Source organism: Candidatus Planktophila versatilis (assembly GCF_002288105.1).
In the GTDB taxonomy this organism is placed as follows: domain Bacteria; phylum Actinomycetota; class Actinomycetes; order Nanopelagicales; family Nanopelagicaceae; genus Planktophila; species Planktophila versatilis.
This window is the reverse complement of sequence record NZ_CP016774.1, coordinates 629,871-687,541: the sequence shown is the minus strand read 5'-3', so window position 1 is coordinate 687,541 and position 57,671 is coordinate 629,871. Positions and strand designations below refer to the sequence as shown.

The 57,671-nt window shown below is 48.5% G+C and carries 58 protein-coding genes, 1 tRNA gene and 1 pseudogene (2 of these 60 cut by a window edge); 49 read left to right on the top strand and 11 right to left on the bottom strand.

Annotated elements, in window-relative coordinates; translation table 11 throughout:
* From alaS to nusB, 11 genes are all read left to right on the top strand, one after another.
* On the top strand, positions 1-1,388 hold the 3' portion of the coding sequence (alaS, locus tag A1sIA79_RS03490) for an alanine--tRNA ligase (protein ID WP_095674842.1). The gene continues 1,288 nt to the left of window position 1, outside the view; the window shows 1,388 of its 2,676 coding nt (coding positions 1,289-2,676); the start codon falls outside the window, past its left edge; it ends in the stop codon at positions 1,386-1,388.
* 3 nt (positions 1,389-1,391) lie between these two features.
* Complete coding sequence (gene ruvX / locus A1sIA79_RS03485; RefSeq protein WP_095674841.1) at positions 1,392-1,811, top strand: Holliday junction resolvase RuvX; 420 nt, start codon at positions 1,392-1,394, stop codon at positions 1,809-1,811.
* Positions 1,795-2,832: an endolytic transglycosylase MltG gene (gene mltG, locus A1sIA79_RS03480; protein ID WP_095674840.1), complete on the top strand. Its 1,038-nt coding sequence runs from the start codon at positions 1,795-1,797 to the stop codon at positions 2,830-2,832. The genes ruvX and mltG overlap by 17 nt, the downstream gene beginning before the upstream one ends.
* Positions 2,829-3,629, top strand: a complete 801-nt coding sequence (locus A1sIA79_RS03475; protein ID WP_095674839.1) for a shikimate dehydrogenase — start codon at positions 2,829-2,831, stop codon at positions 3,627-3,629. The genes mltG and A1sIA79_RS03475 overlap by 4 nt, the downstream gene beginning before the upstream one ends.
* A gap of 51 nt (positions 3,630-3,680) precedes the next feature.
* The gene (locus A1sIA79_RS03470; RefSeq protein WP_095674838.1) at positions 3,681-4,070 is read left to right on the top strand and encodes a prepilin peptidase; all 390 of its coding nucleotides are present in this window, start codon (positions 3,681-3,683) and stop codon (positions 4,068-4,070) included.
* Between the two features lie 45 nt (positions 4,071-4,115).
* The gene (aroC, locus tag A1sIA79_RS03465) at positions 4,116-5,297 is read left to right on the top strand and encodes a chorismate synthase (protein ID WP_095674837.1); all 1,182 of its coding nucleotides are present in this window, start codon (positions 4,116-4,118) and stop codon (positions 5,295-5,297) included.
* A gap of 8 nt (positions 5,298-5,305) precedes the next feature.
* The gene (locus A1sIA79_RS03460; protein WP_095674836.1) at positions 5,306-5,812 is read left to right on the top strand and encodes a shikimate kinase; all 507 of its coding nucleotides are present in this window, start codon (positions 5,306-5,308) and stop codon (positions 5,810-5,812) included.
* A complete protein-coding gene (gene aroB, locus A1sIA79_RS03455) occupies positions 5,809-6,864 on the top strand; it encodes a 3-dehydroquinate synthase (protein ID WP_095674835.1) in 1,056 nt (351 codons plus the stop codon). Before A1sIA79_RS03460 ends, aroB begins: the two co-directional genes overlap by 4 nt.
* A complete protein-coding gene (gene aroQ, locus A1sIA79_RS03450; protein WP_095674834.1) occupies positions 6,861-7,292 on the top strand; it encodes a type II 3-dehydroquinate dehydratase in 432 nt (143 codons plus the stop codon). Before aroB ends, aroQ begins: the two co-directional genes overlap by 4 nt.
* A 64-nt stretch (positions 7,293-7,356) precedes the next feature.
* Positions 7,357-7,917, top strand: coding sequence for an elongation factor P (efp, locus tag A1sIA79_RS03445; RefSeq protein ID WP_095674833.1), 561 nt, complete (start codon positions 7,357-7,359; stop codon positions 7,915-7,917).
* Positions 7,917-8,339 carry a transcription antitermination factor NusB gene (gene nusB / locus A1sIA79_RS03440; RefSeq protein WP_095674832.1) on the top strand — a complete coding sequence of 141 codons (423 nt, stop codon included), beginning with the start codon at positions 7,917-7,919 and terminating at the stop codon, positions 8,337-8,339. The genes efp and nusB overlap by 1 nt, the downstream gene beginning before the upstream one ends.
* On the opposite strand, the gene A1sIA79_RS03435 is transcribed toward nusB, so the two are convergent.
* A complete protein-coding gene (locus A1sIA79_RS03435; RefSeq protein WP_150122980.1) occupies positions 8,340-8,834 on the bottom strand; it encodes a hypothetical protein in 495 nt (164 codons plus the stop codon).
* A 123-nt stretch (positions 8,835-8,957) separates the two neighbouring features.
* On the opposite strand from A1sIA79_RS03435, the gene pyrR reads away from it, so the two are divergent.
* The 19 genes from pyrR to hisG are packed head-to-tail and all read left to right on the top strand — an operon-like array spanning position 8,958 to position 28,736.
* Positions 8,958-9,491: a bifunctional pyr operon transcriptional regulator/uracil phosphoribosyltransferase PyrR gene (pyrR, locus tag A1sIA79_RS03430; protein ID WP_095674830.1), complete on the top strand. Its 534-nt coding sequence runs from the start codon at positions 8,958-8,960 to the stop codon at positions 9,489-9,491.
* Positions 9,491-10,432 (top strand): aspartate carbamoyltransferase catalytic subunit, encoded by a 942-nt coding sequence (locus tag A1sIA79_RS03425; RefSeq protein ID WP_095675484.1) that lies wholly within the window; start codon positions 9,491-9,493, stop codon positions 10,430-10,432. The genes pyrR and A1sIA79_RS03425 overlap by 1 nt, the downstream gene beginning before the upstream one ends.
* Positions 10,433-10,434: 2 nt before the next feature.
* Complete coding sequence (locus A1sIA79_RS03420) at positions 10,435-11,721, top strand: dihydroorotase (protein ID WP_095674829.1); 1,287 nt, start codon at positions 10,435-10,437, stop codon at positions 11,719-11,721.
* Positions 11,721-12,848 carry a glutamine-hydrolyzing carbamoyl-phosphate synthase small subunit gene (carA, locus tag A1sIA79_RS03415; protein WP_095674828.1) on the top strand — a complete coding sequence of 376 codons (1,128 nt, stop codon included), beginning with the start codon at positions 11,721-11,723 and terminating at the stop codon, positions 12,846-12,848. The genes A1sIA79_RS03420 and carA overlap by 1 nt, the downstream gene beginning before the upstream one ends.
* The gene (carB, locus tag A1sIA79_RS03410) at positions 12,848-16,114 is read left to right on the top strand and encodes a carbamoyl-phosphate synthase large subunit (RefSeq protein ID WP_095674827.1); all 3,267 of its coding nucleotides are present in this window, start codon (positions 12,848-12,850) and stop codon (positions 16,112-16,114) included. Before carA ends, carB begins: the two co-directional genes overlap by 1 nt.
* A complete protein-coding gene (locus A1sIA79_RS03405; protein WP_095674826.1) occupies positions 16,114-16,962 on the top strand; it encodes a dihydroorotate dehydrogenase electron transfer subunit in 849 nt (282 codons plus the stop codon). The genes carB and A1sIA79_RS03405 overlap by 1 nt, the downstream gene beginning before the upstream one ends.
* Positions 16,959-17,900 (top strand): dihydroorotate dehydrogenase, encoded by a 942-nt coding sequence (locus A1sIA79_RS03400; RefSeq protein ID WP_095674825.1) that lies wholly within the window; start codon positions 16,959-16,961, stop codon positions 17,898-17,900. The genes A1sIA79_RS03405 and A1sIA79_RS03400 overlap by 4 nt, the downstream gene beginning before the upstream one ends.
* Positions 17,897-18,598 carry an orotidine-5'-phosphate decarboxylase gene (pyrF, locus tag A1sIA79_RS03395; RefSeq protein ID WP_095674824.1) on the top strand — a complete coding sequence of 234 codons (702 nt, stop codon included), beginning with the start codon at positions 17,897-17,899 and terminating at the stop codon, positions 18,596-18,598. Before A1sIA79_RS03400 ends, pyrF begins: the two co-directional genes overlap by 4 nt.
* Positions 18,599-18,607: 9 nt before the next feature.
* A complete protein-coding gene (gmk, locus tag A1sIA79_RS03390; protein ID WP_095674823.1) occupies positions 18,608-19,480 on the top strand; it encodes a guanylate kinase in 873 nt (290 codons plus the stop codon).
* Between the two features lie 32 nt (positions 19,481-19,512).
* Positions 19,513-19,773 carry a DNA-directed RNA polymerase subunit omega gene (rpoZ, locus tag A1sIA79_RS03385; RefSeq protein ID WP_017955438.1) on the top strand — a complete coding sequence of 87 codons (261 nt, stop codon included), beginning with the start codon at positions 19,513-19,515 and terminating at the stop codon, positions 19,771-19,773.
* A gap of 17 nt (positions 19,774-19,790) precedes the next feature.
* Positions 19,791-20,975, top strand: coding sequence for a bifunctional phosphopantothenoylcysteine decarboxylase/phosphopantothenate--cysteine ligase CoaBC (gene coaBC / locus A1sIA79_RS03380; RefSeq protein ID WP_095674822.1), 1,185 nt, complete (start codon positions 19,791-19,793; stop codon positions 20,973-20,975).
* Positions 20,976-20,979: 4 nt separating this feature from the next.
* Positions 20,980-22,170 carry a methionine adenosyltransferase gene (gene metK, locus A1sIA79_RS03375; RefSeq protein WP_095674821.1) on the top strand — a complete coding sequence of 397 codons (1,191 nt, stop codon included), beginning with the start codon at positions 20,980-20,982 and terminating at the stop codon, positions 22,168-22,170.
* 14 nt (positions 22,171-22,184) lie between these two features.
* Positions 22,185-24,056 (top strand): primosomal protein N' family DNA-binding protein, encoded by a 1,872-nt coding sequence (locus tag A1sIA79_RS03370; RefSeq protein WP_095674820.1) that lies wholly within the window; start codon positions 22,185-22,187, stop codon positions 24,054-24,056.
* Positions 24,057-24,069: 13 nt separating this feature from the next.
* On the top strand, positions 24,070-24,645 hold the full coding sequence (def, locus tag A1sIA79_RS03365) for a peptide deformylase (protein ID WP_095674819.1): 576 nt from the start codon (positions 24,070-24,072) through the stop codon (positions 24,643-24,645).
* Positions 24,646-25,551, top strand: a complete 906-nt coding sequence (gene fmt / locus A1sIA79_RS03360) for a methionyl-tRNA formyltransferase (protein ID WP_095674818.1) — start codon at positions 24,646-24,648, stop codon at positions 25,549-25,551.
* Positions 25,535-26,899, top strand: coding sequence for a transcription antitermination factor NusB (locus A1sIA79_RS03355; RefSeq protein ID WP_223298385.1), 1,365 nt, complete (start codon positions 25,535-25,537; stop codon positions 26,897-26,899). Before fmt ends, A1sIA79_RS03355 begins: the two co-directional genes overlap by 17 nt.
* A 9-nt stretch (positions 26,900-26,908) precedes the next feature.
* The gene (rpe, locus tag A1sIA79_RS03350; protein ID WP_095674817.1) at positions 26,909-27,568 is read left to right on the top strand and encodes a ribulose-phosphate 3-epimerase; all 660 of its coding nucleotides are present in this window, start codon (positions 26,909-26,911) and stop codon (positions 27,566-27,568) included.
* A 40-nt stretch (positions 27,569-27,608) separates the two neighbouring features.
* On the top strand, positions 27,609-27,872 hold the full coding sequence (locus A1sIA79_RS03345; RefSeq protein WP_095674816.1) for a phosphoribosyl-ATP diphosphatase: 264 nt from the start codon (positions 27,609-27,611) through the stop codon (positions 27,870-27,872).
* A gap of 18 nt (positions 27,873-27,890) precedes the next feature.
* Entirely contained in the window at positions 27,891-28,736 is an 846-nt protein-coding gene (gene hisG, locus A1sIA79_RS03340; protein WP_095674815.1) for an ATP phosphoribosyltransferase, read from the top strand.
* Here hisG and serB read toward each other — a convergent pair whose 3' ends face one another.
* A complete protein-coding gene (serB, locus tag A1sIA79_RS03335; RefSeq protein WP_095675482.1) occupies positions 28,737-29,939 on the bottom strand; it encodes a phosphoserine phosphatase SerB in 1,203 nt (400 codons plus the stop codon). It abuts the gene before it with no gap.
* A gap of 84 nt (positions 29,940-30,023) precedes the next feature.
* On the opposite strand from serB, the gene A1sIA79_RS03330 reads away from it, so the two are divergent.
* Together A1sIA79_RS03330 and A1sIA79_RS03325 are read left to right on the top strand one after the other, a co-directional pair.
* On the top strand, positions 30,024-30,812 hold the full coding sequence (locus A1sIA79_RS03330; protein ID WP_095674814.1) for an ABC transporter ATP-binding protein: 789 nt from the start codon (positions 30,024-30,026) through the stop codon (positions 30,810-30,812).
* Positions 30,781-31,422: a uracil-DNA glycosylase gene (locus tag A1sIA79_RS03325; RefSeq protein WP_095674813.1), complete on the top strand. Its 642-nt coding sequence runs from the start codon at positions 30,781-30,783 to the stop codon at positions 31,420-31,422. Before A1sIA79_RS03330 ends, A1sIA79_RS03325 begins: the two co-directional genes overlap by 32 nt.
* A 52-nt stretch (positions 31,423-31,474) precedes the next feature.
* Here the strand turns inward: A1sIA79_RS03325 and A1sIA79_RS03320 are convergent, their stop codons facing one another.
* A complete protein-coding gene (locus tag A1sIA79_RS03320; protein ID WP_095674812.1) occupies positions 31,475-32,965 on the bottom strand; it encodes an NCS2 family permease in 1,491 nt (496 codons plus the stop codon).
* Positions 32,966-33,062: 97 nt separating this feature from the next.
* Positions 33,063-33,737: a membrane protein YczE gene (gene yczE, locus A1sIA79_RS03315; RefSeq protein ID WP_095674811.1), complete on the bottom strand. Its 675-nt coding sequence runs from the start codon at positions 33,735-33,737 to the stop codon at positions 33,063-33,065.
* 22 nt (positions 33,738-33,759) lie between these two features.
* Between yczE and A1sIA79_RS03310 the strand changes: the two genes are divergently transcribed.
* Positions 33,760-34,491 carry a DUF554 domain-containing protein gene (locus A1sIA79_RS03310; protein ID WP_095674810.1) on the top strand — a complete coding sequence of 244 codons (732 nt, stop codon included), beginning with the start codon at positions 33,760-33,762 and terminating at the stop codon, positions 34,489-34,491.
* A 53-nt stretch (positions 34,492-34,544) separates the two neighbouring features.
* Here the strand turns inward: A1sIA79_RS03310 and A1sIA79_RS03305 are convergent, their stop codons facing one another.
* The 3 genes from A1sIA79_RS03305 to A1sIA79_RS03295 all read right to left on the bottom strand — a co-directional run bounded on the left by A1sIA79_RS03305 (position 34,545) and on the right by A1sIA79_RS03295 (position 35,885).
* A complete protein-coding gene (locus A1sIA79_RS03305) occupies positions 34,545-35,192 on the bottom strand; it encodes a thymidine kinase (RefSeq protein WP_095674809.1) in 648 nt (215 codons plus the stop codon).
* 62 nt (positions 35,193-35,254) lie between these two features.
* Positions 35,255-35,782: an adenine phosphoribosyltransferase gene (locus A1sIA79_RS03300; protein WP_095674808.1), complete on the bottom strand. Its 528-nt coding sequence runs from the start codon at positions 35,780-35,782 to the stop codon at positions 35,255-35,257.
* 19 nt (positions 35,783-35,801) lie between these two features.
* Positions 35,802-35,885, bottom strand: a tRNA-Leu gene (locus A1sIA79_RS03295).
* Positions 35,886-36,000: 115 nt separating this feature from the next.
* Here A1sIA79_RS03295 and A1sIA79_RS03290 point away from each other — a divergent pair.
* A complete protein-coding gene (locus tag A1sIA79_RS03290; protein ID WP_095674807.1) occupies positions 36,001-37,317 on the top strand; it encodes a M20/M25/M40 family metallo-hydrolase in 1,317 nt (438 codons plus the stop codon).
* Here the strand turns inward: A1sIA79_RS03290 and A1sIA79_RS03285 are convergent.
* Positions 37,314-38,258, bottom strand: a complete 945-nt coding sequence (locus A1sIA79_RS03285) for an aldo/keto reductase (RefSeq protein ID WP_095674806.1) — start codon at positions 38,256-38,258, stop codon at positions 37,314-37,316. The genes A1sIA79_RS03290 and A1sIA79_RS03285 overlap by 4 nt on opposite strands.
* Positions 38,259-38,325: 67 nt before the next feature.
* On the opposite strand from A1sIA79_RS03285, the gene A1sIA79_RS03280 reads away from it, so the two are divergent.
* The 4 genes from A1sIA79_RS03280 to mshC are packed head-to-tail and all read left to right on the top strand — an operon-like array spanning position 38,326 to position 41,520.
* Positions 38,326-39,018 carry a histidine phosphatase family protein gene (locus A1sIA79_RS03280; RefSeq protein WP_095674805.1) on the top strand — a complete coding sequence of 231 codons (693 nt, stop codon included), beginning with the start codon at positions 38,326-38,328 and terminating at the stop codon, positions 39,016-39,018.
* Positions 39,015-39,566, top strand: a complete 552-nt coding sequence (locus A1sIA79_RS03275) for a DUF3090 family protein (protein ID WP_095674804.1) — start codon at positions 39,015-39,017, stop codon at positions 39,564-39,566. Before A1sIA79_RS03280 ends, A1sIA79_RS03275 begins: the two co-directional genes overlap by 4 nt.
* Positions 39,536-40,264, top strand: a complete 729-nt coding sequence (locus A1sIA79_RS03270) for an SCO1664 family protein (RefSeq protein WP_223298383.1) — start codon at positions 39,536-39,538, stop codon at positions 40,262-40,264. Before A1sIA79_RS03275 ends, A1sIA79_RS03270 begins: the two co-directional genes overlap by 31 nt.
* A 14-nt stretch (positions 40,265-40,278) precedes the next feature.
* Positions 40,279-41,520 (top strand): cysteine--1-D-myo-inosityl 2-amino-2-deoxy-alpha-D-glucopyranoside ligase, encoded by a 1,242-nt coding sequence (gene mshC, locus A1sIA79_RS03265; RefSeq protein WP_095674802.1) that lies wholly within the window; start codon positions 40,279-40,281, stop codon positions 41,518-41,520.
* Here mshC and A1sIA79_RS03260 read toward each other — a convergent pair.
* A complete protein-coding gene (locus A1sIA79_RS03260; protein WP_095674801.1) occupies positions 41,517-42,380 on the bottom strand; it encodes a PAC2 family protein in 864 nt (287 codons plus the stop codon). The genes mshC and A1sIA79_RS03260 overlap by 4 nt on opposite strands.
* Positions 42,381-42,450: 70 nt before the next feature.
* Between A1sIA79_RS03260 and metH the strand changes: the two genes are divergently transcribed.
* Positions 42,451-45,921, top strand: a complete 3,471-nt coding sequence (gene metH / locus A1sIA79_RS03255) for a methionine synthase (protein WP_420022519.1) — start codon at positions 42,451-42,453, stop codon at positions 45,919-45,921.
* Positions 45,922-45,928: 7 nt separating this feature from the next.
* Here the strand turns inward: metH and A1sIA79_RS03250 are convergent, their stop codons facing one another.
* Positions 45,929-46,684, bottom strand: a complete 756-nt coding sequence (locus A1sIA79_RS03250) for a RecB family exonuclease (protein ID WP_095674799.1) — start codon at positions 46,682-46,684, stop codon at positions 45,929-45,931.
* Between the two features lie 60 nt (positions 46,685-46,744).
* Here A1sIA79_RS03250 and A1sIA79_RS03245 point away from each other — a divergent pair, with 60 nt between their 5' ends.
* The 10 genes and pseudogenes from A1sIA79_RS03245 (at position 46,745) to A1sIA79_RS03200 (ending at position 56,730) form a co-directional block, all read left to right on the top strand.
* Positions 46,745-47,596: a tRNA (adenine-N1)-methyltransferase gene (locus tag A1sIA79_RS03245; RefSeq protein ID WP_095674798.1), complete on the top strand. Its 852-nt coding sequence runs from the start codon at positions 46,745-46,747 to the stop codon at positions 47,594-47,596.
* Entirely contained in the window at positions 47,580-48,518 is a 939-nt protein-coding gene (locus A1sIA79_RS03240; protein WP_095674797.1) for a helix-turn-helix transcriptional regulator, read from the top strand. The genes A1sIA79_RS03245 and A1sIA79_RS03240 overlap by 17 nt, the downstream gene beginning before the upstream one ends.
* Positions 48,511-49,437 (top strand): helix-turn-helix transcriptional regulator, encoded by a 927-nt coding sequence (locus A1sIA79_RS03235; protein WP_190277085.1) that lies wholly within the window; start codon positions 48,511-48,513, stop codon positions 49,435-49,437. The genes A1sIA79_RS03240 and A1sIA79_RS03235 overlap by 8 nt, the downstream gene beginning before the upstream one ends.
* A gap of 71 nt (positions 49,438-49,508) precedes the next feature.
* Positions 49,509-49,661 (top strand): annotated as a pseudogene (tatA, locus tag A1sIA79_RS03230) (Sec-independent protein translocase subunit TatA); the annotation flags it as partial.
* 34 nt (positions 49,662-49,695) lie between these two features.
* Positions 49,696-50,511, top strand: a complete 816-nt coding sequence (gene tatC / locus A1sIA79_RS03225; RefSeq protein WP_223298381.1) for a twin-arginine translocase subunit TatC — start codon at positions 49,696-49,698, stop codon at positions 50,509-50,511.
* A 16-nt stretch (positions 50,512-50,527) separates the two neighbouring features.
* Entirely contained in the window at positions 50,528-51,394 is an 867-nt protein-coding gene (locus tag A1sIA79_RS03220) for a diacylglycerol/lipid kinase family protein (protein WP_095674794.1), read from the top strand.
* Complete coding sequence (locus A1sIA79_RS03215; protein ID WP_095674793.1) at positions 51,391-53,766, top strand: DEAD/DEAH box helicase; 2,376 nt, start codon at positions 51,391-51,393, stop codon at positions 53,764-53,766. The genes A1sIA79_RS03220 and A1sIA79_RS03215 overlap by 4 nt, the downstream gene beginning before the upstream one ends.
* Positions 53,763-54,665: a 5'-3' exonuclease gene (locus A1sIA79_RS03210; RefSeq protein ID WP_095674792.1), complete on the top strand. Its 903-nt coding sequence runs from the start codon at positions 53,763-53,765 to the stop codon at positions 54,663-54,665. Before A1sIA79_RS03215 ends, A1sIA79_RS03210 begins: the two co-directional genes overlap by 4 nt.
* Positions 54,659-55,975, top strand: coding sequence for an apolipoprotein N-acyltransferase (lnt, locus tag A1sIA79_RS03205; protein WP_095674791.1), 1,317 nt, complete (start codon positions 54,659-54,661; stop codon positions 55,973-55,975). Before A1sIA79_RS03210 ends, lnt begins: the two co-directional genes overlap by 7 nt.
* Positions 55,972-56,730: a polyprenol monophosphomannose synthase gene (locus A1sIA79_RS03200; RefSeq protein WP_095674790.1), complete on the top strand. Its 759-nt coding sequence runs from the start codon at positions 55,972-55,974 to the stop codon at positions 56,728-56,730. The genes lnt and A1sIA79_RS03200 overlap by 4 nt, the downstream gene beginning before the upstream one ends.
* 11 nt (positions 56,731-56,741) lie before the next feature.
* Here A1sIA79_RS03200 and gcvP read toward each other — a convergent pair whose 3' ends face one another.
* A protein-coding gene (gene gcvP, locus A1sIA79_RS03195; RefSeq protein ID WP_095674789.1) for an aminomethyl-transferring glycine dehydrogenase crosses the window boundary here: on the bottom strand, positions 56,742-57,671 show its 3' end. 1,929 nt of this gene lie beyond the right edge of the window; only the last 930 of its 2,859 coding nucleotides appear in the window; its start codon lies off the right edge, out of view; the stop codon is at positions 56,742-56,744.

Below are 57,671 nucleotides of genomic sequence, written 5' to 3'. Positions count from 1 at the left end.
TCCGCAGACTGATGAATGAGCAGCGCGATCGAGCAAAAGCTGATGCGAAGGCGAAGAAGAGCGGGCATACAGATGTCTCTGAGTATAAAAAGATTGCAGATGTATCAGGTGCGACGAAGTTTATTGGCTACACCCACACCAGCACAGAATCAAAGATCACTGGCCTGCTGGTAGATGGCGTCAGTGTGGCATCAGCTCATGCAGGCCAGGAGATTGAAGTCATTCTTGATCGTACGCCGTTTTATGCAGAGGGTGGAGGCCAGTTAGCTGATGGTGGAGTGATCACTCTTTCAACGGGTGCAATTATTGAAATTGATGATGTGCAAACTCCGGTCAATGGGCTTTCAGTACATAGAGGCCGAATTCTTTCGGGGGAGGCGAGCGTAAATTCTCCTGCTCAGGCTGTGATTGACGTTGAACGCCGTAACGCGATCTCGCGAGCTCACACAGCAACTCACATGGTGCATAAGGCTTTCCGTGAATTACTAGGTGAAACTGCAACGCAAGCTGGTTCTGAAAATTCACCGGGTCGATTCCGCTTTGATTTTCCCTCAACTGGGGCTGTTCCAACATCTGTCTTAAACGATGTTGAGTCCCGAGTTAACACCCTGTTATTGGATAACTTGGCTGTCACTGCAGAAGTGATGTCGCAGGAAGCTGCGAAGAAGAGTGGTGCGATGGCCCTCTTTGGTGAGAAGTATGGTGATGAAGTTCGCGTTGTCAGCATCGGTGACTGGGCGCGAGAGCTTTGCGGTGGAACACATGTGGAGCGTTCTGGCCAATTAGGTGTGGTTAAACTCTTAAGTGAATCTTCCATTGGCGCAGGTGTGCGCCGAGTTGAAGCTCTGGTTGGCATCGATGCCTATAAGTTCCTGGCTCGTGAACATGTTTTGTTGAACTCTTTGACTGAGCTCATGAAGGGCTCGCGAGCTGATGAGTTACCTGAACGAATCTCTGAGCTACTCGGGAAGATGAAAGAGATTGAGAAAGAATTGGCAGTCGTCCGATCTGCGCAAGCTCTGGGTCAGGTTGATTCATTGCTCAAGGGGGCAAAGGTAATTGGTGGAACAACTGTTATCACCGCTCTTTTGCCTGACTCCATCGTGGCAGATGATTTAAGAAAGATGGCCCTTGATTTACGTAATCGCACTGCGCAGTCGGCAGTTGCACTAATCAGCTCTGTGGATTCAAAACCAGTGTTAATTGTTGCGGTAAGTGAGAAGGCGCGCGAGCAGGGTCTAAAAGCCGGTGCTCTGGTAAAGATTGGCTCTACTATTTTGGGTGGTGGCGGCGGCGGCAAAGACGACGTTGCCCAAGGCGGCGGAGTTGACGCATCAAAATCAGCAATGGCCCTTGCTGCAATCGAAGAATCAATCGCTGGAAATTAACCGATGAGAGGTCGAAGAATTGCCTTCGATTGCGGTGATGTGCGTATTGGTGTTGCAATCAGTGATCCAGATAGCATCCTTGCTTCACCACTAACTGTGTTGCAGGCTCAGAGTCCGAACCTATTAGCCGAACTCGCTGCGATCTTTTCAGAATATGAACCAGTTTCTGTCTTCATTGGGGAGCCAAAACATATGTCTGGCGCGAACGGAGATAGTGTTGCTAAAGCTAAATCTTTTGGGGACTTGATTACAGAGACCTTCGCGATAAACGTGACATATATTGACGAGAGACTTTCATCAGTGTCGGCTCAGAAGAAGCTTAAAGACGCGGGAGTAAATACTCGCGATTCGAAAAAGGTAATCGATGCAATGGCTGCTGTAGCCATCCTAGAACAAGGGTTGGCGATTGAAAAACTTACTTAGAATTCCGATCGTTCGAGTGGGACTTGCAGGTGTGGCTGTATTCGTTGTCACCTTCGGCCTGGATTCGCTGCGAAACCTAGATTCATCTGCACCTGATTTCAGTTGCGGCGCTGCGTCAGCTGAGGAAGTTCTCATAAGAATTGAATCTGGAGAAGCTGGCTCTTCTATCGGTGCATCCTTGGCAAGTGCTGGGGTAATCAAATCTTCAGAGGCCTACTTTCGTTTAGCGGTAGCCGATGCAAGAGCTGCAAAAGTGGCACCAGGAACTCATAGAGTGCAGAAGAACTTATGTGCGGCGGATTCACTTGAACAGTTGCTTGACTCAAAAAGAATCGTGGGACTGATCAACATCTCTGAAGGGATGTGGGTCAATGAGGTTTTGCCTCAGCTGTATCGCTCAGGCTTTAAGGTCCAAGAAGTAAAGTCTGCTTTAACGACTCTTGCTAAACCCAAGGGCTTTGATCAGCTAGAAGGTTTGCTTTTCCCGGCGCAGTACAGTTTTGCATCAACGACGTCAGCAGATGTTGCTCTTGCTTCAATGGTTTCTCGCGCTGAGAAAGAAATGCGTATCGCTGGTTTCTTTAGTTCTGAAACTGGATATACCCCAGCGCAATTACTCGTTATTGCCTCTTTGATTCAGGCAGAGGGCGGCGAGAAGGATTTCACGAAGGTTTCGCAAGTCGTGCGCAACAGATTGAGGAAAGGGATGCCACTTCAGTTTGATTCGACCGTGCATTATGTGATGCAGTCTCGAGGCAATATCTTCTTGAGCACTAAGTCGACCATGTTGTCATCGAGCTATAACACCTATAGAAAATTTGGACTCCCACCAGGGCCTATTAATAATCCTGGGGCATCAGCAATGCGCGCGGCGGTAACTCCACAAGAGGGTGACTGGCTATATTTCATCACAGTGGCGCCAGGTGATACCCGATTTACCGCTGATATCGCCCAGTTCAATGCATGGAAGTATGAGTACAAAAAGAATTTACGGACTGGAAAGTTTAGGAGTCAAAAGTGATTAGAGGAGCTGTACTGGGTTCCCCAATTACTCATTCACTTTCACCGCGCTTGCACCGTGCTGCCTTCTCCTATTTAGGAATAGAGGGAAGCTATGAGCCCATCGATGTACCGGCGGGTTCGCTGGCATTATTTATTGAAAGACGCGGCACAGAGTTCGATTACTTCTCTCTCACCATGCCTTTGAAGGAAGAAGTACTGCTACTCCCCATTGAATGCGACCCATTAACAACCAAGATTCAATCTGCAAATACTTTATGGAAAAAGAAGGACGGATGGTCACTTACTTCTACTGATGGATCTGGATTTATTGCAGCGCTAGCCCATGCAGGCCTACAAACTTTAAATCGAGTACTGATTCTGGGAGCGGGTGGAACAGCTCGTGCGGTAGCTGGTGCGATGGATGGCATCTCGAAAGAGATTCATGTTCTAGGTCGTAGTTCAGTGCGAGCTCCTGCACTGAAGTCATCGGTAACTACTTCTGATTTTGAATACATCGCTTGGAATTCAGGTGCGGATTTAAGTTCTTATGACCTCGTTGTAAATACAACTCCAGCCGGAGCGGCCGACCTCCTGGCTGATTCTGTCCGCGATGGGGCAAGTGGTCTCCTATTTGATGTGATCTATAAACCTTGGCCGACAGTACTTGCTGCGGCATGGAGGGATTCTGGCGGCAAGGTAATCGGTGGTCTTGAACTCTTGCTCTACCAAGGCATCGATCAATTGGAATTGGTGCTGGGTGAAAGCCTAGACCGGGAGAAGCTAGCGACACATTTGCGCACAGCGCTCCGCACCTAGTTCATCCACAGGTAGTTAATGTGATGAGAGTGTTCTACCTAGGCTGGTTCTATGGCGCTGATTCTTCTCTTCTCGATATATATCAGCTTCTTTGACCTTCGTCATCACAGAATTACAAACCTCTCGGTTGCTCTTATCTCGGTCTTACTCTTTATTGAGAGCGACTTTCACATCTATTTTCTCACAGGGATTCTTTTCATAGTGCCGCTGTTACTACTCGGCATCTTCGGGGGATTAGGTGGAGGGGATGTGAAACTTCTTATGGCGGTAGCTCTTCTGGCCATACCTGGTGGTTCAATCACCACCTATTTAAGTATTCTCGTAGTGGCAATTTCAATCCTAACGGCACTCACTGTTGTGGCCCGAATGCGTTTACGGGGCAATATTGCGCTAGGTCCTGCGATATGTGCGTCTTATCTCGCTTTTTTGTTTACGCAGTGAGTAAATAATGAGCGAGTTTGCAGTACTTTCTGCAAGAATAGGCACATGCGTTGGATCACAGCAGGCGAATCTCATGGTCAGGCCCTTTCAGCAATTATTGAAGGCGTCCCAGCTCATGTGCAGGTGACCACTTCTGATATCGATTTTCATTTAGCGCGCCGCAGACTTGGAGTTGGTCGTGGAGCTCGACAGAATTTTGAGGCCGATAAGGTAACCATTCTTGGTGGAATCCGATTGGGTTTAACCCAAGGTGGTCCGATTGCAATACAGGTGGGAAACAGTGAGTGGCCTAAGTGGGAAAAAGTTATGTCAGCAGATCCCGTTCCACTTGATGAAATTGAGAATTTAGCGCGCAATGCACCGCTGACCAGACCTCGACCAGGACACGCTGATTTAGTAGGAATGCAAAAATACGATTTCGATGATGCAAGACCTATCTTGGAGAGAGCTAGCGCGCGTGAAACAGCTTCACGTGTGGCACTTGGTGCTATAGCTAGAAAATTCTTAGAACAGTCAGTCGGGATAACTATTCTTAGCCACGTAGTTTCTATTGGAAGCGTTCGTATTCCTGATGGTTATGAACTGCCGGGTGAGAACGATATGGCGCGAATCGATGAAGATCCCGTGCGTTGTGCCGACCCGGCAACAAGTGCGAAGATGATTTCCGAGATTGAAGGCGCACACGCTGATGGAGATACCTTAGGTGGCGTCTGTGAAGTACTTGCTTACAATCTACCTCCAGGTTTAGGTTCACATGTTCATTGGGATCGTAGGTTAGATGCCCGCCTTGCCGCTGCGATGATGGGAATTCAAGCGATTAAAGGTGTTGAGATTGGTGACGGTTTTAGAACTGCTACTCGTCGAGGCTCAGTTGCTCACGATGAAATTGAACGCGCGAAAGATGGCCACATCGCAAGACGTACTGATCGCGCTGGGGGTACAGAAGGTGGAATGTCTAACGGTGAGATTTTGCGAGTCTCTATCGCAATGAAACCAATTTCAACCGTTCCTAAAGCCTTAGACACTATTGATGTCAAGACTGGTGAGGCTGCCAAAGCTATTAATCAGCGATCTGATGTCTGCGCTGTTCCTGCGTCAGGAGTTGTAGCAGAGGCGATGGCAGCGCTAGTTCTCGCTGAAGCTGTTCTTGAAAAGTTCGGTGGCGATTCGGTTCAGGAAGTGCGTCGAAATTTTGAGTCATATATGAAGAATCTGCGTTTCAAGTAGGCCAAGCCATGGCCCCGCGAATAATTCTCATTGGTCCTATGGGTTCAGGAAAGTCCACAATTGGAAAATCACTTGCGAATAAACTCTCGTTGGAATTTCGCGATACGGATTCTGTCATTGAACAACGAGAGAACAAGTCAGTCTCACAAATCTTCATCGAGGATGGAGAAGCTGCCTTTCGCGCCATAGAACGAGAGGTTTTGCATCAAGAACTTAAGGCGAGCGACACGGTGTTAGCTCTTGGTGGCGGGGCTCCGATTTCTACCGAGGCGCAATCTGCACTAACAGCGACTTCATCCCATGTTGTATATCTTGATATCTCTTTAGCCAACGTTGCGCCTCGTATCGGTTTCAATCGTGATCGTCCTTTGCTTCTCAATAATCCCCGAGGACAATGGCAGACGCTGATGGAAGCGCGCCGGCCTATTTACGAGGCAATAGCCGATACAGTCGTTGACGTGAATAAACGCTCTCAGAGTGAAATCGTGGCGCAGATACTTGAGGTTCTCGCATGAAAAGCATTGATGTTCGCGCAGAACGTAACTACTCGGTATTAGTTGACACGCCATATTTGCAGGCGCTGGCACCCCATTTCAAAGAGCGCGAGCGAATTGCTGTTATTTTCTCAGAATCGATGAAAGCTTCTATCCCTCAGATTGATGCGCAAGATTCGGAAGTTTTCTATTTCAGGATTCCTGATTCGGAGAAAGGTAAGAGCTCAGAGACTCTTCTTAGGGTTTGGGATTGGTTGGGATCAGCCGGATTTACGCGCTCGGATTTGATTGTCGCAATCGGTGGGGGAGCAGTGACGGATTTCGCCGGTTTTGCTGCCGCTTCGTGGTTGCGCGGATTAGATTGGATAGCAGTTCCAACCACTGTGTCAGGAATGGTTGATGCAGCAGTTGGTGGCAAGACCGGAATAAATAGCGATTTTGGAAAGAACCTGATTGGGGCTTTTCATTCTCCGATAGAAGTGATTATCGACCCACAATGGTTGTCGACGCTCAGTGATCGTGATTTTGCAGCAGGCCTGGCAGAGGTTGTTAAGTGCGGATTCATTCGTGACCCGCAGATTCTTGCTTTGATTGCGGATAAGAGCATCGCAAATATTCGTGAATCCCGTGAACTCACAGTGGATCTGATCCATAGAGCGATTAGCGTCAAGGCGGATGTAGTCTCTGCTGACTTCAAGGAGAGTTTCGAACGCGAGATTCTCAATTACGGACACACATTTGGTCATGCAGTGGAGTTAGAGAGCAAGTACTCACTTCGTCATGGAGAGTGCGTGGCTATTGGAATGATCTATGTGGCCCACTTAGCTCACTCACTTGGCCGAATGAACCAAGAGTTAGTCGATCAACACGTCAAGGTACTCAGTCAGTTGGGCCTACCTGTTCGCTATATGGAAGGGGATTGGCTAAACCTTCTGGCTACCATGAGAGTAGATAAGAAATCACGCGGAAAGCAGATTCGTTTTGTGGTGATCTCCGAGATAGCCAAAACTGAGAGAGTCGAATCGGTAACTGACGACCAACTCCTAGCCGCATATGAGAAGGTTAGCCAATGAAGGTATTAGTTCTTAATGGTCCAAATCTCGGGCGGCTCGACATTCGAGATTCTTCCATCTACGGGGATATGACATATCCAGCATTGGTGAGTCATATTGAAAACGCTGCAAGGACTCATGGCTTTGAGGCCGATGTTCGCCAGAGCAATGATGAGTCCGAGATTATCGGCTGGTTACATGAAGCTGCCGATACTAAGACTCCAGTCATTATCAACCCAGCTGCCTTTACTCACTACTCGTATGCAATTCGTGATGCCGCAGATCTGGTTAAGGCACCTCTCATCGAAGTGCATCTATCGAACCCGCTTGCTCGTGAAGAATTCCGTCATACCTCGGTTATTTCCGGTGTGGCAAATGGAACTATCGGTGGATTTGGGCCAAATTCATATGTACTAGCGCTCATCGCCTTGAAGGCACTTCTTACATAATTTGATGAGGTAAAGTTCGCTCTCTATTGCACTTCGATGGGCGAAGGCATGAACTGGGGTTATCGTGGCAACTACAAATGATCTAAAAAATGGCATGACACTTGATATCGATGGTCAGCTATGGACTGTGGTTGAATTTCAGCACGTTAAGCCCGGCAAAGGCCCAGCATTCGTTCGCACAAAGCTTAAGCAAGTAATGACAGGCAAAGTTGTGGATAAGACATTTAACGCAGGTGTCAAGATTGAGATTGCGATCCTCGAAAAGCGTGAGATGAACTTCCTATATAAGGAAGGCGATGATTTCGTATTTATGGATAATGTAAATTTTGATCAGATGACTATCTCGGCAGCCACCGTTGGTGAGGCTTCAAATTACATGCTAGAAAACACCGAAGCGATAGTCGCGATTCACGAAGGAAACCCGCTCTACCTGGAGTTAGCCGCATCCGTCCCACTTAAAATTACTTACACTGAACCAGGACTCCAGGGCGATCGCTCTTCCGGTGGAACAAAGCCAGCAACCGTTGAGACCGGGATTCAGATTCAGGTTCCATTGTTTATTAAGCAAGATGAGATTGTTCTTGTTGACACACGCGATGGTTCTTATCTGGGTCGCGCCAACTAGTGTCGGCTCGCAGTAAAGCTCGTAAACAGACGTTAGATCTGCTTTACGAGTCAGATATCCGTGGTTCATTGGCAGCTGATTTATTGGTTCTTCGCGATATTCCGGATGAGGGGCCAGATGCAAGGCCGATAAGAGATTTCACAAAAGCGCTCATTGGCGGCATTACCGAAAACCGACGAAAGATCGATGAACTGATTGCAACCTATGCCCAAGGCTGGGATATGGATCGTCTTCCAGCTGTTGATCGCAATATTCTTCGCCTTGCTATCTACGAGATCATCTGGTCAGATGATGTGGAAGATGCGGTTGCTATCGATGAGGCACTGAATCTGGCAAGGGATCTTTCCACCGATGAGTCAGCGGGATATATTCATGGCGTTTTGGGAAGAATTTCCACTATCAAAGCCAGCATCGCCCGTTAATTAGCGAATTCTCAGTAGGAGCGTTTCCCGCTCAAGCCATTTCGTCACATCGTCTTCGCTCTCGTCGAAGAGTATGGCCAGCGTTGCAATGTCAGTTATTCGCAAGGAAATAACTTCACCATTCCAATCTTGCCTCGTACGCACTATTTTCTGCAGCAGCCTGGAGAGATTGATGTATTTCGCCATCTCGTTTCGGCCTTCTTGTTGTACTCGGTGATTGATAAGGCGTAAATCGAGAATGATTTTCGACCCGTAACTCCGCTCTCTATTTTCAGAGTTGCCGAATATCTCCGAAATCGGCACCTGGTAGAGCGCGGCTATCTGCAGTGCGCGCTTGACACTCAAAGAGCGTGCTCCTCGTTCGTATGAACCTAAGACAACGGCCTTGATCCGGCCCTGACTAAGGGTTTCCACATCGGAAAGGGAGAGTGACTTGGAGTGTCTGATTGCGCGAAGTGTGGAATTAATCTCGTTCACTGTGGGTTGTTGATACATCCAGCGAGGGTATGGGTTGGGCGGACACGGGAGTTTTGGCTATCCACAGAGCTCTGCTGGGGCTGGTATCATTGCGCCGCATCCTTTAACGACCCGTCCTGCGAGGCGGGGAAGGAGATTTAGATGAGTGTTGCCCTGCCTGCGCCAGATATGACGCGCGCCATTACTCGCATTGCCCATGAAATTCTCGAACGAAACTTAGGTTCTGAGACAGTAACTCTCTTAGGAATTCCGACTCGCGGCGCCCACTTGGCACTTCGGATCGCTGCTGCGATTGAATCAATCGCAGGAGCCCCGGTTGAGTGCGGAACTCTTGATATCACCATGCATCGCGACGACCTGCGACTACGTGCTCCGCGAGCTCTAGCTCCAACGCGGATTCCGCCATCAGGGATTGAAAACCGAAACGTAGTTCTTATTGATGATGTTCTCTTCTCAGGACGTACTATCCGCGCCGCCCTAGATGCCCTGGGCGAAGTAGGGCGACCGAAGACGGTGCAACTTGCGGTCTTAGTTGATCGGGGCCACCGTCAACTACCAATAAGGGCCGATTATGTGGGAAAGAATCTACCGACATCACCGCAACAGATAATTAAAGTGCATCTGGTTGAAACTGATGGCGCAGATGAAGTACTACTGGAAGAGGTGGCCGGATGATGCGCCACTTACTATCAATTAACGATCTGACAAAAACCGATGCCCTTTCAATCTTGAATACAGCAGAGACACTCGCTCGAGCATCTGATGGTCCGATGAAGAAGCTACCGACCTTGCGCGGGAGAACGATTGTCAATCTCTTCGCTGAGGATTCCACCAGAACTCGCATCTCCTTTGAAGCAGCGGCAAAACGATTATCGGCAGACGTCATCAACTTCTCTGCCAAGGGTTCGAGTTTGAGTAAAGGGGAGTCCTTGAAAGATACCGCTCAAACTTTGCAAGCGATGGGAGCGGATGCGGTCATTATCAGACACAACGCCTCCGGTGCTGCCCACACTTTAGCCAAGGGTGAGTGGATGTCTGGTTCTGTGATTAACGCCGGAGATGGAACACACGAGCACCCAAGTCAGGCGCTGCTGGATGCCTTTACTATTCGTAAACATTGCGCACGGGGAAATGAGGATTTAACTGGACTTCGGATCGCAATCGTGGGGGATATCTTGCACTCACGTGTTGCTCGTTCCAATGTCGTGCTGCTTACGATGTTGGGAGCGAAAGTAGTTCTAGTGGCGCCCCCAACGCTGCTTCCTATTGGCGTTTCGTCGTGGCCGGCAGAAGTTTCTTACGACTTCGACTCGGTTATTGGTGAGGTTGATGCGGTAATCATGCTGCGCATCCAGATCGAGCGAATGACGGAGATGTATCTGCCCAACGCACGTGAGTACTCGCGCTTCTTCGGACTCGATAAAGATCGACTCTCGAAAATGAAAACGAACGCTATCGTCATGCACCCAGGTCCAATGAATCGTGGCGTGGAGATTTCGGCTGAGAGCGCCGACAGCGCCCGATCAGTGATTGTGGAGCAGGTTAAAAATGGTGTCAGCGTCAGAATGGCAATCTTGTACTTATTACTTGCTGGAACTGCGGAATTGGAGATCTGACTATGAGCCAGAAGCTATTCATTAAAGGCGGAACCCTCGCTAACGGAACTAAGGCTGATATCAGCATTACAGATGGTGTTATTGCCTCAATAACTACTTTGCCGAGCGCGCCAGATGGCGCACAAGTAATTGATGCCAAAGATTGCATCATTCTTCCCGGTCTTGTTGATTTACATACTCACCTGCGTGAACCTGGTAAAGAGAGCGCGGAAACAGTTCTCTCTGGATCGAAAGCTGCTGCCAAAGGTGGTTATGTTGCCGTGAGTGCGATGGCCAACACAACACCGGTTGCAGATAACGCTAGCGTTGTTGAACATGTCTATCGCTTAGGACAAAAAGCGGGAATCGTTGATGTGTTTCCGGTTGGCGCTGTGACGCAAGGTCTCGCTGGTGAAAACTTGGCGGATATTGGTGCGATGGCCAATTCAGAGGCGCGAGTGCGAGTCTTTAGTGATGATGGAAATTGCGTCTCGGATGCACTTGTGATGCGACATGCACTTGAATATGTTAAAGGTTTTGATGGTGTCATCGCCCAGCATGCACAAGAGCCACGCCTGACCCAAGGCGCGCAGATGAATGAGGGAATAGTCTCATCCCAACTTGGCTTAAAGGGTTGGCCAGCAATCGCCGAAGAAGCGATTATTGCGCGCGATATTCTCCTGGCTGATTTCCTGCAGGCACGCTTACATATCTGTCATGTCACAACAGCTGGTGGGGTTGAGATAATTCGTTGGGCGAAAGCGCGCGGTATAGCGGTGACCGCGGAAGTGACTCCTCATCATTTACTGCTCACCGATGAGCTAGCTAGAAGTTATGACGCGGTATATAAAGTGAACCCACCGCTAAGAACTGAAAAAGACGTGATGGCACTGCGCGAGGGGTTGGCACAAGGCATCATCGATATTGTGGCAACCGATCATGCACCGCATGCGACCGAGAGCAAGGAATGCGAGTGGCAGGAAGCAGCATTTGGAATGCTCGGTCTTGAGACCGCTCTCCCGATAGTCAATCAGACAATGGTGCAGACGGGCCTGATGAGTTGGGAACAGGTTGCTACGCGCATGAGTTCTGCTCCGGCCCAGATTGCTCGCTATGAGAATCATGGTCATGAGATTGCGGTTGGAGCTAAGGCGCACATCACTGTGATTAATCCGACGGCAACTCACCGGGTGGATCGAGATCTGGTTTTATCTAGAAGTCGAAATACTCCCTTCCATGGCTTAGAGCTGCCGGGCGTAATCATGGCTACAGTCTTTGGTGGAAAATTGACATACGAAGGGAGTAAATAGTGTCGCAAGCATTCTTCGTTCTTGATGACGGCCGAATCTTCCAGGGTCAGTCGTGGGCTGCAACCGGTAAGACATTTGGGGAAGCAGTTTTTCAGACCGGAATGACTGGCTATCAAGAAACGTTGACAGATCCGTCGTATCACAAGCAAGTTGTGGTGATGACAGCGCCTCATATTGGCAATACCGGTGTGAATACCTTTGATAACGAGTCAAGCAAATACTGGGTGGCAGGTTTTGTTGTTCGAAATCCATCGACTGTCACCAGTAATTGGCGCAGTGAGAAAGATCTTGAATCGGAATTAATTAGCCAGGGAATTGTTGGTATTCAAGGGGTGGACACACGTGCGATTACTCGTCACCTACGTGATCGAGGAGCAATGAAGGTCGGCATATTCTCTGGTCTTGACCTCACTCGTGAAGAGATGGTTGTGGAAGTTCGCAAACAAGCCGATATGGCTGGTTCCTATCTGTGCGCCGATGTCTCAACTCCAAAGACCTATGTTGTCCCAGCACAGGGTGTGAAGAAGTACACCGTTGCAGCAATTGATTTGGGGATAAAGGGGGCAACGCCACGAGCGATGGCGCAACGCGGGATTGAAGTACATGTCATGCCTTATAACGTCACCCTCGATGAGATCTTGGCTATCAATCCAGATGGAGTATTTCTCTCCAACGGTCCTGGAGATCCAGCAACTATGACTGAAACTATTGAGTTAGTTCGAAGCCTACTTTCGGAAGAGATTCCAATCTTCGGAATCTGCTTCGGACATCAAATTCTTGGTCGCGCACTCGGCTTTGAAACCTATAAATTGCAGTTCGGCCATCGAGGAATTAACCAACCGGTGCTTGATAAGCGAAGCGGTAAGGTTGAAATCACGGCACATAACCACGGCTTTGCTTTGAAAGCACCTACCGATTCAGGTTTTTCCACCGTATACGGCCTCGGTCAAGTGACCCACATCTGTTTGAATGACGGTGTTGTGGAAGGTATCGAACTACTTGAACGTGGAGCCTTTAGCGTTCAGTACCACCCGGAAGCAGCAGCTGGGCCTCACGATGCTGCTTATCTCTTTGATCAGTTTGTAGACATGATGGCTAGATATCCAAGATTGGCGGCTTCCAAGTAATGGCACGCGATGAGTCAATCAAAAGTGTTTTAGTAATTGGTTCCGGCCCGATTGTTATCGGTCAGGCATGTGAATTTGATTATTCCGGAACGCAAGCTTGCCGAGTCCTGCGGGCTGAGGGTATTCGAGTCATCTTAGTGAACTCGAATCCCGCAACAATAATGACTGACCCTGAATTTGCGGATGCAACTTATATAGAGCCCATTACGCCGGAGTTTATTGAGCGGATCATTGCAAAAGAGCGACCAGATGCTGTCCTTGCAACACTAGGGGGACAGACTGCGCTCAATGCAGCTATTGGATTATTCCAGGCAGGAACACTTGCTAAATACAATGTGAAGCTCATTGGCGCAGATGTCGCGGCGATTGAACGTGGCGAGAATCGCGAAATATTTAGAACTATTGTTGAGAAGATTGGTGGCGAGTCAGCCAAATCAATTATCTGTCACACCATTGAAGATGTTATGGGCGCCGTGGCCGTCTTAAATTACCCAGTAGTGATTCGACCATCTTTTACTATGGGTGGGCTAGGTTCAGGAATCGCCTTTGATGAAACAACACTTCGACAGATTGCAGGGGCTGGATTAAGACATAGCCCGACGTCAGAAGTTCTGATCGAAGAGTCGATTATTGGCTGGAAAGAGTATGAATTAGAGGTTATGCGTGATAGAGCGGATAACGTGGTGATTGTCTGCAGCATTGAAAATATTGACCCAATGGGTGTTCATACGGGTGATTCAATTACCGTGGCACCAGCGCTTACTTTGACTGATGTTGAATTCCAAAAACTTCGCAATCTCTCTATCGATATTATTCGCGAAGTTGGCGTTGATACGGGCGGTTGCAATATTCAATTTGCGGTGAATCCTGATACTGGGCGCATCATTGTGATTGAGATGAATCCACGAGTGTCACGATCTAGCGCCCTGGCCTCCAAAGCAACTGGTTTCCCGATTGCAAAGATTGCAACAAAACTAGCAATCGGCTACACCCTGGATGAGATTAAGAATGACATTACACAGGTTACTCCAGCTTCGTTCGAGCCAACCCTGGATTACATTGTTGTGAAGGCACCAAGATTTGCTTTTGAAAAGTTCCAAGATGCGGATCCTCGTTTGACCACCACAATGAAGAGCGTGGGAGAGGCAATGGCAATTGGACGTTCTTTTCCAGAAGCGTTGATGAAAGCGCTTCGTTCATTAGAGCGTAAAGAGGCGACCTTCACATTCCCCAAGAACTTCCCGGATTCCCAAAAAGGTTCACTTCTTGAATCTATGAAGATTCCCACCGAGTATCGAATTCAGCAGGTTCAGCTCGCCATGTGGTGCGGGGCATCAATCGAAGAGATTTACGCATCGACCAAGATCGATCGTTGGTTCTTGCGCCAAATTGAATTGATTAATCAAGAAGCCTTGCGAATTGCTGAACCAGGGGAGTTAACTGCAGATGTGTTGCGCGCAGCTAAAAGTATGGGGTTTTCCGACATACAAATTTCTCGCTTGCGGGGAGTATCAGAGGAAGATATTCGCAAAGCCCGTCATCATGAAAATATTCGCCCTATATATAAGACGGTAGACACATGCGCAGCAGAGTTTGAAGCGTTCACTCCATATCATTATTCAAGTTATGAAGAAGAGACAGAGGTGCGCCCGCGCACAAGGCCGGCTGTGATTATTTTAGGCAGCGGACCGAACCGAATTGGTCAAGGCATTGAATTTGATTACTCCTGCGTCCATGCCTCATTCACCTTGAGGGAAGCCGATTTTGAAACGATTATGATCAACTGTAATCCGGAGACTGTTTCTACCGACTACGACACCAGTGATCGTCTTTATTTTGAACCATTGACCTTAGAAGATGTACTTGAAGTTGTGCATGCGGAGTCTCTTGCCGGTCCAGTGTTGGGAGTCATCACCCAATTGGGTGGACAAACCCCGCTTGGACTTGCAGCAGGTCTGAAAGCAGCCGGAGTTACGATTCTCGGAACTAGTCCGGAAGCAATTAATTTGGCGGAAGAACGTGGTGCATTCGGCCAAGTCTTGGCAGATCAGGGACTTACTGCGCCAGAGTTTGGAATGGCAGCAACACAATTAGAAGCACTCTCGATTGCCCAACGTATTGGTTACCCAGTTCTCGTTCGCCCGAGCTTTGTTCTTGGCGGACGAGGTATGGAAATTGTCTATGATGATGAATCCCTTTCATCCTTCATCGCCCGGGCTACCGATATCACTCCGGATCATCCAGTTCTCGTTGATAGATTCTTGGATTCTGCCATCGAATTAGATGTTGATGCACTCTACGATGGTCAGGAACTCTTCTTGGGTGGAATCATGGAACACATTGAAGAGGCGGGAATACATTCAGGAGATAGCGCCTGTGTTCTTCCGGCGATGACTATTAGTGAAGATCAGCGCAAAGCTATCCGGGAGGCGACTCTTAAGATTGCCCAGGGTGTTGGCGTTCGAGGGTTGATTAATATTCAATTCGCTATGGCCGAAAAGGTTTTATATGTTCTTGAGGCGAATCCACGCGCTTCACGCACGGTTCCTTTTGTGAGCAAAGCAACGGGTGTGCCGCTGGCAACGGCTGCGGCCCGGATTTCACTTGGATCAACGATTGCCAAGTTGCGTCTTGAATCCATGTTGCCAGCCGAGGGTGATGCGATCGCAAAGGGCATTAGCGTGAAAGAGGCGGTCTTGCCTTGGAATCGATTCAGGAGAGTAGATGGACGAGGTGTGGATGCAGTTCTTGGACCAGAGATGCGTTCTACTGGAGAAGTTATGGGTATTGCAGATAACTTCGGGGAAGCTTATGCAAAATCGCAGATAAGTTCATTTGGTCCACTGCCTAAATCTGGAACTGTCTTTATCTCATTGGCTGATAAAGACAAGAGCTCCGGTGTTGAACCAGCACGTAAACTCTCCGGACTAGGCTTTAGATTGCTAGCAACAGATGGAACTGCGAAGTTATTGGAACAATCAGGCGTGAGCGTGGTGTGTGTGCGCAAGAACTCTGAGGGAACTGGACCGATGGGTGAGAAGACAATCGTTGAGATGCTCAACGCTGGTGATATCGATTTGGTAATCAATACTCCAGTGGGCCGAGGAACGCGCGCAGATGGATGGGCCATTAGAACCGCATCAGTGCAACGATCGATACCAATTATCACCACAACAGCTGGCTTTAGTGCCGCAGTAGAAGGCATTAAAGCGATTCAAGCTGGGGCTATGCCGGTGAAGCCTATTCAAGAGTGGCTGGGCAAGTAGTGAACACGATCAATAAGAGCGCGGTTCAACAAATTGCGACTATTCACTCCAATAAACGAGTCGGTGCCTATCACCAGATTCTGATAAACGTGGGAGAGATGGTTAAGAGTTGTCGCCCGGGAAACTTCGTTGCTATCAGCGTTGGTGGCGATAGCTCACGAATGATTTTGCGTCGCGCCTTTGCAATCTCTCGAGTATCCGATAGCAGTCAGTATGGCGGAACGATGGAACTTATCGTTGCCCCTCATGGCTCAGGCTCAAAGTGGTTATGTGCGCAACCTGAGGGTTCAGAGCTCGACATCGTTGCCCCGCTGGGAACATCATTTGGAATACCAACAGAGCCAATCAATGCGCTACTTGTTGGAGGTGGCTATGGTTCGGCGCCGCTATTTGGACTCGCAGATGTACTGAAGAATCGCGGATGCAAGGTTGATATGTTGCTAGGTGCCAGTATCGGTACCAAGATTTATGCACCTATGGAGGGTAAGCGTTCTGTTAACTCGCTCAAGATTTACACCGAAGACGGTTCAATGGGAGAGAAAGGGCGAGTGACAGAATCACTCCTGGAGATCATCTCCAATCGAAGTATTGATGTGATTTATTCATGTGGTCCGATGGGAATGCTTCGAGCGATAACCGAGCTGGTTGCAAATACTGAAGTGATTCATCAATGTGCAGTTGAGGAATCGATGGCATGCGGTATCGGAATTTGCATGACCTGTGTCCTACCGGTTCGAAATGAAGACGGTTCAACTTCGATGCTGCGCTCTTGTATTGATGGTCCGGTGATGGATGGCTCTCACGTTCAATGGGATCTCGTGGGACGTATTCCGGAGGCGCACCAATGACCCTTCCGGTAGATATGTCCACAACGTTGGCAAATGCTTGGTTTCCCACCCCAATTTTTACCGCAAGTGGTTGTGCCAGCAGTGGCAAGGAGTTATCACAATTCTTTGCACTTAAAGATGTGGGAGCAATCGTTACTAAATCAGTGATGACAAAGCCGCGTCATGGTCGCCCGACTCCACGTATGGCGGAAACACCATCGGGAATGCTTAACTCAATCGGGCTACAAGGTCCAGGAATTGATGCCTTCCTTGCAAACGATCTACCGTGGCTGCTTGAACAAAAAGCTCGAGTGGTAGTTTCGATTGCAGGAGAGACGATCGAAGAATATTCAACACTAGCTCGTAAAATTAGATCGGCCTCTGGGATCAGTGCTTTAGAAGTGAACATTTCTTGTCCGAACGTGGAAAACCGAGGTTTGGTCTTTGCCTGCGACCCCGATGCTTCCAGGCGCGTTATCGACGGGGTTCGAAAGACTATAGGCGGGGAACTTCCCATCATTGCAAAGCTATCACCTGATGTAACTAGTCTGCCAGAGATTGCCAAAGGTGTAGTTGATGCTGGCGCTGATGCACTGGCGCTGATAAACACCGTTCTTGGCATGGTGATAAATCTGGAGACGATGAAACCGCATTTAGGTGGGAAAACTGGCGGATTATCTGGACCTGCGATTAAGCCGATAGCAGTACGAGCGATCTATCAGGTACATGCTGCGCTGCCTCACGTTCCAATATTGGGAATGGGTGGTGTCTCCTCTGGTCGCGATGCACTCGAACTTATTCTGGCCGGAGCATCAGCGATCTCGGTAGGAACTGCCAGTTTCGGTAACCCTACTGCGCTAATCACTATTCAAAACGAGCTGCGCGAACTGTTGGCAACACGTGGCTTTGCTACCATGCAACAAGCCGTTGGATATGCGCATAGAGAAGAGACGCAATGAAAGCGCCGATAGTTCTTGCGGTTGATACACAGGATTTAGATACGGCGCAACGTTGGATAGAGGCAACCCAGGATCATGTCAGTGTCTATAAGTTGGGTCTTGAATTTTTCCTCACCTTCGGCCATGAAGGGGTCAGGCGTATTAAAGGTGTGACCGATTCTGATATTTTCCTAGATTTGAAACTGCATGACATTCCACACACAGTGGGAGCTGCTGCGACCGCGGTTCAATCATTGAAGCCAAGATTCCTCACCGTTCATGCATCTGGTGGACGCGCGATGATTTCGGCGGCAGTACAAGCGCTTCCGACTACCGATGTCACGGCAGTAACGATCCTTACTTCGCTTTCGGAGGAGGATCTCTTTGAAATTGGGTTCGCAAATAACGCACTTGAGAGCGCGGTTGCACTTGCCAAGATGTCTACCGAAGCTGGTGCTCGCGCCATCGTCTGTTCACCGCTTGAGATTGCAGCAATCCGATCTGCCGTTGGAAATGAACCACAGATCATCACACCTGGAGTTCGCCCCGAAGGTAGTTCTGGAGGTGATGATCAGAAGCGAACAATGACTCCTCGAGCAGCGATTGCCGCCGGCGCAAGCTACGTTGTTATCGGACGTCCAATCACACAGGCGTGGGCGCAAGGCGCGCAAGCTATGACTACCGCTGCGCGCACAATCGCTGAAGATATTCTGCAGTAAGTTAAAAACATGGGTACCCCGCCGCAACTAACTCCCGCCGAGCGTGCTAGCGCCCTGGCGAAAGCGAAAGCTTCTAGACAAGAGCGCTCTGCAGTGAAATCTCGAATCAAAAGTGGTGAATTGAGTATTTCTGAGGTTATCGCTTTAGCTCAGAGCAATGAAGTGATTGCCAAGATGCGAGTTCTTGAGATGGTGGAATCAAAGAGTGGTGTGGGTAAAATTCGCGGTAAAGCGTTACTTGAAAAACTTGACATCTCCAGCACGAGGCGGATTCAAGGGCTAGGACGCTACCAACGAGCAGCGCTACTAAAGGAATTTGAATTGCCGACATCACTGCGCAGAGGAAAGCTGATAGTTCTCTCTGGTCCTGGGGGAGTAGGCAAGAGCACAGTCGCCAAGAAGTTACGGGAAGCCTCTGATTTTGTTGTCATTGTCTCTGCGACAACTCGTCCGGCAAGATTTAATGAAGTTGCGGGTGTTGACTACCACTACTTAACTGCAACGCAATTTGATGCAGCAGTTAAGAACAATGAGTTTCTAGAATGGGCCGAATTTGCTGGAGCTCGTTATGGAACACCACGATTACCAGTGGAAACCGCACTGAGTGCTGGACAAAGTGTTCTTCTGGAGATCGAGATTGAGGGAGCCAAACAGGTGAAGGAAAAGATTCCGGAGTCAGTACTGGTCTTTCTCGAACCACCTAGTTGGGAGGAGTTGGTCTCGCGCTTAGAAGGCCGCGGCACTGATAGCGCAGAACGCAGGGCCTCACGTCTAGCCTTAGCGCAGGAAGAGCTCGCTGCAGCCTCTTTCTTCGATAAAGTCCTGGTAAATGACGAGGTCGAGAAGGTGGTTGCCAGCCTGATAGAATTGGCATCTGCCTAGTTCGGCGAATATTACTTTTTAGGAGTACATGCATGAGTGCACACATGGACGGAATCACTAACCCACCTATCGATGAGCTTCTCGATAAGGCTGGATCAAAGTATTCACTGGTTCTCTATGCTGCAAAGCGTGCACGTCAGATTAATGCTTACTATTCACAATTAGGTGAAGGCCTTCTTGAGTACGTGGGACCACTTGTGGACACACACGTTCACGAGAAGCCACTATCGATTGCACTTCGTGAGATTAACGAAGGTTTGCTGACAATCGAAAATCTTGAGCCAACTGCTTAATTAGCGCCACAATAGTTATGCAAGGACATGGCCGCGAAGTAATTCTCGGTGTTGGCGGCGGTATAGCTGCCTATAAATCTTGCGATTTACTGCGTCGCCTGCAAGATATTGGTTTCCTCGTAACGGTCGTTCCAACTCCTTCGAGTTTGAATTTCGTGGGCGCGGCAACATGGGAAGCTCTTTCTGGGCGTGCAGTCACTACCGAAGTTTTTGAGAGTGTAGAAGAAGTTCGCCATGTCTCGTTAGCAAAAAAGGCTGATTTCATCATCATCGCTCCGGCGACTGCCGATTTGATAGCAAGAATGGCCGCAGGTCGAGCCGATGATCTTCTGACTAATGTCATCCTGGCAGCTAACGTTCCAGTTTTGATAGTTCCGGCAATGCATCCAAATATGTGGAGTGATCAAGCGACAACAGCAAATGTGCGAGTATTGCGAGAGCGTGGGTATCACGTCCTAGATCCCGACGTCGGAGCACTCACCAGCGGAGATGTGGGCCAAGGGAGATTTCCAGAGACAGCCAAAATTCTGCAAGCTTTCTCGGATTTAGCTCAAGCTAAATCCGATTACTTAGGCAGGAGAGTGCTGGTGAGCGCAGGCGGTACTCGGGAACCAATAGATCCCATTCGTTTTATCGGAAACCAATCTTCTGGGAAACAAGGTTACGCCGTTGCCCTGCAGGCACTTCGACGAGGGGCAGATGTTGTACTCGTATCGGCAAATGCTTCACTGCCAGATATTGAAGGTGTACAAACTATTCATGTAAAAACGGCATCTGAGATGCACGATGCTTTACATCGAGAATTTTCGCAGTGTGATGTTCTGGTGATGGCGGCAGCAGTTGCGGATGCGCGTCCTGAACAGATGCAGGATTCAAAGATTAAGAAGGCTTCACTTGCTACGATCAATCTGACGGAAAATGTGGATATTCTCAAGAGTCTTCATGACGTTAAGGTCAAGCAAGTAGTCGTGGCTTTTGCGGCAGAGACTTCCCATGACGCAACTGCAGCCCAAAGCAAGATGTTGGCTAAGGGTGCGGATATCCTCTATCTCAATGATGTTTCTGGGGGAGATATCTTCAATAGCGAGACAACTTTTGGCGAGATTTTCACCAGCGCTGGTGCCAGTTATAAAGTGGCCAAGACCACCAAAGACACGCTTGCACAAGAACTACTCGACCATGCCCTCCATCAGTTAGGTTAATCCAATGTCAAAACGCCTATTCACCTCAGAGTCTGTTACCGAAGGCCATCCAGATAAGATTGCGGATCAGATCTCTGATGCTATTCTTGATTCGCTGATAGCGCAGGATCCATCAAGCCGGGTAGCTGTTGAAACGTTGATCACAACTGGCCAAGTTCATGTTGCTGGTGAAGTAACGACTAACGGTTATGCCGATGTCATGGGAATTGTTCGCGATACTGTGATCGGTATTGGTTATGACTCTTCCGTGAAAGGTTTTGACGGAAATAGTTGTGGTGTGTCGATCTCGATTGGTCAGCAATCACCAGACATTGCACAAGGTGTGGACGACGCATTTGAACATCGCGTTGCATCTGCCGTCGACCCACTTGACCTTCAAGGTGCCGGCGATCAGGGCCTGATGTTTGGTTATGCGTGTGATGACACCAAAGAACTTATGCCGCTGCCAATCTGGCTCGCTCATGAACTAGCACAACAGCTGTCAAAGGTGAGAAAGTCTGGAGCTCTTCCATATCTTCGCCCTGACGGGAAAACACAGGTCACCATTGAATATGATGGAGATAAGGCTGTTGCACTCGATACCGTTGTTATCTCAAGCCAGCACGCAGAAGAAGTTGATGTTGCCGGGCAACTCACATCCGAGGTAATAGCCCAAGTAATTGATCCGGTTTTAACAAAGATTGATCTTCCTCGTAAGGATATGAGAATTCTGATTAACCCAACGGGTCGCTTCGTTATTGGTGGACCGATGGGCGATGCGGGTCTTACAGGTCGCAAAATCATTGTCGATACTTATGGCGGAATGGCTCGCCATGGTGGTGGCGCATTCTCAGGAAAAGACCCATCAAAGGTGGATCGGTCTGCCGCCTATGCGATGCGCTGGGTTGCTAAGAACGTAGTGGCAGCAGGTTTAGCTCGCCGTTGTGAAGTTCAGGTTGCTTATGCAATCGGAAAAGCTCAGCCGGTTGGAGTTTTTGTAGAGACCTTTGGAACTGAAACGGTTCCGGTTCAGAAGATTCAAGCTGCTGTGACAACTGTTTTTGATTTGCGTCCCGCTGCAATCATTCGCGATTTAAATCTCAAGCGTCCAATCTATTCTCAGACTGCTGCATACGGTCACTTCGGTCGCGAGCTTCCTAATTTCACATGGGAAGTAACTAATCGTGTATCCGAACTGCAGGCAGCTGTTAAATAGGTTATCCGCACACCGTGGCACTTACGAGGCCACTACGTCTTAAGCGCGAAGTAGTTCGCCTTGCGCCAGAGATCAGCACAACTGATAATCCTGTGGCGCGCGTCTGGGTAGACAGTGGGGTCTTTCATCTAGATCAAAGCTATGACTATCTAGTTCCCGATAATCTATCCGAGCAGGTTGCCGTGGGCGTTCGGGTTCAGGTGCCATTCAATGGCAGAGAGTGTGAAGCACTCGTTCTAGAACGCATAACCATATCTTCGGGTCGAAGGCTTAAGAGCATTACTAAGGTGATTTCCCGCGTTCCGGTTGCTTCAAAACCTTCCTTAGATTTGATTGCACTAGTTGCGCACAGATGGGCATGTCATCCTTATGACGTAATTCGTTCTGCAATCCCTCCTCGTGTCGCAAGTGTCGAGAAGATGCACTGGATTGATAAGACTACTGATAGACCGGGTCAATCATCGGTACGTCAGTACCTTCAACTACCCGCATACCAAGATCCTTTTCAGGCCCTAGCAAGGCACGTCAAAAGCGTCCGGAGCAGAGGTTCAATCCTGGTGATAGTTCCAGATAGTAGATCAGTGCTTCGATTAAGCAAGCATTTTCCAGAGGCGCTGATTCTGGATTCAGATCTGCCGCGAAGTGAGAGATATGAGAATTTTCTGCGTGCCAGAACAACATCGGCTCAGATCATTATCGGAACCAGAAGCGCCATTTTTGCCGATAGTCCAGATTTAGCGTCAATCGTCATTTTTAATGAATCATCGGAGCAATTCTTCGAAGTTCGATCACCGGGGTGGAACGCACGTGACATCGCAATTCTTCGCGCACGAAATGAGAATGTTGCTATCTACTGCGTGGGTTATAGTCCCAGTGCCGAAGTCGCTCGGCTTATCGATATCGGCTGGTTTGAATTCAAAGGCGCTAAACAAAAGATTCGAGTTGATACTTTTCAGCAGGAATTTTCCGAGCTGCTTCCGGGCAAAATCATTGGCGAGCTCCGCCGCTTGGTCAAACAGGGACCGATTCTCTTCATCGCACCCAGAAAGGGATATTCGCAGTCGATTAGTTGTAGTGGATGTCGAAATATCTCTACGTGTTCATGTGGTGGTCGGCTAGAGAAGAAGGGTGCCACGACGGCTATCTCTTGTTCCTTGTGTGCAAATGTCTATTCCGAGTGGGTCTGTCAGTATTGTGCCGGGCTTAAGCCGTTTCTTCTCAATCGTGGCAGCGAGCGATTTGCACAAGAAATCGGAGTAGCCCTACCAGGTATTCCAATCACACTGTGTGAGGCCGAGAAGATGGTTGATGATTTTGAACTGAATTCTGGAATTGTCATTGCCACTCCGGGATCAGCTCCCATGTCGGCCGATGGGTATGCCGCTGTCGTAATTCTCGACGGTGAAAAATTGCTTAATCAATCAGATCTCAGAGCGCAGGAGCGAGCTCGAGAAATATTCTTTACCCACGCTGCGCTATTGAACTCTTCGGGATCTGCATTGCTAGTTATCAATCACTCAAATCCCATAGTGGGCGCCCTTGCTTCCTGGAAACCATCTCTAATTTCCCGGCGAGAGTTGCAAGAGCGCATCGAAGCCTCATTGCCTCCGTTCGTCAGGTCTATCTCACTTGATATTGATAGTGCTGAATCGGCAACCTTGGTCAGAGCATTAAATAAATCGCGCGATGAGGGCAGGCTTCCGGCGTCCACGAGAATTCTTGGACCATCAACTCTGAACACCTCTACACATCGGATTCTCTTACTTGCTCCACTTGAGGACGGTGAGGCGCTAGTTCTACTGATGCATGAGTTCCAACGAAGACGAAGTGCAACAAGGAAGAAGTTGGCAACGCTGCGGATTGATCCATATTCGCTCTCGCGATAGGTAAGATTGACCCATGTCTATCAAGCAAATTCGTCACTTCGGAGACCCGGTTCTTGTCACACCGGCTTCGGAAGTTATCGACTTTGATAAAGAGCTGCGAACGCTCGTGAAGGACCTTACTGAAACAATGCTCGATGCACCTGGTGCGGGGCTAGCGGCGCCACAGATTGGTGTGCCACTGCGAGTCTTTGTCTGGGATGTCGATGAAACTATTGGGCATCTCATCAATCCAACTCTTGATTTGAGTGAGGAGATGCAGGAGGGTGATGAGGGATGCTTAAGTTTTCCGGAACTGATCTATCCAACCCCTCGTGCATTTAGAGCGGTTGCAAGAGGATTTACGATGCATGGTGATCCTGTCACTATCGAAGGCACAGAACTTCTAGCCCGAGCGCTCCAGCATGAAACAGATCATTTAAATGGAATTCTCTTTATTGATCGACTCTCAGATGAAGATCGCAAGATAGCGATGAAGGAGATTAGAGAATCCGATTGGTTCGGACTTGCTGGGCAATCGGGGGCATCGCCGACAATCAAGGTTTCTCCGCATAGTCTCTTCGGGTCAGATAACCGTGGACTGGGTCTTTAGTTGCGGATCGCGGTAGCAGCAACGCCTGAAGTAGCGATTCCGTCTCTGGATGCACTTCTTGCCTCTGATCATGAATTGCTCTGTGTCATCACGCCACCTGACCGACCATCCGGTCGAGGTCAGAGCCTCAATGAATCAGCTGTCTCAGGATGGGGTAACGAGAATGGGATTGAAGTTTACAAACCAGAGCGAGATGCCAGCTTTGATTCCTATCTAGCGAATACTGATGTCCTGATCACAATCGGATACGGTGTCATATTGCCACAACGAGTATTCGAACTACCTCGTTACGGTTCGCTCAATCTGCATTTCTCACTATTGCCAAGATGGCGTGGGGCAGCACCTGTGCAACGAGCGATTGAAGCCGGAGATAAAGTATCGGGGGTCACTGTCTTTAAATTAGATGATGGCATGGATACCGGACCGGTCTATACCCAGAATCGATTCGCACTAGATGCCGATATCACCAGTGATGAACTCTTCGTTGAATTGGCAGAGTTAGGAGCGGAAGCACTTCTTCACGCGCTAGAACTCATGAAGTCTGGAGTGAAGCCCACGCCACAAGAGAATCACAGCGCTACCCGAGCTCTTAAGTTGAGCAAGGAAGAAGGACGCATAGATTGGACTCAACCGGCAACTGCCATATCCAATAAAATCCGTGCCTTTACTTCCCAACCTGGCGCTTGGACTAATTTCCGAGATGCGACGTTGAAAATCGATACTCCCGTTGCGAGTGAGATTACATTAGAACCCGGTGCTCTTCTTCTTGAGAACAAGAAGTTATATGTGGGAACCGCCTCTTCTGCTTTAGAAATTGGTCACATCACACCGTCTGGTAAATCGAGAATGCCATCTTCGCAATGGGCAAACGGGGCAAGATTAATCGCCGGTGATCTCTTTGGTTAAGCCACGCAGAGATACCTTTAAATCACCGAAACCTGATGCTCCCAGAGTGTTGGTATTTGATTTGCTAACAGAAGTTAATCGCAATGGGGGATACTCGAATCTGCTCTTGCCACAAGCCCTGTCAGCCTCGAATTTCGAGATGCGAGACAAGGGTTTCGTCACCGAACTTCTCTACGGGACTCTGCGAATGCAAGGACGACATGACTACATCTTGCAGCAGGTATCGGATCGTCCATTATCGGAAGTCGACGCTGGCATCGTAGATATCTGCAGGATGGGAGTTCATCAGTTATTTGAGATGCGCGTAGCAACCCATGCTGCCGTATCGGCAACTGTTGAACTCGCCCGAAAAGTTATTGGTGAATCGAAGGCTTCCTTTGTCAATGCAATACTGCGCAAGGTCAGCTCACAAACCTTGGAACAATGGCTTGAACCCACTTCATTTATCACGGACCCGATTGCGCGTCTTGCTATCCGGTATTCGCATCCGGAATGGATTGTTTCGGCCTACTTTGATCTACTCAAAGATTTAGATCGGGTGGAAGAGGAACTTGCAGTAAACAATGTTCCAGCGATGCCAACACTGGTCGCCTGGCCGGGGGATTCGACTCAATCAGAGCTAGTTGATCTAGGTGGGGTTGCAACAGAGTATTCACCTTACGGTGCCCGATTCGATGGCGCCCCTGGGACGCTAGAGGTTATTAGACATCGCAAGGCAGGAGTGCAAGATGAAGGATCGCAGTTAGTCGCACACATCTTCTCACTCGCAACTAAGGATTCTGCCTCGCTTCTAGATTTATGTGCCGGTCCGGGTGGAAAAGCGGCCCTACTGGCTCATCTAGCAAATGTGAATGGCCAGGAATTTACCGCCAACGAAATTTCTGAGGCGCGTGCAAAGTTAGTAAAAAACGTGATTGGCAAGTTTCCAGTGCAGGTTGGTGATGGCAGAGAGATTGCATCACTCGGACATACATACGATGCGATTCTGGCTGATGTTCCTTGCACAGGCCTCGGCGCCCTACGACGCAGACCAGAGGTTCGTTGGCGAAGAACTGTGCAAGACCTACGAGGTTTGCTGGTCCTACAAAGAGAATTGTCTGATGCGGCAATCTCGGTTCTTAACCCAGGGGGAGTATTTGGATATGCAACATGTAGTCCACATTTTTCCGAGACATCAGGTGAGGTGCTTCGGATACTTAAAGATCATCCGGAGTTAGAGCAAATCGATATCGCACCATTTATCCCTTCTAACCTTTATGGTGCAACGCGCGATAAGTCACTTTCACTGTGGACCAGCAAGCACGGCACGGATGCCATGTTCTTAGCGCTCTTTCGCAAGAGGAGATAAACTTCTTCCATGTCGAATGAAGTTCGAATCACCCCAAGTATTCTCAATGCGGATTTTGCACATCTTGACTCAGAGATTGCCAAGATTGCGCAGGCAAGTGATTTGATTCACCTGGATATCATGGACAACGTATTTGTTCCCAATATGACCTTTGATTTTCAGGCCGCAACCGAGATCATTAAGAACTGCCCAATTCCAGTTGATTCGCATTTAATGGTTGCGGATGTGGATTTGATAGCGGTTCAGTATGCCGAAGCTGGTTCTGCCAGCGTTACTATTCATGTCGAGGCCACCTCCGACATTCGCAGTACTTTGAAGGAGATTAAGAGCCACGGAGCTCGGGCCTCTATCGCTCTCAAACCCAATACCTCCATTAACGATTATTCAGAGTACTTCGATCTCATCGATATGGTTCTTATCATGACTGTCGAACCTGGTTTCGGTGGACAAAAATTCATGGAAAATATGATGAGTAAGGTCAAAGAAGCGAGAAAATTGATAGGTAGCAGACCTATCTGGCTGCAAGTTGATGGCGGAATTTCACTTTCCACCATCGAGATTGCTCGAGAAGCGGGAGCTGACACATTCGTAGCCGGCAGCGCAGTCTTTAGCGCGCAAGATCCGGCGATGATGGTTGAGCAATTGCGCACACAAGCCGCACTTCACTAATACGGCCTCTTGTGCGTAATCTCTCTAGTAAACTAGCGCTATGAAATCATTTGACTCACTCTGGCTTGAGTTAGCGCAAAAGCTGGCTGAGCGCGCCGAGGGTTCGGCGACTGTCGCTGCCGTCGATGCCGGAGTTCACACGATCGGAAAAAAGATCTTGGAAGAGGCTGGTGAAGTCTGGTTGGCAGCTGAACATGAGTCAGATGAGGCTCTAGCCGAGGAAATTAGCCAATTGATTTACCATCTACAAACAATGATGCTCGCCCGTGGTCTCACACCTACTGATATTTATAAGTACCTCTAAGGGAAAACAAGGAGTTTCATGTTACGAATAGCTGTCCCAAACAAGGGTTCACTCGCTGACGCCTCGATTGAGATCCTAAAAGAGGCTGGATATCGCCAACGTACCGACTCTCGCGATCTGGTTCTGATAGACCCTGCTAACGGCGTTGAGTTCTATTATCTTCGCCCACGCGATATTGCGATCTATGTTGGCTCTGGTGAGTTAGAAGCAGGAATCACGGGGCGAGATCTGCTCATTGACTCTGGTGCAGATGCGCAAGAAATTCTCCCCCTTGATTTTGGGGGATCAACATTTAGATTCGCCGGACCTACACAAGAGAAGCTATCACTTTCATCAATCAGCGGTAAGCGCGTAGCAACGGCCTATCCAGGATTGGTGCAGAAACATCTTTCAGATTTGAAGATTAAGGCAGATGTCGTTCGCCTGGATGGTGCGGTAGAAAGCAGCATCAGATTAGGAGTTGCCGATCTGATAGCCGATGTTGTCAGTACTGGAAATACTCTTCGCCAGGCTGGGTTAGCTATCTTCGGTGATCCAATCTTGGTTTCCGAAGCCATCTTGATTAAAGGCAAAGCGCCAGCCGCCGCTGCCGAATTAGAGATTCTTATTCGTCGTTTGCAAGGCGTTGTGACCGCAAGACAATACGTGCTTCTTGATTATGACATCCCTAAGAAAAGCGTGGACCAGGCTTGCGCCATCACACCCGGTCTGGAGTCGCCGACGATTTCACCGCTTCAAAAGCCTGATTGGGTTGCAGTGCGCGCTATGGTGCTACGTAAAGATACCAATCGCTTAATGGATGAACTTTGGGCACTGGGTGCACGCGGAATTCTGGTTACTGATATTCACGCCTGCAGACTGTAATTACCTGCGGCTCGCGCCCGCCTCTTCAATATCTTCCCGTGAAATTCCTAGAAGATAGAGAACTGAATCTAGGTATGGTGCGCTGACAGAGCTATCTGCAGCCGCTTTGACAGCTGGCTTTGCATTAAATGCTATTCCCATGCCTGCGATTGCAATCATATCTAGGTCATTGGCGCCATCACCGATAGCAATCGTCTGTTCTAGTTTGACTCCAACAATTTTGGCAAAATCACGAAGGGCAACGGCTTTTGCGGCGCGATCGATGACATCTCCGATGACTTTGCCGGTGAGCTTTCCATCGATGACTTCTAGCGTATTGGCTCGGTAATGGGCGATACCCAAATCTTTAAGTATTGGTTCAATGACTGCAGTAAAGCCACCTGAGACAACAGCTACGTTATGTCCAAGTTTATGTAAGGTTTCGATCAGAGTGCGCGCCCCAGGGGTAAGAACTATCTGCTCGCGCACATCAGCAATAACCTTCTCTGGAAGTCCCGCAAGCAGTGCAACTCTGGCTTCCAGGCTCTGCCTAAAATCAAGTTCCCCGCGCATGGCGCGTTCGGTTATCTCTCGCACTTGTGGCTCGACGCCAGCATGGGCTGCCAGTAGTTCAATCACTTCTTGCTGAATAAGAGTTGAGTCCACATCTAAAACAACTAATTTCTTAGCCCAGCGCATCAGGCCACCGGGAGAGACGGCTATATCAATTGAAAATTCATTCGATACCGCAGCTAGTGATTGCCGAAGTTTGGCTGTGTTGGCACCGGATACCGTTAATTCGATTGCAGTGATCGGATAACTAGCGGTGCGATGAATACGCTCGATATTCCCACTTTGTGCAGTTATTGCTTCGGCTACCGCGGCAATAGAACGAGGATGTAGCTCAGTTGTGAGAAGCACAACGTGAACGAGCCCTGTCTTAGCAGCAATTGTCGCGCCCTCTTGGGCGCCGAAAGAGGTTGCTATGTCAACGGATAACACTTGCGCACATTCATTGAGGTCTGCCTCAATCGCTTGCGCATGATCGGGATTAAGTGAGATCAGAGCGGTGAGAATAAGTCGCTCACGGATTACTACCTGTTCGATATCTAAAATGGTGACGGCAAAGGGCGCCAGGGTCTCAAAAAGAGCTCGAGTGATTCCGGGGGAGTCGACGCCGGATACGAGAATAAGACCTGTGTAGTGACTCGTCTCGGCGCTCATATGGGTGAGGTTATCGCGAATCACGTTCACTTCGTTCGCAATTTGCGAGTGATTCATTGATTGAAGATATATCTTTTGTCACCTATGAGTAATAATCGCGTTCTAGAGCTACGTGATGTCTCTGTCCGAAGAGGCCAGAAGAACATTCTGGGCCCGCTGAATTTTGCGATAGCCCCGGGCGAGCGATGGGTGGTCCTTGGACCAAACGGCGCCGGAAAATCCACGCTCCTGCAAATATTGGCAACAAGGATGTTTCCTACATCAGGAACTGTCTTCTTACTTGATAAGCAGCTCGGCAAGGTCGATGTCTGGGAACTTCGTACCCGAATCGGCATATGTGGAGCACTTATCTCAGAGGATATTCCGCCCGATGAAAAAGTACGCGATGTAGTACTCACTGCAGCGTACGCAATTCTTGGTCGTTGGAATGAGGCCTATGACCTATGGGATGAATCCAGAGCCGTAGCTCTTCTCACAACATTTGGGGTGCGGGAATTAGCAGATAGAGAATATGGAACTTTGAGTGAGGGTGAACGCAAGCGCGTTCAAATCTCTCGAGCACTCATGGCTGACCCAGAGTTACTTCTTCTAGATGAGCCAGCCTCTGGATTAGATCTAGGTGGGCGCGAGGATCTCTTAAAGAGATTCACTGTCTTCGCATCCGACCCATTAGCTCCAGCTTCGATTCTTGTCACTCATCACATAGAAGAGATTCCAGCCGGCACTACACATGCTCTCATTCTCAAAGATGGATTAGCGGCCGTCTCAGGTCCAATTCACGAAGTGATTACATCTGAACATATGTCTCATGTCTTTGATTTGCCGATGGAAGTAAGTCACGATGGGTCGCGTTTTTTTGCCCGTGCACTCTAGTTGGAATGGCCTTCTCGACCCATTAGCTCCTCAGATTGAGAAGATTCTTCAGACAATCTCCAGCGATGACATCGCACCACGAAACGATCGAATATTTGCTGCTTTAGAAATGGATTTGAGTTCGGTCAAATGCGTGATTGTCGGACAAGACCCTTATCCCACCAGGGGTAATGCCCATGGGTTGGCTTTCTCGGTAAACCCTGATGTGCAGCCGCTGCCAGCATCGCTCAGAAATATCTTCACCGAATTAGTCACTGATCTGGAGATTGAGCCTCCGAAAAATGGAGATCTTTCTCCATGGCGTGACCAAGGTGTTCTGCTTCTCAATCGGGTTCTCACAACAAAGGTAGGCGAAAGTAATTCACACGAAAATATTGGTTGGCAGGAAATCACAACTCAGATTGCTCAAGCTGCAGCAGTACAAGGTGCCTTTGGAGTTCTCTGGGGAAAGAGCGCACAGGAGCTTTCACATCTTTTCACTCACAGCATCAAAAGTGTCCATCCAAGTCCGCTTAGTGCATATCGCGGGTTCTTTGGTAGCAAGCCTTTTTCACAAGTCAATCAAGAACTACAACACCGGGGAGTTTCTCCCATCGATTGGTCCCTGTAAAGAAATAGGGCCCGCATCCTTAGATGCGAGCCCTATTAAGGAAATCTACTTATTAAATCCAGGCATTAATTGGAGATGATAAGAAGTAGATCATGAAGAGACCAGAGACAAGAAGTAGCAAAGGATGAACTTCCTTACGACGTCCCTGAACTATGCGAATAACAACGTGAGTAACGAAACCAGCTCCGATACCGACCGAGATGTTATAGCTAAATGGCATCAAGATGATGGTCAGGAAGGCTGGAATGCCAATTCCTAGATCATCCCACTCGATGTTCTTTACTTGTCCCATCATGAGGAATCCGACAATGATTAGTGCAGGTGTCGCAGCCTCATAAGGAATAATTGCGACGAGCGGCGCTAGGAATGTTGTCAACAAGAACGCGATTCCAGTAACGATAGAGGAAAGGCCAGTTCTGGCACCTTCACCCACACCAGATGCGGATTCAATGTAACTGGTGTTCGATGAAATACCAGCAGCTCCACCAGCGGCGGCAGCTATTGAGTCAACAACGAGGATGCGGTTAGCTCCTTGAACGTTTCCACTCTTATCGACTAATCCTGCTTGGTTTCCTATAGCAGTCATAGTTCCCATTGTGTCGAAGAAGTCTGCCAGCAATAGCGTGAAGACAAGCAGGCAGGCTGCTAATGCGCCAGTCTTTGGATTTGTGAATGCACCGAAGATGTCATCGAAACCCAAACCTAGAGAATCAAAACGTGGAGCATCTGTCAGATTAAGAGAGCCGGAAGCGTCCTTTGGTAACGTCGGAGTATTTAAACCCCAGCCTCGTGAGTTTGACTCAGTAGGACTGATGAAGCTATTTCCAACTTTAAATTGGGCTTCTACGATGATTGCTAGGACCGTTGAAGAGATGATTCCAATGAGAATGGAACCCTTGATCTTTTTGATCATCAAGATGATGGTCAGGAAGAGACCAAAAGCGAAGACGACAATCGGCCAACCCACAAGTGTTCCGCCGTCACCAAGTTCTAGTGGAACTGCAGAGGGTTTGGAGTTCGAGCTTCCCCACACCACATTTGGAGTACGTCGCACGAATCCGGCATCGACTAGGCCAATGAGGGCGATAAACAATCCGATGCCTACTGAGATAGCGACTTTTAATGCGGTTGGAATTGCCTTGAAGACCGCGATTCTAAATCCGGTCAGAACCAGAATAAGAATGAGAATACCTTCAATAAGAACTAAGCCCATGGCTTGCGCCCAGGTAGCGTTCTTTGCGATTGAAACAGCGACAAAGGTGTTTAAGCCAAGGCCGGTAGCAAGTGCCAGTGGAAAATTCGCGACAGCTCCCATAAGGATGGTCAAAATACCGGCGATAAGTGCGGTTCCAGCGGCAACGATAATGATTGCGTTGGTTCTATCTCCGCCACCGATGAATTCTCCAGCTCCATCGGTTGTGGCAAGGATCAGCGGGTTGAGCGCAACGATATATGCCATTGTAAAGAAGGTAACTAGCCCACCTCTAACCTCTTGGGCTATCGATGACCCTCGCTCTTTAATCTTAAAATAGGAATCCAACATAAATGGACCTTTCTAATTTTTTTATCGAGGGTGTTTGCGACCTCGTGTGAAATGACGGCTCACAGACCGAGGGGGATGTCTAAACGCTAGTAGGTACTTAGACGTACTTGTGGGTTAAACGCGCAACAAGACCAAGAAAAATGGCGACCGATTGCCCGATAAAGAGGGCAAATAGGGCGGTTCCGAGCCCAACAGTGCCTCCGAGGAACCAGCCGATAATTAAGACCGTGACCTCAATGCCCATTCGTACGCGTCCCACACGAACCCCTGTTTTGTAGTGGATCCCGGTCATGGCGCCATCTCGAGGACCACGTCCTAGGCCACAGGTGATGTAGAGGGCAGAGCCTAATCCGACCAGTGCGATTCCAATGAGATCAAAGATAACTCCGATGGCGAAATTGTCTTGCTTCGGGAAGATGATTGTTCCGATTTGAATAAACGCTGCAATGATGACGATATTCGAGATTGTTCCAAAACCAACTCGTTCATTAAGTGGAATCCAGAGCAGCATCACGGACACGCTAATAATGAAAGTTGCCCATCCGATACTCAACCCAGTTTTTAGTGTCAGACCTTCGGCAAATACAGTCCACGGAGCATTTCCAATTCCAGCCTGGATAAGTAATGAATCACCGAGACCGAAAATAGCTAAACCAAAGAAAAGAATCGCAGTTCGCAGGGGAGTGAGGTCCCAAAGTCCTTGCGCGGTCCATGGCGTTATGGGGACAGTTTTATGGGGGCGCAGACTTTTGATGATGGATGCGAGATTCACTTGCGCAGTCTATAGTGGATGAATGTTTGTAGGCCTCGGAACAGTAATCAATTTGCTCACCATCATCGTAGGTGCTGCTATCGGAATCGCCTTAGGTGGTCGACTGCCTAAGAGATCGCAGAAGATGATTACTGATGTTCTGGGGCTCATCACCCTATTGGGTGCGACTTCGGCACTTTTGCCGCTATGGTCAAATGAATTCAAGGATTCACTTCCAGATGGATCACCGCTTCTCTTGATTCTGGCATCCATGCTTATCGGAGGTCTACTCGGAACCGCTCTCAAGATTGAGAAACGAGTTGAGAACTTTGGCGAAAATCTAAGAAAGAAGTTTAAGGCATCTAGTGACAGTCCTTTCGTCGAAGGCTTCGTCAGTGCATCACTGTTGTTTGTGATCGGTCCACTTGCAATCCTTGGCAGCGTCAGCGACGGCATGTCTCAAGGCTTAGATCAATTAATTCTCAAGTCTTCCCTCGACTTCTTTGCCGCCATGGCATTCGCATCGACCCTGGGAATAGGAGTGATGGCATCGATTATTCCAGTCGGCATCTACCAGGGCTTCTGGACAATTATCGGTTTCTTTGCTGGATCTGTTCTCGAGCAGTATCAAATTGATGCGATGACTATCTCCGGAGGGCTGATGCTGGTTGGCATCGGACTGCGACTGCTCAATATCAAGAAAATATCAGTTGCAAATCTGTTGCCAGCTCTGGTTATTGCGCCAGTACTGGCAACAGTCCTACATTCGATCTAAAGCGCGGATGTTGCAATCACATATGTAGTCATCTTGTCTCTATTTTCTCCGATTTAGATTTCAGTAAATGGCAATGGGTCAGAACTTATATGACCGGCTCGTGATGCGCGAGCTGTGACTTGGCGCATGTGGTGTCTACGGCATAGGACTTCATAGGCAATCTCATCACTTTTACCAACATCTCCGACCACCACTTGTTCACCTTCGGTAACCATGACGCCATTTATAGTTCGAGCGTTATGTGTAGCACGTGATCCGCACCAACAAAGGGCCTCAACTTGCAGAGTGTTCACACGATCGGCAAGTTCCACAAGACGGGCAGAACCTGGGAAGAGTTTGGTTCTAAAATCAGCAAGAATTCCAAATGCATAGACATCAATACCTAGTCCGTCAACAATCTTTGCTAGTCCATCAATTTGGTCTGGCTGATAGAACTGAGCTTCGTCACAGATGATGTAATCGATACGGTCACCAGCCGATAAGCGATCAACCACAAATTTATGAATATCCAGTGAGGTTTCAACTTCAATTGCTTCAGATTGCAACCCTAAACGGGAACTAATGAGACCTGCCCCAGCACGATCTTTACTCGTAAAGATGAGTCCGGTCCGTCCACGTGACTTATGGTTGTGCGCGGTTTGCAGCGCAAGGGTTGACTTACCCGAATCCATAGTTCCGCAGTAGTAAATCAGTTCAGCCACGTGGGAATCCTGCCATGAATCGCCTCAATATTCTCTCATCTAAAAACGGGCGGAATCTAAAGCTATTTTAGTGAGAGTGAGAATACTGGCGGGGCGGAGTCCAGTTTCGCAATGCTTGCCCGACCTGCCAATTCTGGAATCTCCAAAAGAACTGCAGCGCTCACAACAACAGCCCCCAGATCTTGAATGAGCAAAATTGCAGCCTTTAGAGTTCCACCAGTTGCTAGAACATCATCAATCAGGAGTACTCGCGAACCAGGCTCCATCGCATCAGTATGAATCTCTAATTCGTCCTGGCCATACTCCAAGCTGTAACTGCGCGAAAAAGTTGTGTAAGGCAATTTTCCAGATTTGCGGATTGGAATGAATCCGACTTTCATTTCCAGGGCGACCGCGCTCCCCAAGATGAACCCACGCGCATCCAGTGCGGCCACATAGTCAATTTCATCTGCAACAGCGGCGAGGGCCGATATGACGGTGGCAAATGCTTCCGGATTGGCCAATAAGGGGGAGATATCCTGAAAGAGAATCCCCGGCTTAGGAAAATCCGGGATAGGTCTAATCAATGCAAGTGCTTGACTGATATCCATAGCTGCACCACCGTAACTGTGTCCGAACGGGGACTTGAACCCCGAATCCCTTGCGAGAACTAGCACCTCAAGCTAGCGCGTCTGCCAATTCCGCCACCCGGACGAGTACCCGCTCGCTAGAAGATAAATCTTATGCGCTCGAGTCGAAATAACTGGGTAACGATATCAACCTGGCGCCATGGGCGCAAAAGAGAGCTATGAAAGGGCAGAATACGACCATGAGTAGCGCAGAGAAGTCGAACACCATTGAGAATGAAGTTGTCTCTATCTGCCAAGATCTTATTCGAATCCCTTCAGTAAATTATGGAGAAGGCAAGGGAGATGAAAAGGCATGTGCAGAGTATGTCGTTGCCTCACTCGCTGAAGTTGGAATCAAAGCAGATATATATGAGTCTGCTCCCAATCGCTGCAATGTGATTGCGCGTATACCGGGAAAAGATAGTTCACTCGGCGCTTTAGTAGTCCACGGTCATCTCGATGTTGTTCCGGCGAACGCTAGTGAGTGGTCAGTAGATCCCTTCGCTGCCGAAATTCGCGACGGCATGATCTGGGGTCGCGGGGCAGTGGATATGAAGAATATGGACGCGATGATTTTGACAGTCGTTCGCGAGTGGTCGCGCACCGGATTTCAACCACAGCGAGATATTGTCTTAGCTTTTTTTGCCGACGAAGAGGCGGGAAGTTCTTACGGTTCCAGGTTTATGACTGCCAAGCACCCGGAAGTTTTTGCTGGGTGCACCGAAGCAATTTCAGAAGTGGGTGGTTTTTCAGTCACCGTCTCTGGTGGAAAACGTTTGTACTTCATCGAGGCTGCGCAAAAAGGTATTCACTGGATGAAGATCACCGCACATGGTCGTGCTGGTCACGGTTCAATGTTAAATGATGAGAATGCAATCACTTTGATAACGGAGGCGGTAGCCAAAATTGGTCGATACCAATGGCCCCAGAGATATACGAAGACAGTCAAGATTCTCTTTGAAAAAATTGCGCAAGCTACGGGCAAACCATTCAACCCGGCAGATCTCACACCTTTATTGGCAGAGATTGGTCCGACGGCTCGAATGGTGGGAGCAACGTTGCAGAACACAGCTAACCCAACGATGTTGGAAGCTGGATATAAGGAGAACGTAATTCCGGCATCTGCTTCGGCTGTCATTGACGGAAGATTCTTACCTGGATACGAAGATGAACTTAATTCAACAATTAAATCAATCATTGGCCCAGATATTGAAATAGAAACCATTACTCGCGATATTGCACTCGAGGTTGATTTTGAAGGAGACCTGGTGGAGGCGATGTGTGCTGCAATCTTGGTCCATGATCCTGAAGGTATTCCCGTTCCATATGTCATGAGCGGTGGAACTGATAACAAAGCGCTATCAGAACTTGGGATCATCGGTTATGGATTTAGCCCACTGCGCCTTCCGCAAGATTTGGATTTCATGTCTTTATTCCACGGGGTAGATGAGCGCGTGCCAATCTCTGGTCTTCACTTTGGGGTTCAGGTCCTAAAGAAATTTCTAGAGCAGGCTTAAGCAGAGATTTCATCGAGCACGCTGCGCACGATATCTGGCAAGGATATTTCTTCGGATTTCAAAATTCCACGAAGTTGGCCACCAGTTCTAGCTCCCACTATCGCACTCGTTATTCCAGGGGTGTCTCGCACCCACGCAAGTGCAACTTCCAATGGGGAGTAACCAAGACCGCTAGCTGCTACAGATACTGCTTCAACTATTCGGGTCGACTTCTCATTCAAATAAGGCTCAACATGTTTCACAAAGTGCGGGGCTGCAGCGCGCGAATCACTGGGAATCCCAGTTCGATATTTTCCTGTTAAGACTCCACGACCCAAGGGCGCCCAGGCTAAAGCCCCAATTCCAGTTGCTCGAGCACAGGGAAGGATTTCCTCTTCCGCGCTTCGATTGAGCAGCGAGTATTCAATTTGATTTGAGACTATCGGTGCTTTTGCGGAATTACTCTCCTGAATGGTGATTGCTCGCGCACTTTGCCAGCCAGAGAAATTAGAAACTCCAACATGGCGAGCTTTCCCCGATGTGTATGCGTAATCAATTGCCGAGAGAGTGTCTTCTAGCGGGGTATGTTCATCCCACATCTGAATCTGCCAGATATCGACATAATCTGTTTCTAGTCGCGATAGTGATTTATCTAATTCTGCAATGAGTGCGGTGCGAGAGTTATTTACGGTGCGAACACCGCCTGGATGTGAGACACCTGCCTTCGTAGCAATCACTACATCGGCGCGATTAAAGAGCGTTCCAATCAGCCCACCAATAACTCGCTCGCTATCTCCATCGCCAAAGGTAGGAGAGGTATCTAGGAAGTTGCCGCCAGCTTCGATATAGGCACGGCATTGATCTGCGGCCTCGTGCGTATCGGTATCTCGACCCCATGTCATGGTTCCCAGACCCAGCCGAGAGAGTGTGAGGCCACTATTTCCAGCCCGTCTCATCTCCATGACGCAGACCTTAGCAAGGGGATAGCGGAAAAGTGGTGATTAGAAATTTAGCGATAACCTTCGTGTTGTGGCGCGAATAATCCTTCTAAGACATGCACATTCAATCGCCAATGAATCTGGAATTTTGGCAGGGCAATTACCTGGTATCTCTCTGAGTAAAAAGGGGAGCCAACAGGCTATTGCCTTGGTAGATCGCATTGGAAAAGTCTCATTTGATTCCATCCGCATGAGTCCGATGCAACGTTGTCAGGAGACGCTCGCACCTTGGCTGGAATCCTCGCACTCAAATGGACTTAAGAAATTCATTCTCGATGAGAAGCTGATTGAAATGAATTATGGGAGTTGGAGTGGCAAGAAACTCAACTCACTAGCTAAGCAACCCCTCTGGAAGATTATTCAGAAGACTCCGAGCAAGGTTGAATTTCCGCAAGGTGAACGCATGACCGCTATGCAAAAGCGCGCTGTGGCATCCATAGAAGAGGCAGTGCTAGAAAAATCTAAGGGGACTCACTTGTTTGTGAGTCACGGTGATGTCATTAAGGCAATGGTTGCGAGTTTGTTGAAGATGAAACTTGATAACTTCCAGTCTCTAGTAATCGATCCCGCCTCGATTACCATGCTTGAATATGATGGCGACAGTGCACGCCTTATACTTTTCAATGACAATCTTACGCACCTAGAAGGCTCGCTCTCAGGTTCGCGTCCCAAGAAAATGCTCTTGGGTGGTGGAGCCGGTGCTGTCAGGCGAAAGAAGAAATGAGTTCGCAAATAATTCTCTTTGAACAACCGGAGAGATTTACAGTTGGCACGGTAGGTCAGCCAGGGGAACGAACCTTCTTTATTCAAGCTCAAAGTGGTTCACGTTTAATCTCAGTTTCGCTCGAAAAGACGCAGGTTCAAGCTCTGGCAGATCGCTTGCTCTACACAATCCGAGATATCAAGCAGAACAATCCAAGCGTTAGCTTTTCCCGTCTTGTGAAAGATGATGCACCGCTAAGTACTCCCATTGAAGAAGAGTTTCGCGTCGGCGTAATCGGCTTAGCTTTCGATGCAGAGCAAGGTTTGATTCAAGTAGATTTCCAGGCTATTAATGAAGGGAGCGATCAGAATCCAGAGTTCATAGATGTCGATGATCTAACAGGTGACCAGGATATTTTGCGGGTTCTCATTACTCCGAGTGAAGCTGATCGATTCTCCAAGCGAGCCTTCATCGTGGTGGGCGCAGGACGTCAGCCGTGTCCATTTTGTGGTGGACCGATAGATCTCAAAGGACATCTATGTCCGCGCTCAAATGGCTATCGCAGATGAGTAAGGTCATTGAACATCTGCTTGCCGGAACTCTTGAGGTAACCGGTCGATTAGTTGATGCATCTAATGCCACTCTCTATGGCGAATGCACTTTTAACGATGAAAAGATGGCTGTCATATATAAACCCATCGCAGGAGAGCGACCGCTCTGGGATTTTCCGGATGGAAATCTAGCTCACCGCGAATACGCCTCCTACTTAATTAGTGAGTATTCCGGTTGGAAAGTTGTTCCACCCACCGTATTACGAGAAGGACCATTCGGTGTAGGAATGGTGCAGCAGTGGATTGATATCGATGAATCAATTGATTTGGCCTTGTACTACCGGGAGGATAACGAGAACCTTCGTCGGATGGCCCTATTTGATGCAGTCATTAACAACACCGATCGAAAAATAGGTCACTTGTTGCCTGTCGTTGATGGCAGTCTTCTTGGTTGTGATCATGGCGTGACATTTCACGAAGAGAACAAACTGCGAACCGTTATTTGGCAGTTTGCTGAGCGCGAACTCACCGCCGAAGAGATACACACCCTCGATGAATTAGCCCGTAGATTGCACATTGAGTCCGAGGTTTTGCATGGATTAATCACTGATATTGAATTTAGCGCCCTCATCGCAAGAATCGAAGGCCTCATCGAGTCTGGGAAATTTCCATCTCCAAATGAAGATTGGCCTGCTGTGCCATGGCCCCCTTTTTAAAGTAAAGTTGCGATATGCGTGCCTGGCCAGAGATTTACATTCCCAAGCTCTCCAGTAGATTCTCATTCCAGCCACTTTCACTACTGAACACCGCTACTCAACAGGTTGAAACTATGCCTGAGAAGTCTGTCTACCGGATGTATGTATGCGGCATTACTCCATACGATGCAACGCATCTAGGACACGCAGCCACTTATCTCACTTTCGATTTGACTCATCGCTATCTCAAAGCAAGCGGTGCTGAGGTTCGTTTTGTTCAGAACATTACTGATATCGATGATCCGCTGTTAGAGCGTGCCGCGCGCGACGGTATCGATTGGCAGGATTTGGCTAACTCTCAAATAGATCTCTTTCGTGGTGATATGGCCGACCTTCACGTTCTGCCTCCGCAACACTATGTCGGAGTTGTCGAGGCAATGCCATTGGTAGTGGACTCAATAATGAAATTGCAGGAGTCAGGGACCACATATAGCGTCGAAAATGACCTCTACTTTAGAATTCATTCAGATGAGGAATTCGGCACCCGTTCTCATTACACAGATGAGCAAATGCTCTCCATCTTCGCCGAACGCGGGGGAGACCCACAACGTGCTGGGAAAGAGAATCCTTTTGATGCACTTCTCTGGTTAGCCCAACGTGAAGGTGAACCTGGCTGGCAAAGTCCGTTTGGTATGGGTCGACCTGGCTGGCATATCGAATGTTGTGCCATCGCACTTCATTATCTGCAGCCTGATACTCATGATGACTTTGCAATAGATATTCAAGGTGGGGGAAGTGATCTAATTTTTCCTCATCATGAGATGTCAGCTGCGCAAAGTCGAATCATTGGGCGCCAACGATTTGCTCGCACTTATGTACATGCAGGAATGATTGGTCTTGATGGCGAGAAGATGAGTAAGTCAAAGGGAAATTTGCTCTTTGTATCGCAACTCATTGCAGAAGGTGTCGAACCGATGGCGATTAGATGGGCGCTGATGGGTCATCAATTCTCACAGGACCTGATGTGGAATAGGGAGATTTTGGTTAAAGCATCGACTGAAATTGATGATCTTCGACTGCAATTGAGTCGAGTAGATGTTGCGCCAACGGATGAGGTTATTGCAGCGATAATTTCAGCGCTGGGCGATAATCTCGATACTGTGAAAGTTCAAACGATTATTCGCAGCTGGATGAGAGATACAAGTGAAGGAATGATTGGTGGGGAAGCGGGTGAGCTTTCGCGTGCACTAGATACCTTGCTCGGACTAGCGCTCTAATTTCCGCTTTGCCGACGTAGAAATCTTTCTAATTCGCGCGCAATTGATTCACCGGTGACATCAGGGAGTTCCGAGGCATCCTTGCTCTCTTCCAAAGCTTTCACATATTCAGCAACATCGGAGTCTTCCTTAGCCATCTCTGTTACCTCAACCTCCCAGGCAGTTGATTCTTCGGGAAGTGCGCCTTGCGGAATTGAGATTCGCAGGAAATCTTCAAGTGCATTCACAAGTGCCAATGATGCTTTTGGCGATGGCGAGTTTGAGGCGTAATGAGGAACGGCAGCCCATAAGGAGACTGCATCAATGTCGCGTTGTACGCACGCAACCTGAATAACACCGAGGATCCCAGTTGGGCCCTCATATTTACTTATCTCAACACCTAGACGCTGTGCGATGTCTGGATGTGCACCACTTCCACTGACAGTAATTGGACGTGTGTGAGGAGTATCGGCGAGCATCGAACCAAGAGTGATGACTAAATCAATCTCAAGATCTTCTGCCAGATCTAGCAGATCAGAGGTAAAAGTCTTCCACTTCATAGATGGTTCAACTCCGCGCACGACAATAAAATCATGATCAAGTGTGGGAGTGCGAAGTGCGAAGATCTGCGTTCCTGGCCAGGTCAGATTACGAACACTTGATTCATCTACATAGATCATTGGCCTATTTACTTGAAAGTCATAGAACTCTTCCGGGTCGACATCTGCGATTAACTCAGGGACCACATCAAATGAAGGATCAGTCCATGAACCTAATAGGTGAGATAGAGCGCCGGTTGCAGCCTCGGCAGCATCATTCCAACCAGAAAAGGCGATAACCATCACTGGTGAACGCAAAGAAGGAATTTGATGAATCTCCACAGCGACACCTTAAGGTAATCTCTGCCATGTGACGAGCGAGAAAAACCCCCAAAAACTGATGGATGGCCTTATGCGGCGCGCCCTCGCTCACGGCACTGTCATCGCCGACGGCGCGATGGGAACGATGCTCCAAGCTGCAGATCCTTCACTCGAAGATTTCCAGGGTCATGAAGGTTGCAATGAAATTCTGAACGTGACACGCGCAGATCTCGTTCGCTCTGTGCACGATGCCTATCTAGAGGTCGGCGTTGATGCCATTGAGACCAATACCTTTGGCGCAAACTGGGCGAATTTGGCCGAGTATGGAATTGAAGACCGAATCTATGAACTGGCCTATGCCGGCGGTGTCATTGCTCGACAAGCCGCTGATGCTTACTCAACTTCTGATAAACCTCGCTTTGTTCTTGGTTCACTCGGTCCCGGTACCAAACTACCTAGCCTTGGTCATACAACATATGAAAAATTGAAAGAGGCTTATTACACCGCCTCTAAAGGTTTAGTCGATTCCGGTTCTGATGCGTTACTGATTGAAACCACACAGGATTTATTGCAGGCTAAAGCAGCGGTCAATGGCGCTAGGCAAGCAATCACAGAAGCTAAGCGGGATGTCATGCTGATTGCCCAGGTAACTGTTGAGACAACAGGGACGATGCTCTTGGGTTCTGAAATTGGGGCAGCGTTAAACGCACTTGAGCCACTTGATATTGATCTCATCGGATTAAATTGTGCAACCGGACCAACCGAGATGTCAGAGCATTTGCGGTATCTCTCGAAGAATTCGCGGGTGGCAATCTCAGTGATGCCAAATGCCGGTCTACCGATTCTGGGCAAGAAAGGTGCTGAGTATCCGCTAGGGCCAGAAGAGCTAGCGGTTGCGCTTGAAACCTTCGTCAATGACTATGGAATCACCTTGATTGGTGGTTGCTGTGGCACAACGCCGGCCCACATGCAGGCCGTTGTGAAGAAATTGGCCGCCAAGAAAGTTGATGCACGAAAAATCACTATTGAACCAGGTGCTTCTTCTATCTATCAGTACGTTCCTTTTAGACAAGAGAAAACATACCTAGCGATAGGCGAGCGTACCAACGCCAATGGTTCACGAGCTTTTAGAGATGCGCTGGTTGCTGAAGATTGGGCGACGTGTGTCGAAATAGCTCGAGATCAGATTCGAGATGGCGCCCATATGCTTGATCTCTCCGTTGATTATGTTGGTCGCGATGGCGCTAGAGATATGAAAGAGCTTGCTTCTCGATTTGCAACATCTTCCACTCTGCCGATTGTTCTTGATTCAACAGAGCCGGCAGTACTCAAAGCTGGTCTGGAATCACTCGGCGGACGTAGCGTCATTAACTCGGTTAACTATGAAGATGGCGACGGTCCCACTTCACGCTTTGCGAAAATTATGCCACTTGTGAAAGAACATGGTGCATCGGTAGTAGCACTGACTATTGATGAGGAAGGCCAGGCGCGTACTGCTGAGTGGAAGATGCGTGTTTCACGTCGCTTGATAGCTGACTTAACGCAGAACTGGTCGATGGATGTCGGCGATATTTTGATTGACACACTCACCTTTCCTATCGCGACAGGTCAAGAAGAGACCAGACGTGATGGACTTGAAACAATTAGTGCGATTCGCACCTTGAAGAGTGAATATCCAGATGTACAAACAACTTTAGGTGTGAGCAATGTTTCCTTCGGCCTTAATCCCGCCGCTCGAGTTGTACTCAACTCCGTCTTTCTCTCTGAGTGCGTGGAAGCAGGCCTTGATTCGGCCATTGTCCACCCTTCCAAGATCATGCCGATGGCCAGAATCGAACCGCGTCAAAAAGAAGTGGCACTCGATCTGATTTATGACCGCAGAGTATTTGATGGCGAGAATTGCACCTATGACCCACTACAAGAGTTCCTCCAACTCTTTGAAGGCGTGGAGTTAGCTGCCTCTCGTAACATCAGAGCTTCAGAATTAGCCGCACTTCCACTTCGCCAACGCTTAGAGCGTCGCATTATTGATGGTGAAAAAGTTGGGCTCACTGACGATCTAGACGCGGCGATGAGTGAGGGAGTTGCCCCACTTGCGATCATTAATGATCATCTTCTAGAAGGCATGAAGGTAGTTGGGGAGCTCTTTGGTAAAGGTGAGATGCAGCTTCCATTCGTACTGCAAAGTGCGGAAGTTATGAAGTCTGCCGTTGCATACCTAGAGCCTCATATGGAGAAGACCAGTGATGGTGGGCGTGGGCGGATGTTGCTGGCAACCGTTAAGGGTGACGTGCACGATATTGGAAAGAACCTGGTAGATATCATTCTTTCTAATAACGGATATCAAGTTGTCAACATTGGAATTAAGCAGACAGCAAATCAGATCATCGACGCCGCAATTGAACATAATGTTGACGCTGTAGGTATGTCTGGTCTCTTGGTGAAATCCACTGTCATCATGCGTGAGAATCTGGAAGAAATTACTAGTCGCGGGCTCGATCAGAAATGGCCGATTGTTCTTGGGGGTGCTGCTCTCACGCGCGCCTATGTCGAACAAGACCTGGCAGCAATTTTCCCAGGAGAAGTCAGATATGCGCGAGATGCTTTCGAAGGTTTGCGCCTGATGGATGCAATCATGGCCGTTAAGCGCGGCGATGAAGGAGCGGCGCTGCCGGCACTTCGCGAGCGAAAAGTTAAGGCTGTAGCTAAGTCGAGTCAACCGAAAGTTATTGACACGCTACGAAGTGATGTTGCGATAGATATTGATATTCCAAAGGCGCCATTCTTTGGTTCACGTATCGTTAAAGGTATAGCTCTCGCTGACTATGTTGGCATGCTCGATGAACGCGCACTCTTTGTTGGGCAATGGGGTCTTAAGGGCGCGCGCGGAGAATTCGATGTAATGGCTGAATCTGAAGGTCGGCCGCGTCTTCGTCAGTTGCTGAACGAAGTCCAGTCAAATGGTTGGCTAGAAGCCGCTGTCGTATACGGATATTTCCCATGCGTCTCAGATGGTAATGACCTGATCATTTTGCATCATGAAGGTCCTCTCGCCGGTCAGGAGAGAACGAGATTCTCATTCCCGCGTCAATCACGCGATCGCAGACTTTGTTTAGCGGACTTCTTTGCAAGTAAAGACTCAGGGAAAACCGATGTTGTTGCCTTCCACGTTGTGACTATGGGAAACACAGTAAGTAAGGCCGCAAATGAGTTATTTGCAGCCGATAAGTATCGTGAATACCTCGAGTTGCACGGTCTCTCGGTCCAACTTACTGAAGCACTTGCAGAACATTGGCACGCACGTATTCGCGAAGAGATGTCTGTGCGAAATCTTGACTCACCAGATCTACAGGGCATCTTGGATCAGGGCTACCGAGGATCGCGATACTCATTTGGTTATCCAGCTTGCCCTGATATTGAACAACAGACTCAACTCTGTGAATTACTTGAACCTGGTCGCATTGGAGTTGAACTCTCGGAGGAATTCCAGCTCCATCCCGAACAGAGTACTTCGGCAATTATTGTCCACCACCCAGAGGCGAAGTACTTCAACGCCAACTAATTCTTGACTACTTTACGTGTGCTGGGCAGATTGCTTTAAAGAAACACCAGTCACATAATTTCGACTTTCGTGTGGGAAAGTGCCCAGTTTCAATAGCGGTGAGAATCTCAGAGCCGATATTGTTCAATTTCTTCTCAGTAGAAGTCAGTTGCGCTTCGGTCGGTTGACTTTCAATAGTTTTCACATCACCTAAGTAAATCAATTTAAGCATGCGGGGGAGAACTCCGTGGTTCTGCCAGTAGAGAAGTGCGTATACACGTAACTGAAATAGCGCTTTATCCTCCCATCCCGGCTTGGGAGATTTGCCTGTTTTGTAATCAACAATCCGCACCTCACCAGTGGGTGCGATATCAAGTCGATCAACATAACCGTGGAGATAAACCTCATCCGAAATGTTTCGCTCTAAATGCAGTTCCCGATAGGTTGGTTCAAACGTTGTTGGATTTTCGAGGGAGAAGTAGTTAGTCAATAGCGCCTGCGCACGGTCCATCCATTCTTTCTCATCAAGAACTAGCGCATTAAGTTCGGGGGTTTTCTCTAATTGCGCACTCCACGATTCGGGCAGTAAATCAACCGCACTCTCAAAAGTTCGATCCGCAGCAGGAAGTTCAAAGATGTCTTCTAACACTGAGTGAATTAACTTCCCGCGTTCTGCATCAATACTGGGCGGTTCCGGCAAGAGGTCTATCGCTCGGTATTTATAGAGTTGTGGGCAGTTGGTGAAATCATTCATTCTGCTGGGGGAAAGACGTAACTGCTCCATGGGCGCCGACGATACCGCCCGCGCCAGCGCAGGGAGTCATTCCTCGCCTAAGATGCCTCTGTGTCTGAACATGGGTTCTTTAAAGCCGGCGATCGTATTCAACTTACCGATCCCAAGGGAAAGCTATATAGCTTCACGATAACCCCTGGTAAAGAGTGGCACACCCATAAGGGCTGGATTACTCACGATGATCTCATCGGATTACCGGAAGGTTCAGTTGTCAGCACTACCGCTGGACTTAAGTTCACCGCATTCATTCCATTGCTGGCCGATTACGTTTTATCTATGCCGCGCGGGGCAACAATTGTGTATCCAAAAGATGCAGCAATGATTGTCGGAGTTGCAGATATCTACCCTGGAGCGCGAGTCCTTGAGGCAGGTGTGGGTAGCGGGGCGCTTACGCTCTCACTTCTACGCGCCGTAGGTGAGAATGGTTCGGTTCATTCAGTTGAGCGTCGTCAAGATTTTGCCGATAACGCGCAAGCTAACATTGAAAATTATTTTGGAGAATCACCTAGAAATTGGAAGTTAGACGTTGGCTCAGTTCAGGAACAAGGCTTTACTGAAAAATATGATCGCGTGATCCTTGACATGCTTGCTCCTTGGGAATGCGTTTCGATGGCTGCCGAGGTATTACGTCCAGGAGGAGTATTCCTTGCCTACGTGGCAACTACCACCCAGCTTTCGGCAACGGCGGAAGCGCTCAAAGCGGATGGACATTTCACTGAGCCAGAGAGTTCAGAAACAATTGTTCGAGGTTGGCATCATGAAGGCCTTGCTGTTCGCCCGCAACAAAGAATGATTGGGCACACCGGTTTCCTTATCCAAAGCAGGCGAATGGCACCGGGTGTTGAAGTATTGGCTCGCCGCAGACGTCCGGCAAAAGGTGCTTACGGTGTCACGGAAGAGTGAACGACTCATTAATCTCACGATTGCGCTGTTAGCAACGAAGAGATTCATTACCAAATCTGAAATCTTTAGGACTATCGAGGGCTATGAAGGAAGTCTTGATTCTAAAGAGAGAATGTTCGAGCGAGATAAAGATGATCTACGCTCTCTTGGCATAGAGATAGAAGTTGGTTCCTTCGACCCGCTCTTTAATGATGAGGCCGGTTATCGCATCAAGCAGGAGAGATACCAACTAGATCTTGGTGATATTACTGCCCTGGAAATTTCTCTTTTGTCGTTAGCCGCTCAGGCATGGCAGGGAGCTTCACTAGATGATGCTGCGCAACGGGCACTGGTTAAGTTGAATTCACTTGGAATAGCAGTTGATGAAGCAAATTTGCCAGACTCCATACCCTTCTTCTCCGATGATGGATTAGATCTTCCGAAGATCACGCGCGCTATTGCAGAGCACCAGATTCTTGAATTTACTTACCAAAACTATGACTTGACGGTGGAAAATAGACGCATTGTTCCGATAGCTCTATCAACCCGCTCAGGCCACTGGTATTTGGCTGGAGTAGATCAGAGTATCGAGGAGGTTCGGACCTTCCGTTTTGATCGAGTAATCGGAACCTTTACCGTGAAGAAAGGACCTAAGAAGTTCGAAACTCCTGAAAACTTTGATTCTCAAAGTCTCTTCGAAAGAGTGAAGAACATCGACGCAGTAATTGATGTCCGTCGCGGCAAAGGCACCTCACTGCGCGCTCTCGCATCATCGACGAAGTCGATAGGTGAGTGGGATCAGATTCAGATTCCAATCCTAGATATGAAAACTCTGGCTGCCTTGATCCTCTGGCACGGAGACGATGTCTATGTTCATTCGCCAGCGGAGCTGCGCGAGATCATCATTTCAAGTCTCAAAGATATATTGGAGACACATGGCTAAGAACGCGCCAAAGAATGCTGTGAGCCCATTAGAGCGCACTTCTCGATTGCTAGATCTCGTTCCGTATATCAATACGCATCAGGGTATTTCTCTTGTTGATTTGGCCGAAGTATTCGAGGTCTCCACTAACCAAATGATCAGCGATTTGACGACGCTGTGGATGTGCGGACTTCCCGGTTATACGCCGCTAGAACTGATGGATTTAGATTTTGAATCTGGTTACGTCACGATAAGAAATGCACCAACCCTTGCAAAGCCTCGATCCATCACACACGAAGAGGGTGTAGCGCTCGTTCTTGGTTTAGATGTCCTGCGATCTGCAATTTCGACCGAGAGAACAGATCTTATAGAAGCAATTAGTTCACTTTCACAACGTATCGCCCGCCTTGTTAATCTCCCATTAGCGCTCTCCGCATCAAGTGATATCAGCCATGAAGTAACAACTTCAGTAAAGGAAGCGATAGCTCATCGCAGTGGACTGCAGATCTCATATCACTCGCTCTATAAGGATGAAGTCTCCTCGAGAGTCGTACTTCCGCTAGAGATACTTGAGAGTCAGGGGTATTTGTACCTGCATGCGTACTGCTTCACAGCACTTGATTTCAGACATTTCCGGATAGATAGAATTAAAGCAGCAAATTCAGCGGAGGTAAAAAAACCTTCGACAGCGCCGCCTGTTAATCCCGAGAAAATTGATTTTTCGGTAAAGGTGCTGAGGCCAACTAGAGATGTTGCCGAACGCTTTCAAGAATCTAACCTGGAAGCTGGAACCGTCTTCGAAAGTTCGTCGTTTTCACAACATTGGATTGCAAGGTCTGTGTTGGCATCTGGCGGCGCTATCGAACTTCTCGCCCCAGCAGAGATCCGGAGTGAACTCGCCAAAAGAGCCAAAGTGATACTCAACCGTTATGAGGGGTGATTTCCTCGCCTACCCATTCAATGATACCTGGTGTAATCTATGCTCAAATCTCACGCTAAGGAGTTCGCAATATGAATTTAGGTGCAAAAGAAATCGTCATTCTCCTTATTGTTGTTCTGGTCCTCTTTGGCGCAAAGCGTCTTCCTGATTCTGCCCGTTCTCTCGGCCGTTCGATGCGAATCTTCAAAAGTGAGATGAAAGAGATGAAGGCCGACGATACTGTTATTGAAGAAGACGGCAAAAAAGAGAAGTAATCTGATGGCATCCACACCACAAGGGCAGATGCCGCTCATCGATCACCTACGAGAACTCAGGAAACGAGTTCTGAGTTCAGCTATCGCAATTGTCGTTGCATTTGGTGGGGGATGGTATTTTTACAATTCAATCCTCGTTGCCTTAGCGAAACCTGTATGTGATTTGCGAGCAGCTCAAGCTTCAGAGGCTGCAAGTTGTGGGCCTTTATATATCAGTGGTGTCTTGGGTCCACTAGATTTGCAGATCAAGGTGGCTCTCATGACTGCAGTTATAGTCTCCGCTCCATTCTGGCTCTACCAACTTTGGGCATTTATTGCCCCTGCACTTCATAGAAAAGAGAAGCGCAATAGCGTTCTTTTTGTCACAGCCGCGGTCCCTTTCTTTATCATGGGAGCGACTCTTGGTTACTTGATTCTGCCCATAGCTATACAAGCGCTACTTGGCTTCACTCCGGAGTCGGTGAGCAACTTGGTACGCATTGATGATTACCTAGATTTCGTTCTCCGAATAATTTTATTCGTAGGTCTCGCCTTTGAGCTACCAATATTCTTACTAACCTTTAATCTGATTGGATTCTTAAGAGGACGCACCATCCTCAAACCCTGGCGCGCATGGATATTCTCTATCTGTCTTGCGGTCGCAGCCCTATCACCAACAGGGGATCCATTGAGTATGGCTCTACTGTCTGTGCCGTTAGTTCTGTTCTACTTTATTGCAGGTGGAATTGCTCTGCTTGTAGATAAGAAGCGAGATAGTAAAGTTAATGACGTAGAAACTGGCAGTACCAAGATTGCTGCACCAACCCCAATTACCGAATAGCCGATAGGCTCGTACTATGTGGGCGTTAGCCATCAATCCAACATCTGGACATGGCAAGGGCGCGCTAGCTGGTGAGAAAGTTACTGCTTACTTCGCCCAGCGGAAGTTGAAGTATCAAGTCTTCTCATCGCGCTCAGCAAAGAGGCTCAAGGAAGAGCTCGAGCACTTTTTAGATACCCACCCATGCGAAGGTGTTATCTCTATCGGCGGTGATGGACTTGCGCATCTTGTTTTGCAGTTAGCAGTTCCTCGATCTATTCCCTTTGCAGTGATTCCTGCCGGCACTGGCAATGACATCGTTCGTTCTTTAGGTTGGTCACTAGAAGATTCCACCAGATATCTTGATCATGTCACTAGTAATCCAGCAACGCCGATTGACTTAGGTAATGTTGATTCTGAATGGTTTGCTGCAATTCTTTCGACTGGTTTTGATTCTGTAGTTAATGAGAAAGCAAATGCAATGACTTGGCCTCGTGGACCGCAGCGGTATAACGTTGCGATAGCCCTTGAACTCCCAAGATTTGCCCCAATCGAATATGAGATTACTACCGACAATCGGACCTTCACCACGAAAGCGATGTTGATTGCGATTGGCAATGGGAGATCTTATGGGGGAGGGATGTTGGTGTGTCCGCATGCAAAACTCGATGATGGCCTCTTTGATGTGATGATTCTGAAACCTGTGAGTAAGTTGGAGTTCATAAAGGTTTTCCCAAAAGTGTTTTCCGGTTCTCATATCACACATCCAGCCGTGGAGATATTTCGCACAAAGAAGATCGAACTCAACGCTGATGCAATTGCATACGCCGATGGTGAGCGAATAGGTCCAGCTCCAGTTTCGGCGCAATGTATCGCTGGCGCTGGACTAACATGGCCCCTATGACCACGCCGGCGGAGCAATACGCAGCCGCCAAGAAGCGAGGGACTCACCCGCTCACAACTCAATTCATTGAACAGTTTGATTTCGGTTTTGATGAATTTCAGATTATCGCTTGTCAGGCCGTTGAAGATGGCAAGGGCGTACTCGTGGCAGCGCCAACCGGAGCCGGCAAGACGGTAGTGGGAGAGTTTGCAGCCTTTAGTTCACTGGCTCGCGGAAAGAAATGTTTTTACACAACACCCATAAAAGCTCTTTCGAACCAGAAGTTTGCTGAGTTTCAAGAGCGTTTCGGTGAACACCGCGTGGGTCTTCTGACCGGTGATACAAACATCAACTCAGAAGCTGACATCTTGGTGATGACCACTGAAGTCCTGCGAAACATGCTTTATGCGAATTCATCGACGCTCACCAATCTTGGATCGGTAGTGATGGATGAGGTGCATTATTTAGCCGATAAGTTCCGTGGAGCGGTGTGGGAAGAAGTTCTTATTCACCTCATGGAGAGCGTGCAGGTGATCTCACTTTCCGCCACCGTCTCCAATGCTGAAGAATTTGGTGAGTGGCTCGGTGAGATACGTGGCGCCACCGAGGTGATAGTCAGTGAAATCAGACCCATCCCGCTCTATCAACATGTACTTATTGGCGATCGGATGATTGATCTCTTTAACGAACCAGGAAGAATCAATCCTGAGATTTTAGGTCTTGAGCGCGAAGCGCTACGACGTACCAAAGCACCCAGGGGTCGGCGCGATAGATTCAACGATAGTGAGGGTCGATTATCACGTGCTGAAATTATCGAGAAGCTTCAGCGAGAGAACTTATTGCCTGCAATTACCTTCATCTTCTCCCGGGTTGGCTGTGATGCTGCGGTCAAGCAGTGTCTGAATGAGGGAGTGAAGTTAACAACTACTGAAGAGCGGATAGAAATTGTTGCAACCGCCCAGCGTTACACGCAGAACTTAGCCGAAGAGGATTTAGAAGTTTTGGGTTATCGCGATTGGCTCACCGCACTCGAACGTGGAATCGCTGCCCACCATGCAGGTATGTTGCCGAGTTTTAAGGGCGCGGTAGAAGATCTCTTTAAGCGTGGTCTGGTCAAGGCGGTCTTTGCTACTGAAACCTTGGCACTTGGAATTAATATGCCAGCGCGCACAGTTGTGTTGGAAAAGCTCACGAAGTGGAATGGTGAGGCACACGTCTCGATTACACCAGGGGAGTACACCCAGCTCACTGGTCGCGCAGGTCGACGAGGAATTGATATTGAAGGTAACGCAGTTGTGCAGTGGTCACCAACTGTAGATTCTGCTACCGCAGCGGGGCTAGCATCAACTCGAACATATCCACTTCGTTCTTCCTTTACTCCCACATACAACATGTCAATAAATCTCATCGCCCGTTTTGGAAGAGAACGTGCGCGAGGAAGTCTCGAGTCATCCTTTGCCCAGTTCCAAGCAGACCGAGCAGTTATTGGATTAGTCAGACAGATTCGAAAGAATGATTCCGCTGCAGCAGAACAAGATGAGTCTGCCCAATGCCATCTCGGGAATTTCACCGAATATGCCCGCACTCGAATCGACATTAAAGAGCTTGAGCGATTGCTCAGCAAGCGAGATGGTCGGCGCACCTTTGATCAACGTCAGAGAGTAAAGATGGAGAACGAACTTGATTCCATGCGGCGTGCTCTTCGTGCCCATCCCTGCCACTCCTGTAACGATCGAGAAACACACGCTCGATTTGCTGAACGCGCCGATAGATTGAACAGGGAATCTGAAGGTTTACGTTCTCGCGTGGAAAATCGCACGCATGTGATTGCAAAGACATTCGACCGAATCTGTAATGTGCTGACCCATCTTGGCTATATCGAGGGTGAAAAGCCGCTAGCGCAAGGCAAGATTCTGGCGAAGATTTATGCTGAGTCAGATTTGCTTCTTACCGAGTCAATTCGTCGGGGAGTCTTTGAAAATCTGACTCCGGTCGAACTCTTATCGGTTGCCTCCGCGATGATCTATGAGAGTCGAAGTGTTGAAAACTATGCCCCGAAGATGCCACACCAAAATGTAGCCAACGCCCTGGCGGTTGTCGCCAAGATTTGGGTGGAACTTGAAGATATTGAAAATGAGTTTGATGTGAAAACTCAACGTGAGCCCGATTTTGGTTTCTGTTATGCCGCTTATCGTTGGGCAAATGGACACTCACTGAGCAGTGTTATCAAAGGCACGGATATGACGGTTGGTGATTTCGTGCGATGCATCAAGCAGTTAATTGACTTGCTTACTCAGATTGGTGGCGCAGCAGAGAATCTTCGTCCGATATGTAAAGAGGGTGTCAAACGATTAGATCGCGGTGTTGTTTCCTATATGTTGGGTGAGCTATGACTCTCATGCTTCTAGATAGCGCCTCACTTTGGTATCGCGCCTACTATGGAATGCCGGACACGCTTTTGTCTCCGAGCGGAATGCCTGTCAACGCTATACGTGGATATCTTGATATGACCGCTCGCTTAATTGGTATGTATTCACCCAACCGAATAGTTGCCTGCATAGAGGGAGACTGGCGCCCATCATGGCGAGTTGATTTATTTCCAGCTTATAAAGCTAATCGGCTTGAGGATGATAGTGAAGTGGAAGAAGAACCAGAGACTCTCACTCCGCAGATTCCAATATTGCTTGACCTACTAGATGCTTTTGGCATTCCGATGGTCGGCGTTGATGACTATGAGGCCGATGATGTTATGGCCACCTTTGCCGTGAGAGAAAAGGGCCCTATTCGTATTGTGACGGGAGATAGGGATCTCTTTCAGCTCGTTGATGACAAACGAGATGTAAAAGTTGTTTACCTGGCAAAAGGAATCTCACAACATGACTTAGTTGATATCTCTTGGGTTGCCAACAAGTATGGAATACCAGGGGATAGGTATGCCCTCTTTGCCATGTTTAGAGGAGATCCTTCCGATGGTCTTCCCGGAGTAAAGGGGATAGGTGAGAAAGGCGCAGCCCTGATTGCCAACAATTTCGCTTCGGTAGAAGATGCACTGGCTGGTGCTAAGGCTGGACATGAAGTACTGAGTGCATCACTTGCCAAAAAAATTATTGAAGGAGCGGACTATTTGAAGATTGCACCAACACTGGTCAACTGTGCGCGAGATGTGGCCATACCTTCTATGAAAATAGATACTCCTGCCAAGCCAGATGACTTATCTGCAATCTATGCCATCAAAGAGGAGTACGGGTTAGGGGCTAGCGTCGATAGATTGATATCGGCTCTGCGATGGTAAATATAGCCTTCGCCGCATTTCTTGTCAGTGCCGCTTTCGAGCCAGTCGGGATCTGGTATCTAGCAGTTATTGGCCTAGCCCTATATCTGCAAAAGTTGCGAAGTAGTTCCAGACCAATGCTTCATAGTCTTGCTTTCGGTTTCATCCTCAACGCAATAGTTCTTTACTGGAGTGGAAAGTACGTGGGTCCGATCCCATGGCTACTGCTCTCAGCTTTGCAGGCGCTGTTTTATCTCCCTGTTGGTTGGGTCTATCGGCGCACTCATCGCCTGCTGTGGAGCGCCCTTGCATTACTCGCAATGGAGGAAATTCGTTCCCGCTTTCCCTTGGGTGGCTTTGGTTGGACTCGGATCGCATTTAGTCAGGTTGACTCACCGGCGCTACCCATAGTCGCCCTCGGGGGAGTCATCGCACTTTCCGCATTCACACTGGCAATAGCTCTTCTTCTGGTGCACTTGCGCGGCAAAAATCTCGCAGCAATTCTCTCCTTATTCGTTATTGCGTTTCTACTCCCTGCAAATCCACAGGGGAGTGGTGAAGTAAACCTCATCGCTATCCAAGGAAACACACCTGAAGTAGGCCTTGGATTTAATTCCAGAGCAAAGGCGGTCTTTGATCTACATCGAGATGTAACAAGACGAGTAACTGCTGACCAATATGATGCAATCATTTGGCCAGAAAACGCTATTGACATAGATCCGCGGCTATTTCCGGAAGTTCAAGCTGATATAGCTGCCCTCACAGGTGATTTAAGTACGCCTATTATCGCTGGAGTTGTTCAGCGAGCTGCTAATGGTCCGCAGAACGCCTCCATTCTCTTCGGCGAGGATGGAATTCGAGAAAGTGTCTATATCAAGCGAGGACTGACGCCTTTTGGAGAATATATCCCGTTGCGAAGATTAGCTGAACTAGTCAGCCCGCTGGCCAAAAAAGTTAATGACTTCATACCGGGAAGTAAGCGAGTAACTCATACGGTAGCGGGCGTTGAGCTTGGTCCAATCATTTGTTATGAAATCATCCTTGATGACCTAGTGCGGGATATGGCTAAGAATTCTCAGGTGTTGATTGTGCAGACCAATAGCGCCACTTTTGCTGGTACTGCAGAAAGTGCGCAACAATTAGCCATCACTCGCATACGTGCAGTTGAACATTCCAGAGCTATTTTAAGTGTTTCCACGGTCGGAATATCAGCCTTTATAGATAATAATGGGCGAGTGTTAAGCCAAACAGGAGAGAATACGCAGGAGTCTTTGGCAGGTTCTTTGGTGCTAAGTAATTATCGAACTCTGATTAATCGGATTCTTTCATGAGTCGTTTTGTAATTTTGATACCCACCTACAACGAATCCATTTCAATAGTCGAATTGCTCAATTCTCTTGCCACTATTCAAAATCGTTATCAATTTGACGTGGTTGTCTTAGATGATAATTCCCCGGATAGAACTGCAGATATTGCCCAGAATCTTGGATATTTATGGGTGAGTGTTATCCGAAGGCCCGGCAAAGCCGGTCTTGGGGCTGCCTATCGTGCAGGATTTCAGGCGGTACTAAAGGACGAGAAATACACCCATGTAGTTACTATGGATGCAGATGGCTCACATCGAGTTCAAGACCTGGCTGCAATGTTTACGGCTGCAGAATCAGTTGCAAATGGGATTAAATCTATTGTCCTTGGAACTCGTTGGATGCCCGGCGGTTCGGTTGTGAACTGGCCTCGGAGTCGACAATTACTCTCTCGCGCAGGTACTGCCTACGCCCAGGCAATACTTCGTATCCCGCTGCGCGATCTCACCGGCGGTTTTCGCATTTACAGTACATCGCTACTTCGTTCATTAAATCTCACCGACATGACAGCAACTGGATATTGTTTTCAGATCGAAATGGCGATGGCCAGTGACTTAGCTGGAGCAATCGAGATTGAAGTTCCCATCACCTTTGTGGAGCGAATTAATGGGGTTTCTAAGATGAGTAAGGCGATTGTTATCGAAGCTCTCTGGCAGACCACGCTCTGGGGTCTATCTCGCAGGCTTAGACCTAACGCCGATAAGTTACATTATGTAAAGTAAGAAAAACTCAACTACGCGAAGGACTCAATCGGTGGGCAAGAACAGACCAGGTTCCTATCCCCGTATGCCCCATCTATGCGCCCTGTGGTGGGCCAGTACTTACCCTTCATGCCGATAAGTTCACCAGGAATAAGTCCGGTAAATGTTGCTGGAAAAGCTCCGCGTTCGCGGCTATAACTGCGATCCCACTCATTTGAAGCCACTGCCCCCACTGTGTGAGGTGCATGGCGCAGAGCAGAATCTTCTACCGCAACTTTGCCTTCAATAATCTCATCAATTTCATACTTGATAGCAATCATCGCATCAATAAAACGATTCATCTCCAAGATATCTTCTGATTCCGTTGGTTCAATCATCAGTGTTCCTGGAACCGGAAATGACATTGTCGGTGCGTGGAAACCAAAGTCCATCAGGCGCTTTGCGATGTCATCGACGGTGACACCACTGACCTTGGTTATCTCCCTGACATCGAGAATACATTCGTGGGCAATCAAACCTTTTTCACCGGTATACAAAATCGGATAGGAGCCCTTTAAACGCGCTGCCATGTAGTTAGCGCTAAGAATTGCTACCTCTGTTGCATGAGTAAGTCCTGCTCCCCCCATAAGGCGAATATAAGCCCATGAGATAGGCAAGATACTGGCCGAACCAAATGGAGCGCCAGAGATAGGCCCTGGACCTGTTGTAGGGCCCGCAGTTGCATCAAGTGGATGGTTAGGCAGAAACGGTGCTAAATGCGCACGAGCAATTACTGGACCAACACCCGGTCCCCCGCCACCATGAGGAATACAGAAAGTCTTATGCAAATTTAAATGCGAAACATCGGCACCAAATTTTCCAGGTTGAGCTAAACCAACGAGTGCATTGAGATTTGCACCGTCGACATATACCTGCCCGCCCGCCTCGTGAACCAATGCGCAGATTTCAGAGATGGCAGATTC

Excerpts from the sequence above, each read along its gene's own strand:
- ruvX (WP_095674841.1), top strand. The coding sequence starts at position 1,392 with ATGAGAGGTCGAAGAATTGCCTTCGATTGCGGTGATGTGCGTATTGGT.
- coaBC (WP_095674822.1), top strand. The coding sequence starts at position 19,791 with ATGCAAGGACATGGCCGCGAAGTAATTCTCGGTGTTGGCGGCGGTATA.
- metH (WP_420022519.1), top strand. The coding sequence starts at position 42,451 with ATGCGGCGCGCCCTCGCTCACGGCACTGTCATCGCCGACGGCGCGATG.
- rpe (WP_095674817.1), top strand. The coding sequence starts at position 26,909 with ATGTCGAATGAAGTTCGAATCACCCCAAGTATTCTCAATGCGGATTTT.
- pyrF (WP_095674824.1), top strand. The coding sequence starts at position 17,897 with ATGAAAGCGCCGATAGTTCTTGCGGTTGATACACAGGATTTAGATACG.
- A1sIA79_RS03345 (WP_095674816.1), top strand. The coding sequence starts at position 27,609 with ATGAAATCATTTGACTCACTCTGGCTTGAGTTAGCGCAAAAGCTGGCT.
- A1sIA79_RS03310 (WP_095674810.1), top strand. The coding sequence starts at position 33,760 with ATGTTTGTAGGCCTCGGAACAGTAATCAATTTGCTCACCATCATCGTA.
- metK (WP_095674821.1), top strand. The coding sequence starts at position 20,980 with ATGTCAAAACGCCTATTCACCTCAGAGTCTGTTACCGAAGGCCATCCA.
- A1sIA79_RS03300 (WP_095674808.1), bottom strand. The coding sequence starts at position 35,782 with ATGGATATCAGTCAAGCACTTGCATTGATTAGACCTATCCCGGATTTT.
- tatC (WP_223298381.1), top strand. The coding sequence starts at position 49,696 with ATGGCATCCACACCACAAGGGCAGATGCCGCTCATCGATCACCTACGA.
- aroQ (WP_095674834.1), top strand. The coding sequence starts at position 6,861 with ATGAAGGTATTAGTTCTTAATGGTCCAAATCTCGGGCGGCTCGACATT.
- lnt (WP_095674791.1), top strand. The coding sequence starts at position 54,659 with ATGGTAAATATAGCCTTCGCCGCATTTCTTGTCAGTGCCGCTTTCGAG.
- pyrR (WP_095674830.1), top strand. The coding sequence starts at position 8,958 with ATGAGTGTTGCCCTGCCTGCGCCAGATATGACGCGCGCCATTACTCGC.
- A1sIA79_RS03215 (WP_095674793.1), top strand. The coding sequence starts at position 51,391 with ATGACCACGCCGGCGGAGCAATACGCAGCCGCCAAGAAGCGAGGGACT.
- rpoZ (WP_017955438.1), top strand. The coding sequence starts at position 19,513 with ATGAGTGCACACATGGACGGAATCACTAACCCACCTATCGATGAGCTT.
- A1sIA79_RS03470 (WP_095674838.1), top strand. The coding sequence starts at position 3,681 with ATGGCGCTGATTCTTCTCTTCTCGATATATATCAGCTTCTTTGACCTT.
- A1sIA79_RS03220 (WP_095674794.1), top strand. The coding sequence starts at position 50,528 with ATGTGGGCGTTAGCCATCAATCCAACATCTGGACATGGCAAGGGCGCG.
- A1sIA79_RS03235 (WP_190277085.1), top strand. The coding sequence starts at position 48,511 with ATGGCTAAGAACGCGCCAAAGAATGCTGTGAGCCCATTAGAGCGCACT.
- A1sIA79_RS03425 (WP_095675484.1), top strand. The coding sequence starts at position 9,491 with ATGCGCCACTTACTATCAATTAACGATCTGACAAAAACCGATGCCCTT.
- A1sIA79_RS03250 (WP_095674799.1), bottom strand. The coding sequence starts at position 46,684 with ATGGAGCAGTTACGTCTTTCCCCCAGCAGAATGAATGATTTCACCAAC.
- gmk (WP_095674823.1), top strand. The coding sequence starts at position 18,608 with ATGGGTACCCCGCCGCAACTAACTCCCGCCGAGCGTGCTAGCGCCCTG.
- A1sIA79_RS03400 (WP_095674825.1), top strand. The coding sequence starts at position 16,959 with ATGACCCTTCCGGTAGATATGTCCACAACGTTGGCAAATGCTTGGTTT.
- carB (WP_095674827.1), top strand. The coding sequence starts at position 12,848 with ATGGCACGCGATGAGTCAATCAAAAGTGTTTTAGTAATTGGTTCCGGC.
- A1sIA79_RS03275 (WP_095674804.1), top strand. The coding sequence starts at position 39,015 with ATGAGTTCGCAAATAATTCTCTTTGAACAACCGGAGAGATTTACAGTT.
- A1sIA79_RS03325 (WP_095674813.1), top strand. The coding sequence starts at position 30,781 with ATGGGTCGCGTTTTTTTGCCCGTGCACTCTAGTTGGAATGGCCTTCTC.
- A1sIA79_RS03200 (WP_095674790.1), top strand. The coding sequence starts at position 55,972 with ATGAGTCGTTTTGTAATTTTGATACCCACCTACAACGAATCCATTTCA.
- A1sIA79_RS03210 (WP_095674792.1), top strand. The coding sequence starts at position 53,763 with ATGACTCTCATGCTTCTAGATAGCGCCTCACTTTGGTATCGCGCCTAC.
- mshC (WP_095674802.1), top strand. The coding sequence starts at position 40,279 with ATGCGTGCCTGGCCAGAGATTTACATTCCCAAGCTCTCCAGTAGATTC.
- def (WP_095674819.1), top strand. The coding sequence starts at position 24,070 with ATGTCTATCAAGCAAATTCGTCACTTCGGAGACCCGGTTCTTGTCACA.
- A1sIA79_RS03420 (WP_095674829.1), top strand. The coding sequence starts at position 10,435 with ATGAGCCAGAAGCTATTCATTAAAGGCGGAACCCTCGCTAACGGAACT.
- aroB (WP_095674835.1), top strand. The coding sequence starts at position 5,809 with ATGAAAAGCATTGATGTTCGCGCAGAACGTAACTACTCGGTATTAGTT.
- A1sIA79_RS03290 (WP_095674807.1), top strand. The coding sequence starts at position 36,001 with ATGAGTAGCGCAGAGAAGTCGAACACCATTGAGAATGAAGTTGTCTCT.
- A1sIA79_RS03285 (WP_095674806.1), bottom strand. The coding sequence starts at position 38,258 with ATGGAGATGAGACGGGCTGGAAATAGTGGCCTCACACTCTCTCGGCTG.
- A1sIA79_RS03320 (WP_095674812.1), bottom strand. The coding sequence starts at position 32,965 with ATGTTGGATTCCTATTTTAAGATTAAAGAGCGAGGGTCATCGATAGCC.
- serB (WP_095675482.1), bottom strand. The coding sequence starts at position 29,939 with ATGAGCGCCGAGACGAGTCACTACACAGGTCTTATTCTCGTATCCGGC.
- hisG (WP_095674815.1), top strand. The coding sequence starts at position 27,891 with ATGTTACGAATAGCTGTCCCAAACAAGGGTTCACTCGCTGACGCCTCG.
- A1sIA79_RS03330 (WP_095674814.1), top strand. The coding sequence starts at position 30,024 with ATGAGTAATAATCGCGTTCTAGAGCTACGTGATGTCTCTGTCCGAAGA.
- A1sIA79_RS03435 (WP_150122980.1), bottom strand. The coding sequence starts at position 8,834 with ATGTATCAACAACCCACAGTGAACGAGATTAATTCCACACTTCGCGCA.
- aroC (WP_095674837.1), top strand. The coding sequence starts at position 4,116 with ATGCGTTGGATCACAGCAGGCGAATCTCATGGTCAGGCCCTTTCAGCA.
- A1sIA79_RS03460 (WP_095674836.1), top strand. The coding sequence starts at position 5,306 with ATGGCCCCGCGAATAATTCTCATTGGTCCTATGGGTTCAGGAAAGTCC.
- A1sIA79_RS03270 (WP_223298383.1), top strand. The coding sequence starts at position 39,536 with ATGTCCGCGCTCAAATGGCTATCGCAGATGAGTAAGGTCATTGAACAT.